The 57,179-nt window shown below is 72.1% G+C and carries 49 protein-coding genes and 1 pseudogene (1 of these 50 running past the window's edge); 20 read left to right on the top strand and 30 right to left on the bottom strand.

From position 1 onward, the window contains the following. From ACZ60W_RS28020 to ACZ60W_RS27960, 13 genes are all read right to left on the bottom strand, one after another. Positions 1–218, bottom strand: partial view of an aldo/keto reductase gene (locus tag ACZ60W_RS28020; protein ID WP_469758151.1) — the 5' portion only. The gene continues 943 nt to the left of window position 1, outside the view; 218 of the gene's 1,161 nt are visible here — the first part of the coding sequence; it begins with the start codon at positions 216–218; its stop codon lies off the left edge, out of view. Further along, a complete protein-coding gene (locus ACZ60W_RS28015) occupies positions 215–976 on the bottom strand; it encodes an SDR family NAD(P)-dependent oxidoreductase (protein WP_469758150.1) in 762 nt (253 codons plus the stop codon). The genes ACZ60W_RS28020 and ACZ60W_RS28015 overlap by 4 nt, the downstream gene beginning before the upstream one ends. Next, positions 973–2,313, bottom strand: a complete 1,341-nt coding sequence (locus ACZ60W_RS28010; protein ID WP_469758160.1) for an enolase C-terminal domain-like protein — start codon at positions 2,311–2,313, stop codon at positions 973–975. The genes ACZ60W_RS28015 and ACZ60W_RS28010 overlap by 4 nt, the downstream gene beginning before the upstream one ends. A gap of 342 nt (positions 2,314–2,655) precedes the next feature. Then, positions 2,656–3,327, bottom strand: coding sequence for a FadR/GntR family transcriptional regulator (locus tag ACZ60W_RS28005; RefSeq protein ID WP_393646324.1), 672 nt, complete (start codon positions 3,325–3,327; stop codon positions 2,656–2,658). 79 nt (positions 3,328–3,406) lie between these two features. After that, positions 3,407–4,165, bottom strand: a complete 759-nt coding sequence (locus ACZ60W_RS28000) for a sugar phosphate isomerase/epimerase family protein (RefSeq protein ID WP_469758149.1) — start codon at positions 4,163–4,165, stop codon at positions 3,407–3,409. Between the two features lie 316 nt (positions 4,166–4,481). Further along, positions 4,482–5,942, bottom strand: coding sequence for a polysaccharide lyase 6 family protein (locus ACZ60W_RS27995; protein ID WP_469758148.1), 1,461 nt, complete (start codon positions 5,940–5,942; stop codon positions 4,482–4,484). 44 nt (positions 5,943–5,986) lie between these two features. After that, positions 5,987–7,318, bottom strand: a complete 1,332-nt coding sequence (locus ACZ60W_RS27990; RefSeq protein ID WP_469758147.1) for an alpha-L-fucosidase — start codon at positions 7,316–7,318, stop codon at positions 5,987–5,989. Positions 7,319–7,369: 51 nt separating this feature from the next. Then, complete coding sequence (locus ACZ60W_RS27985) at positions 7,370–8,638, bottom strand: enolase C-terminal domain-like protein (protein ID WP_469758146.1); 1,269 nt, start codon at positions 8,636–8,638, stop codon at positions 7,370–7,372. Further along, positions 8,635–9,591, bottom strand: a complete 957-nt coding sequence (locus ACZ60W_RS27980; protein ID WP_469758145.1) for a 5-dehydro-4-deoxyglucarate dehydratase — start codon at positions 9,589–9,591, stop codon at positions 8,635–8,637. Before ACZ60W_RS27980 ends, ACZ60W_RS27985 begins: the two co-directional genes overlap by 4 nt. Positions 9,592–9,627: 36 nt before the next feature. Next, positions 9,628–10,494, bottom strand: coding sequence for a carbohydrate ABC transporter permease (locus tag ACZ60W_RS27975; protein ID WP_469758144.1), 867 nt, complete (start codon positions 10,492–10,494; stop codon positions 9,628–9,630). Then, entirely contained in the window at positions 10,491–11,486 is a 996-nt protein-coding gene (locus ACZ60W_RS27970; RefSeq protein ID WP_469758143.1) for a carbohydrate ABC transporter permease, read from the bottom strand. Before ACZ60W_RS27970 ends, ACZ60W_RS27975 begins: the two co-directional genes overlap by 4 nt. Then, positions 11,483–12,808: a sugar ABC transporter substrate-binding protein gene (locus ACZ60W_RS27965; RefSeq protein WP_469758142.1), complete on the bottom strand. Its 1,326-nt coding sequence runs from the start codon at positions 12,806–12,808 to the stop codon at positions 11,483–11,485. The genes ACZ60W_RS27970 and ACZ60W_RS27965 overlap by 4 nt, the downstream gene beginning before the upstream one ends. Positions 12,809–13,110: 302 nt before the next feature. Beyond that, entirely contained in the window at positions 13,111–14,229 is a 1,119-nt protein-coding gene (locus ACZ60W_RS27960; protein ID WP_469758141.1) for a hydroxyacid dehydrogenase, read from the bottom strand. Between the two features lie 44 nt (positions 14,230–14,273). Here ACZ60W_RS27960 and ACZ60W_RS27955 point away from each other — a divergent pair, with 44 nt between their 5' ends. Next, positions 14,274–15,134 carry a fumarylacetoacetate hydrolase family protein gene (locus ACZ60W_RS27955; RefSeq protein WP_469758140.1) on the top strand — a complete coding sequence of 287 codons (861 nt, stop codon included), beginning with the start codon at positions 14,274–14,276 and terminating at the stop codon, positions 15,132–15,134. A 12-nt stretch (positions 15,135–15,146) separates the two neighbouring features. Then, positions 15,147–15,785 carry an SGNH/GDSL hydrolase family protein gene (locus ACZ60W_RS27950; RefSeq protein ID WP_469758139.1) on the top strand — a complete coding sequence of 213 codons (639 nt, stop codon included), beginning with the start codon at positions 15,147–15,149 and terminating at the stop codon, positions 15,783–15,785. Between the two features lie 331 nt (positions 15,786–16,116). Here the strand turns inward: ACZ60W_RS27950 and ACZ60W_RS27945 are convergent, their stop codons facing one another. Then, positions 16,117–16,806, bottom strand: coding sequence for a DUF1345 domain-containing protein (locus ACZ60W_RS27945; protein WP_469758138.1), 690 nt, complete (start codon positions 16,804–16,806; stop codon positions 16,117–16,119). A gap of 217 nt (positions 16,807–17,023) precedes the next feature. Between ACZ60W_RS27945 and ACZ60W_RS27940 the strand changes: the two are divergent. Beyond that, positions 17,024–17,196, top strand: a pseudogene (locus ACZ60W_RS27940) (CsbD family protein). Positions 17,197–17,426: 230 nt separating this feature from the next. On the opposite strand, the gene ACZ60W_RS27935 reads toward ACZ60W_RS27940, so the two are convergent. After that, complete coding sequence (locus ACZ60W_RS27935) at positions 17,427–18,839, bottom strand: Mucin-2 (RefSeq protein ID WP_469758137.1); 1,413 nt, start codon at positions 18,837–18,839, stop codon at positions 17,427–17,429. Positions 18,840–19,187: 348 nt separating this feature from the next. Beyond that, positions 19,188–19,424, bottom strand: a complete 237-nt coding sequence (locus ACZ60W_RS27930; protein ID WP_469758136.1) for a hypothetical protein — start codon at positions 19,422–19,424, stop codon at positions 19,188–19,190. A 253-nt stretch (positions 19,425–19,677) separates the two neighbouring features. On the opposite strand from ACZ60W_RS27930, the gene ACZ60W_RS27925 reads away from it, so the two are divergent. The 3 genes from ACZ60W_RS27925 (at position 19,678) to ACZ60W_RS27915 (ending at position 22,015) form a co-directional block, all read left to right on the top strand. After that, on the top strand, positions 19,678–19,938 hold the full coding sequence (locus tag ACZ60W_RS27925; RefSeq protein ID WP_469758135.1) for a DUF7660 family protein: 261 nt from the start codon (positions 19,678–19,680) through the stop codon (positions 19,936–19,938). Positions 19,939–20,218: 280 nt separating this feature from the next. Then, positions 20,219–20,392 (top strand): hypothetical protein, encoded by a 174-nt coding sequence (locus ACZ60W_RS27920; protein ID WP_469758134.1) that lies wholly within the window; start codon positions 20,219–20,221, stop codon positions 20,390–20,392. A gap of 318 nt (positions 20,393–20,710) precedes the next feature. Then, the gene (locus tag ACZ60W_RS27915; RefSeq protein ID WP_469758133.1) at positions 20,711–22,015 is read left to right on the top strand and encodes a hypothetical protein; all 1,305 of its coding nucleotides are present in this window, start codon (positions 20,711–20,713) and stop codon (positions 22,013–22,015) included. Between the two features lie 966 nt (positions 22,016–22,981). Here ACZ60W_RS27915 and ACZ60W_RS27910 read toward each other — a convergent pair. Both ACZ60W_RS27910 and ACZ60W_RS27905 read right to left on the bottom strand, forming a co-directional pair. Further along, positions 22,982–26,449, bottom strand: coding sequence for a M28 family peptidase (locus ACZ60W_RS27910; RefSeq protein WP_469758159.1), 3,468 nt, complete (start codon positions 26,447–26,449; stop codon positions 22,982–22,984). A 682-nt stretch (positions 26,450–27,131) separates the two neighbouring features. Then, positions 27,132–27,545, bottom strand: a complete 414-nt coding sequence (locus ACZ60W_RS27905; protein WP_469758132.1) for a peptidoglycan-binding domain-containing protein — start codon at positions 27,543–27,545, stop codon at positions 27,132–27,134. Positions 27,546–28,047: 502 nt separating this feature from the next. Here ACZ60W_RS27905 and ACZ60W_RS27900 point away from each other — a divergent pair. The 3 genes from ACZ60W_RS27900 (at position 28,048) to ACZ60W_RS27890 (ending at position 32,798) form a co-directional block, all read left to right on the top strand. Beyond that, positions 28,048–28,737, top strand: a complete 690-nt coding sequence (locus tag ACZ60W_RS27900) for an ArsR/SmtB family transcription factor (RefSeq protein WP_469758131.1) — start codon at positions 28,048–28,050, stop codon at positions 28,735–28,737. A gap of 135 nt (positions 28,738–28,872) precedes the next feature. Beyond that, positions 28,873–30,312 carry a carotenoid oxygenase family protein gene (locus ACZ60W_RS27895; protein WP_469758130.1) on the top strand — a complete coding sequence of 480 codons (1,440 nt, stop codon included), beginning with the start codon at positions 28,873–28,875 and terminating at the stop codon, positions 30,310–30,312. A 233-nt stretch (positions 30,313–30,545) separates the two neighbouring features. Next, positions 30,546–32,798 (top strand): ATP-binding protein, encoded by a 2,253-nt coding sequence (locus ACZ60W_RS27890; RefSeq protein ID WP_469758129.1) that lies wholly within the window; start codon positions 30,546–30,548, stop codon positions 32,796–32,798. 189 nt (positions 32,799–32,987) lie between these two features. Here the strand turns inward: ACZ60W_RS27890 and ACZ60W_RS27885 are convergent, their stop codons facing one another. Together ACZ60W_RS27885 and ACZ60W_RS27880 are read right to left on the bottom strand one after the other, a co-directional pair. Continuing rightward, positions 32,988–34,418, bottom strand: a complete 1,431-nt coding sequence (locus ACZ60W_RS27885; RefSeq protein ID WP_469758128.1) for a lamin tail domain-containing protein — start codon at positions 34,416–34,418, stop codon at positions 32,988–32,990. 203 nt (positions 34,419–34,621) lie between these two features. Continuing rightward, positions 34,622–35,818 (bottom strand): MFS transporter, encoded by a 1,197-nt coding sequence (locus tag ACZ60W_RS27880; RefSeq protein WP_469758127.1) that lies wholly within the window; start codon positions 35,816–35,818, stop codon positions 34,622–34,624. 100 nt (positions 35,819–35,918) lie between these two features. Here ACZ60W_RS27880 and ACZ60W_RS27875 point away from each other — a divergent pair, with 100 nt between their 5' ends. Continuing rightward, on the top strand, positions 35,919–37,004 hold the full coding sequence (locus ACZ60W_RS27875) for a DUF5937 family protein (RefSeq protein ID WP_469758126.1): 1,086 nt from the start codon (positions 35,919–35,921) through the stop codon (positions 37,002–37,004). 50 nt (positions 37,005–37,054) lie between these two features. Here the strand turns inward: ACZ60W_RS27875 and ACZ60W_RS27870 are convergent, their stop codons facing one another. Further along, entirely contained in the window at positions 37,055–38,485 is a 1,431-nt protein-coding gene (locus ACZ60W_RS27870; protein ID WP_469758125.1) for an alpha/beta hydrolase, read from the bottom strand. A gap of 539 nt (positions 38,486–39,024) precedes the next feature. Between ACZ60W_RS27870 and ACZ60W_RS27865 the strand changes: the two genes are divergently transcribed. Beyond that, positions 39,025–39,339 (top strand): WhiB family transcriptional regulator, encoded by a 315-nt coding sequence (locus tag ACZ60W_RS27865; protein WP_469758158.1) that lies wholly within the window; start codon positions 39,025–39,027, stop codon positions 39,337–39,339. A gap of 571 nt (positions 39,340–39,910) precedes the next feature. On the opposite strand, the gene ACZ60W_RS27860 is transcribed toward ACZ60W_RS27865, so the two are convergent. From ACZ60W_RS27860 to ACZ60W_RS27845, 4 genes are read right to left on the bottom strand one after another with little or no spacing between them, the layout of a single operon-like run. Next, positions 39,911–40,435 carry a hypothetical protein gene (locus ACZ60W_RS27860; protein WP_469758124.1) on the bottom strand — a complete coding sequence of 175 codons (525 nt, stop codon included), beginning with the start codon at positions 40,433–40,435 and terminating at the stop codon, positions 39,911–39,913. After that, positions 40,428–41,339: a DUF6286 domain-containing protein gene (locus ACZ60W_RS27855; RefSeq protein WP_469758123.1), complete on the bottom strand. Its 912-nt coding sequence runs from the start codon at positions 41,337–41,339 to the stop codon at positions 40,428–40,430. The genes ACZ60W_RS27860 and ACZ60W_RS27855 overlap by 8 nt, the downstream gene beginning before the upstream one ends. Then, positions 41,336–41,518: a hypothetical protein gene (locus ACZ60W_RS27850; protein ID WP_469758122.1), complete on the bottom strand. Its 183-nt coding sequence runs from the start codon at positions 41,516–41,518 to the stop codon at positions 41,336–41,338. The genes ACZ60W_RS27855 and ACZ60W_RS27850 overlap by 4 nt, the downstream gene beginning before the upstream one ends. Positions 41,519–41,577: 59 nt before the next feature. After that, entirely contained in the window at positions 41,578–42,063 is a 486-nt protein-coding gene (locus tag ACZ60W_RS27845; protein ID WP_469758121.1) for an Asp23/Gls24 family envelope stress response protein, read from the bottom strand. A 207-nt stretch (positions 42,064–42,270) separates the two neighbouring features. Between ACZ60W_RS27845 and ACZ60W_RS27840 the strand changes: the two genes are divergently transcribed. From ACZ60W_RS27840 to ACZ60W_RS27830, 3 genes are read left to right on the top strand one after another with little or no spacing between them, the layout of a single operon-like run. Continuing rightward, positions 42,271–42,816, top strand: a complete 546-nt coding sequence (locus ACZ60W_RS27840; protein ID WP_469758120.1) for an RNA polymerase sigma factor — start codon at positions 42,271–42,273, stop codon at positions 42,814–42,816. Beyond that, positions 42,807–43,427 carry an Asp23/Gls24 family envelope stress response protein gene (locus ACZ60W_RS27835; RefSeq protein WP_469758119.1) on the top strand — a complete coding sequence of 207 codons (621 nt, stop codon included), beginning with the start codon at positions 42,807–42,809 and terminating at the stop codon, positions 43,425–43,427. Before ACZ60W_RS27840 ends, ACZ60W_RS27835 begins: the two co-directional genes overlap by 10 nt. Continuing rightward, positions 43,424–43,753 carry a hypothetical protein gene (locus ACZ60W_RS27830; protein ID WP_469758118.1) on the top strand — a complete coding sequence of 110 codons (330 nt, stop codon included), beginning with the start codon at positions 43,424–43,426 and terminating at the stop codon, positions 43,751–43,753. The genes ACZ60W_RS27835 and ACZ60W_RS27830 overlap by 4 nt, the downstream gene beginning before the upstream one ends. A 37-nt stretch (positions 43,754–43,790) precedes the next feature. On the opposite strand, the gene ACZ60W_RS27825 is transcribed toward ACZ60W_RS27830, so the two are convergent. Beyond that, complete coding sequence (locus ACZ60W_RS27825; protein ID WP_469758157.1) at positions 43,791–44,339, bottom strand: helix-turn-helix domain-containing protein; 549 nt, start codon at positions 44,337–44,339, stop codon at positions 43,791–43,793. Positions 44,340–44,599: 260 nt separating this feature from the next. Next, positions 44,600–45,250, bottom strand: a complete 651-nt coding sequence (locus ACZ60W_RS27820; RefSeq protein ID WP_469758117.1) for a TetR/AcrR family transcriptional regulator — start codon at positions 45,248–45,250, stop codon at positions 44,600–44,602. A 116-nt stretch (positions 45,251–45,366) separates the two neighbouring features. Between ACZ60W_RS27820 and ACZ60W_RS27815 the strand changes: the two genes are divergently transcribed. Then, entirely contained in the window at positions 45,367–46,062 is a 696-nt protein-coding gene (locus ACZ60W_RS27815; protein WP_469758116.1) for a hypothetical protein, read from the top strand. Between the two features lie 164 nt (positions 46,063–46,226). Here ACZ60W_RS27815 and ACZ60W_RS27810 read toward each other — a convergent pair whose 3' ends face one another. After that, entirely contained in the window at positions 46,227–48,815 is a 2,589-nt protein-coding gene (locus tag ACZ60W_RS27810; RefSeq protein ID WP_469758115.1) for a SpoIIE family protein phosphatase, read from the bottom strand. 363 nt (positions 48,816–49,178) lie between these two features. On the opposite strand from ACZ60W_RS27810, the gene ACZ60W_RS27805 reads away from it, so the two are divergent. Continuing rightward, positions 49,179–49,466, top strand: coding sequence for a hypothetical protein (locus ACZ60W_RS27805; RefSeq protein WP_469758114.1), 288 nt, complete (start codon positions 49,179–49,181; stop codon positions 49,464–49,466). 14 nt (positions 49,467–49,480) lie between these two features. Here the strand turns inward: ACZ60W_RS27805 and ACZ60W_RS27800 are convergent, their stop codons facing one another. Together ACZ60W_RS27800 and ACZ60W_RS27795 are read right to left on the bottom strand one after the other, a co-directional pair. Continuing rightward, a complete protein-coding gene (locus tag ACZ60W_RS27800) occupies positions 49,481–49,729 on the bottom strand; it encodes a hypothetical protein (RefSeq protein ID WP_469758113.1) in 249 nt (82 codons plus the stop codon). A 32-nt stretch (positions 49,730–49,761) separates the two neighbouring features. Further along, on the bottom strand, positions 49,762–50,598 hold the full coding sequence (locus tag ACZ60W_RS27795; RefSeq protein ID WP_469758112.1) for a hypothetical protein: 837 nt from the start codon (positions 50,596–50,598) through the stop codon (positions 49,762–49,764). Positions 50,599–50,914: 316 nt separating this feature from the next. Here ACZ60W_RS27795 and arr point away from each other — a divergent pair, with 316 nt between their 5' ends. From arr to ACZ60W_RS27775, 4 genes are all read left to right on the top strand, one after another. Next, a complete protein-coding gene (gene arr / locus ACZ60W_RS27790; protein ID WP_469758111.1) occupies positions 50,915–51,346 on the top strand; it encodes an NAD(+)--rifampin ADP-ribosyltransferase in 432 nt (143 codons plus the stop codon). Between the two features lie 84 nt (positions 51,347–51,430). Then, a complete protein-coding gene (locus tag ACZ60W_RS27785) occupies positions 51,431–52,642 on the top strand; it encodes a low temperature requirement protein A (RefSeq protein WP_469758110.1) in 1,212 nt (403 codons plus the stop codon). Between the two features lie 403 nt (positions 52,643–53,045). Beyond that, on the top strand, positions 53,046–54,224 hold the full coding sequence (locus ACZ60W_RS27780) for an alginate lyase family protein (RefSeq protein WP_469758109.1): 1,179 nt from the start codon (positions 53,046–53,048) through the stop codon (positions 54,222–54,224). Between the two features lie 603 nt (positions 54,225–54,827). Then, positions 54,828–56,936, top strand: a complete 2,109-nt coding sequence (locus ACZ60W_RS27775; protein ID WP_469758108.1) for an RICIN domain-containing protein — start codon at positions 54,828–54,830, stop codon at positions 56,934–56,936. Positions 56,937–57,179: the final 243 nt, after the last annotated feature.

The following is a 57,179-nucleotide window of genomic DNA, read 5'->3' as shown; positions in this document are numbered from 1 at the left end:
AGACGGGTGGTCCAGGCGGTGGTCCGGCCGAGGGCGACGCGGGCGAGGGTCGCGGGGTCCGCGGCGCGCGAGTCGGCGGCCGGTTCGCCCGCGGAGCGCCGGTCCGCGGCCCGCTCGTGCGCGGCCATCGTCTCCACGGGCCCGTCGTCCGTGGCGCGCTCGTGCACGGCCTGCTTGGCGGCGGTCCTCTGGGCAGCGGCCTTCTTGCCCGCGCTCATGTGCCCGCCGATCGGAGTCGGAGTCCCGCCATGCCGCCGTCGACGGCGAGGGCGGTGCCCGTCACCGAGGCCGCCGCCGGGGACGCGAGGTAGGCGACCGCCGCCGCGACCTCGTCGGCGCCGACGAGCCGGCCGGTGGGCTGGCGGGCGCTGAGTGCCGCGCGTTCGGCCTCCGGATCCGCCGCCGCGTCGAGCAGGCGGGCGACCCACGGGGTGTCCACGGTTCCCGGGTTGACGCAGTTGACCCGGATGCCCTCCCGCACGTGGTCGGCCGCCATCGCGAGGGTCAGGGAGAGGACCGCTCCCTTGCTCGCCGAGTACAGGGCCCGCTGCGGCAGGCCGGCTGTGGCGGCGATGGAGCAGATGTTGACGACGGCGGCGTGCTCCGAGCGGCGCAGGTGGGGCAGGGCGGCGCGGGTGGTGCGGACGACGCCGAGGAGGTTGACGTCAAGGACGGCGTGCCACTGGTCGTCCGGGTTGTCCTCGACGGTGCCGGCGGCGCCGATGCCCGCGTTGTTGACGAGGATGTCGATGCCCCCGAGTGCGGCGGCGGCCGCGGCGACGGCTTCGCGTACCGAGGTGTCGTCGGCGACGTCCGCGCGGAGGGCGGTGAGGGGGTCGGGGGTGGCCGACGGGTCGAGGTCCAGGACGGCCACGGAGGCGCCCCGCGCGTCCAGCAGACGGGCGACGGCGAGACCGATGCCGGAGGCACCGCCGGTCACGACGGCACGGAGGCCGGCGAGCGGGTACGCGGTCATGCGGTCACCTCGACCACGGATGCGTCGACCGCCTCGTCGGCGAGCGATCCGGCCAGGTCGGCGGCCCAGAACGTGCCGTGGGGGTAGGCGTACGCGGTGAGGGAGGCCTCGTGCATGTCGGCCGAGAAGCCGGGAGCGAGGGGCGTCGTGTACGCGCCCTCGCGGATGACGGCCGGGTGCACGAAGTGCTCGTGGAGATGGTCGACGAACTCGATGACCCGGTCCTTGGTGGTGCCGCTGAGCGCCACGAAGTCGAACATCGCGAGGTGCTGGACCAGCTCGCACAGTCCGACGCCGCCGGCGTGCGGGCAGACGGGGACGCCGAACTTGGCGGCGAGGAGCAGGATGGCGAGGTTCTCGTTCACGCCGCCGACCCTGGCCGCGTCGAGCTGGACGATGTCGACGGCGTTCGCCTGCAGGAGCTGCTTGAACACGATGCGGTTCTGCACGTGTTCGCCCGTGGCCACCTTCACGGGGGCGACGGCGGCTCGCACGCGCGCGTGCCCGAGGATGTCGTCGGGGCTGGTCGGCTCCTCGATCCAGTACGGGTCGAACTCGGCGAGCGCCCGGGTCCATTCGATGGCCTCGGTGACGTTCCACCGCTGGTTGGCGTCGACCGCCAGGCGGACGTCCGCTCCGACGGCGGCGCGGGCGGCCCGGCAGCGGCGGACGTCGTCCGCGAGGTCGGCGCCGACCTTCAGCTTGATCTGGGTGAAGCCCGCCGCCACCGCCTCCTCGGCGAGTCGGGTGAGCTTCTCGTCGCTGTAGCCGAGCCAGCCGGGCGAGGTGGTGTACGCCGGGTAGCCCTGCGCCCGCAGGCCGCTCTCGCGCTCGGCGCGGCCGTCCTTGCCGCGCCGGAGGAGCTCCCGTGCTTCCTCGGGGGTGAGGGCGTCGGTGATGTAGCGGAAGTCGACCTGCGAGACGAGCCACTCGGGATCGGCGTCGGCGAGCAGCTTCCACAGCGGCTTCCCCTGTCGCTTGGCGACGAGGTCCCACACGGCGTTGACCACGGCCCCGACGGCCATGTGCATGACGCCCTTCTCGGGCCCGAGCCAGCGGAGCTGGCTGTCGCCGACGAGCGCCCGGCTGACGAGGCCGGGGTCGGCGCAGAGGTCCTCCACGGACCGGCCGACGACGTGGGCACGGAGCGCTTCGATCGCCGCGACCTGTACATCGTTGCCACGCCCGATGGTGAAGGTGAAGCCGTGTCCCGTGGGGCCGTCGGGCTCGTTCGTGCGCAGGACGAGGTAGGCGGCGGAGTAGTCGGGGTCCGGGTTCATCGCGTCGGACCCGTCGAGTTGGCGGGAGGTCGGGAATCGTATGTCGTAGGTGTCCATCGCGATGACCCGCGTGATGTCAGTGGACAACGGGGTTCCTTTCACACCTGGGCTGCTTGCTCGGTGTTCGGCTTCATCTGCCCGAGCGACGCGGAGCAGCCCCAACCATCAGCACAGATCGGGTGATTGGCCTGTTGGGCGAGAACGATACGGCGATCGCAAGAGGTGAGGCAAGTAGACATCGGATGTTTCTCGGGCCTTGAGAGCGCCTCATTCGCCGGCGGCGCGAGGGGGAGGTACGACCTCACCCACGGCATGCCGACGGGCGGGCGCTCCCTGGGGAGGCGCCCGCCCTTGTCGTGCGTCACCGGGGGAGGCGGCGGAAGACGGCGGTACGGCAGGTCACAGCACGCTGTCGAGCCAGCGGACGACGTTGGAGATGTGGATCGTCGCCCACGCCTCCGCCGTCCGCGCGTCCCGCGCGGCGAGCGCGTCCAGGATGGCCCGGTGCTCGGACAGGGTCCGGGCCACGGCGGTCTCCTCGGTGATGCCCCGCCACAGCCGCGCCCGCACGGTGGCACCCGAGATGCTGTCGAGGAGCGAGCACAGCAGGGGGATCCCCGAGGCGGTCGCGATGCGCCGGTGGAACTCCAGGTCGCTGGCGACGAGTTCCTCCAGGCTGGGGGCGTCGCCGAGGCGGTCGAGCAGCTCCCCGAGCTCCCTGATCTCCTCCTCGGGGATGCGCTCGGCCGCCAGCGCGGTCGCCGCCGGCTCCAGGATTCCCCGTACCTTCAGGGCCTGGAGCGCCTGGTCGTCCTGGTGGAAGTCGAGGACGAACGACACCGCTTCGAGCAGCAGCGGTGGTTCGAGGCTGGAGACGTAGGTCCCGTCGCCCTGCCGCACGTCGAGGATGTTCAGCAGGGACAGCGCCTTCACCGCCTCGCGCAGGGAGTTGCGCGACAGGCCCAGGTCGGCGGCGAGGTCGGCCTCCTTGGGGAGCCGGTCCCCCGGACGCAGCGCGCCGGAGACGATCATCTCCTTGATCTTGCCGATCGCCTCGTCCGTAACTGCCAAGGCGTCCTCCTGTGCAAGGCCAAATACATCGGATGTGTCTGCTGGGCGTCACCCTACTCCAGGGTGACGTTCGGGTGAGTCAGTCCGTCGGGGACGCCTTCGGGACGACCGGGTGCAGTCCCGCGGAGCGCCGCAGGGACGCGACCTCCCGGGCCAGGACGGCGGGGTCGTCGTCCGGGACGAACTCAAGGAGGGCGTCCCGCGGCCGCGGCGACGCCGTGAGCCGGGCGAACGCCCGGTTCCACAGCCCGGCGCGCGCGGACAGCGGCAGCCGGTGGTTGCCCGGCCACCAGGAGAAGACGTGGACGGCGCCGACCCGGTCGGCGAGTACGTCGAGGCCGGCGAGCGCCTCGCGGTCGGTGGCGTCCTGAGGTGGCTGCCAGTAGGGGGTGACGTTGTCCACGTCCGCCGCCCGCAGGTCCTCCAGGAGGCGGAGGGTGGAGGGGACCGAGTCGGTCAGGGTTCCCCCGTGGAACTCGAGGCCGAGTTCCAGTCCGTGATCCCGCGCGACGAGCGCGGCCTCCCGCAGGATCGCGGTGGTCCGGGCGCGCTCCTCCTCCATGCCCTCCGCCGACCCCGACGCACCGGCCCAGACGCGGATGCGGGGTGCCCCGAGCGTCATGGCACCGCGGGCGATCTGCGCGAACCCGGACAGCTCGTCCGGGAGACAGCGGAAGTAGGAGCCGTAGGAGCAGCAGCCGATGCCGTAGGCGTCTGCGGCGTCGCGGGCGGAGCGGAGCGCCTCGGGGCGGTCGGGCGGGGCGTGCACGTCCGCGCCCCATTCGACGACCTCCAGCCCCACCTCCGCGACGCGACGGGCGACCTCGGCGGCGGGCATCCCCCGGAAGGTGACGGAGCAGATTCCGAGCCTGGGCGGGGTGGTGTCCGGACCTGGCGGGAGGGGGTGCGGCGGGGCGGGATCGGGCACGGGAGCGGTGTCCTTCGGGTCGGGCGGGTCGCGCGGTGTCGGGAGCCCAAGAAAGGGCGAAGGGAGTCCACGGGACCGATGAGGGTCTCCAGGGACGTGCTCGGCAGCCCGAGGAGGTCCGTGGAAGCCTCTGGCCCCGTGGCGGTCCGAGGGGAGTGTCCTCGGCAGCCGGCAGCCGGCCCGGAGCGGACGTGCGCCGGGCCGGCTGTCCCTCGCCCTTTCCCCGTCAGCGGGCGTTGGGGCCCACGTCCGCCGGGGTCAGCGGCCGGCGCAGCGGCGTCGTCGTCGCGTACTCGTCGGCACCCACGTCCCGCACGCTGCCGCGCGCGTCGCCGTCGATGTCGTGGGTGACCGGCGCCGGGGAGAGCGTGGCCGCGCCGATCGCCCGGCTCGTGCTCGACAGGCGGTACACGCCGTCGGAGCCCCGCACCAGACGGGGGTCGGCCCGCAGGAATCCGCCGGCGGGGATGTTCCCGTCGGCCGCGGCACCGAACAGGATGTTGCCCTGCCAGGTGAAGCGGACCGTGGTCGCCATCTCGACCAGGCTGCCGGTCTGGCCGACCAGCAGGTTGTCCGCGACGATGACGTCGCGGGGTTCGTGGGGGCGGTGGCTCTCGCCCGAGAGCGCGCCGCCCGCGTTGTCGAGGAGGGTGTTGTGGGCGATGAGGACGCGGTCGGGTGCGTCGTTGCCCCGGCGGGCCTCGGCCGATTCGCCGGGGAGGTGGTCGCGTTCGGTTCCGCTGCCGATGACCATCGCCCGTCCGGTGAGGCCGGCCAGGTAGTTGTTGACGATGACGTGGTCGTTGCCGTAGATCCGTATGCCCTCCTCGCCGCCGATGAGGTAGTTGCTGTCGACGAGGGTGCCGTTGCCGTGGCGCAGGACGATGCCGCCGAGGCTGTCGCGGATGGTGTTGTAGCGGATGGTGTTGTCGGAGCTCTTGACCGAGATGGCCTCGGGGTCGCCGTTGGCCCGCTCGAACAGGTTGTACTCCACGAGCGCGTGCGCGCTGGACAGGGCACGGGGGCTGACGCCGAGGCGGATCGGTTCGCCGCCGTTCGAGCCCGCGAAGGTGTGGTCGGAGAAGTGGTTGCGGTGGACGTGCACGCCCTGGGCCATGGCCTCGCTGCCCGCACCCTCGATGCCGAGGAAGATGCCGAGCGTGGTCTTGCCGTGGAAGTGGTTGCGGTCGATGACGGCCTCGTCGCCGCGGACCATGACCCAGTGCAGGCCCTCGATGTCCGCGAGCTGGAAGTCGTTGCGGGTGAGCCGGATGTACGTGCAGGTCGGCGGGATCTCCAGGGTGGTGCTCTGGCGGAAGGAGAAGCCGCTGACGGTCACGTTGCTGGAGGCGTCGAAGACGAAGCTCCGCTCGCCGCGCAGCACGACGCCGCCCCGTGACGCGGCGACGATGGTGATCGGCGCGCTGCGGGAGCCGTTCTTGCCGGTGACGGTGAGGGGCTGGGCGGCGGGCACGGTGTAGGTGCCGTTCGCGACGACGATGCGGGTGCCCGGCCCCGCCGCGTCGATCGCGTCCTGGAGGTCTTCCAGGCTGCTGACGTCGACGGTGGCGCCCCAGGGGCGCGCGGGCTTGCACCGGGTGGTGTTCGCGTACGCCGGGGCGGAGAGGGGCAGGACGGCGGCGGCCGCCCCTGCCGCGGTGCCGGTGAGGAACGTGCGTCGTTGCATGGTGCCTCCGTGGTCGGTCGGATGAGTGGGAGGTGTACGGCCCGTCAGCTCGACGCGCCTGGCCCGGACGGGTCCGTCAGGTGCAGCTCGATGACGGGCACGGGGGTGTCGGGCCGCCGCACCGGGAGCCGGAGCGTGAGGGTGCCGGCCGGCTGGCCGCCCATCTGGGTGTTCATCGCCGGGCGGTCGGGGTCGAGCGGTTCCTGGACGATCTCCGAGGCGTCGTTCAGGAGCTGGGCGTACCGCACCCGGCCCGCGAGACCGGGCAGGTGCAGGTGGCGCAGCGGCCAGGAGAAGAGGTGGACGTAGAGGCGGTCGCCGGACTGGGTGTACCGGCAGTCGGCGGGCGGGGTGTACGGGGAGGGGCCGCAGCCGCGGACGGAGCGTTCGTGCAGGTCGGTCCAGCGGCCGATCTCGGCGAGGGCTGCGGTGTCGCGCGGGTCGAGGTCGCCCCGGCCGGTGGGTCCGACGTTCAGCAGCAGGTTGCCGCCCTTGGAGACGCCGTCGACAAGCATCCGGATGAGCAGGTCGGGGCTCTTGTGGTCGAGGTTGTCGCGGTCGTAGCCCCAGCTCCCGTTGAGGGTCTGGCACGCCTCCCACAGGACCGGACGGCCGTCGACGGTCATCGGGGCGGACGGCTGGTACTGCTCGGGCGTGACGAAGTCCCCGGGGAGACCGGACCGGTCGTTGACCAGGATGTGCGGCTGGAGCTCGCGGACCATGGCCATGAGCCGCGGGGAGTCCCAGTCGTCGGGGCCCTTGCCGCCCCACCATTCGCGGCCCGCGTAGGAGAAGTCGAAGAAGAGGTAGTCGACGCGTCCGTAGTCGGTGAGCAGTTCGCGGACCTGGCCGTGCAGGTACTCCTGGTACTCGCGGATGTCCCGGTCGGCGGCCGCGGCCTTGAACTCCTCGTCGTCGCGCTGCGGGTGGGTCCCGTCGACGGGGAACGACGGGTGGTGCCAGTCGATCAGGGAGTGGTAGAAGCCGACCTTGAGGCCCTCGGCGCGGCACGCCTCGACGAACGGCCCGACCAGGTCGCGGCCGTGGGGCGTCTTCGTGACCTTGTAGTCGGTGAGCCGGCTGTCCCACAGGCAGAAGCCGTCGTGGTGCTTGGTGGTCAGGACGACGTACCTCATGCCGGCGGCCTTCGCCGTGCGTGCCCATCGGACCGGGTCGTAGCGGTCGGGGTCGAAGTGGTCGAAGTACACCTGGTACTGCTCGTCCGTCATCCTCTCGCGGGTCTTCACCCACTCGTGGCGGGCGGCGAGGGAGTAGAGGCCCCAGTGGACGAACATGCCGAAGCGGTCGTGGGTGAACCAGGTCGTGTCGGGCGAGGGGGTCGACGGGAGGCCGGCGTCGGCGCTGGTGGAGGTCATCGGGCATCGTTCCTGTGCGGTCGGGAGGTGAGGGCGGTCCGTCCGACACCGTCAGGCCGGTTCGTGGACGTCTTCGCGGAGCCGTACGCCGGGGGCGACGCGGGCCAGGTAGCCGGTGTCGTCGCGGCGGGTCAGGCCGCACGCCAGGTACTGCTCGTGCAGCCGGTCCAGTGCGTCGCGGTCCAGCTCGACGCCGAGTCCGGGGCCGCGCGGGACGGCGATCGCGCCGTCGACGACGTTCCACGGGGTGGTCACGACGTCGTCCTCGGGCCGCTTCCAGGGCCAGTGGGTGTCCAGGTCGTGGGTGAGGGCGGGGGTGGCGGCGGCGAGGTGGACCATCGCGGCGAGGCTGATCCCGAGGTGGGAGTTGGAGTGCATGGACATTCCGATGCCGAAGTGGTCGCAGGCGCCGGCCAGTTGCTGGCTCGCCTTCAGTCCGCCCCAGAAGTGGTGGTCGCCGAGCAGGACGCCGACGGCCCGGACGGGTATCGCCTGGGTCAGGTGCTCCCAGGTGACCACGCACATGTTGGTGGCGAGGGGCATCGGGGCGGTCCGTGCGAGGTCCGCCATGGCGGGGATGCCGGCGACCGGGTCCTCCAGGTACTCCAGTACTCCCGTCAGCTCCTCGGCGACCCGGGCGGCGGTGTCCGGGTCCCAGCTCGCGTTGGGGTCTAGTCGGAGCGGGTGGTCCGGGAACGCCTCGCGGAGGGCGCGGATCGCGGCGACCTCGTCGTCCGGCGGGAGCACGCCGCCCTTGAGCTTGAAGGAGCGGAAGCCGAAGCGGTCCGCCAACAGCCGCGCCTGCGCCACGAGTCCCGCGGGGTCGAGCGCCGGGCCCCACTCGTCGGGCTCGTGACCGGGGTGCGCGGCCCATTTCGCGAACAGGTAGCCGCAGAAGTCGATCCGGTGGCGCGTGGCGCCGCCGAGGAGGTCGGACACGGGCCTGCCGAGGTGTTTGCCCTGGAGATCGTGGCAGGCCACCTCGAACGGCGAGGTGACGCTCGCGACCGTCTTGGCAGCGCCGCCCTCGCCGATGAGGCCGTGGGCGTCGCGCGCCACCCGGCCGCCGACGATCGCCCCGACCCTGCGGGACAGTTCGTTGAGGTCGAAGGGGTCGAGGCCGGGCAGGTCGTCGGCGACGGCGCGGAGCAGTGCGAGGTGGGCGGCGTCGCCGTAGCTCTCGCCCAGTCCGTATGCGCCGGTGTCGGTCCTGACCTCCACCACCGCGCGCAGGGCGTACGGCTCGTGGACGCCGACGGCGTTGAGCAGCGGCGGGTCGGCGAAGGCGACGGGGGTGACGACGACGGAGGTGACCTTCACGACGCGACCGCCACGGCGGGAGCGGCGTGCGCCGGGGTGGGTTCGGCCAGGGCGCGCCGGCCCTGGAGGAGGAGGTCCTCGAGCTGGTCGACGTGGTCGGGGGCCGCGTCCACGAGGGGCGCCCGGACGTGGCCGACGTCGAGCGAGCGCAGCCGGGCTCCGGCCTTGACGAGGGAGACGGCGTAGCCGGGGACCTGGTCGCGGAGGGCGGTCAGCGGCAGGTAGAAGTCGGCGAGGAGCCGGCCGGTGGTGGCGGTGTCGCCGTTGGTGAGGGCCGTGTGGAAGGCGCGGGCGATGTCGGGGGCGAAGCACAGGACGGCGGAGGAGTAGTCGCGGATGCCGATGGCCCGGCAGGCGGTCGCGCTGACCTCGGCGGTGGGCAGTCCGTTGAGGAAGGCGAAGGTCTCGGCACGGGGGTGGCCGCTGGTGCGTACGGCGGTGACCATGCGGGCCATCGAGTCCAGGTCGCCGTCGCCTTCCTTGATCCCGGCCACCTGGGGCACGGAGAGGAGCCGCAGGGCGGTGGACACGCCGATCCTGGCGAGGCCGCGCCGGTAGACGAGGACGGGGAGGCGGCCGGCGCGGGCGACGGACTGGACGTAGGAGACGTAGCCGTCCTCGGTGCCGCCGACGAGGTACGGCGGCAGCAGCAGGATCCCGTCGGCGCCCGCCTCGGAGGCGGCGGCAACGGCCGCCTGTGCGGTGCCGAGTCCTCCTCCGGCGCCTGCGAAGACGGGTACGCGGCCGGCGACGACGCGTACGGCGTGCCGGACGACCTCGGCGTACTCCGGGGCGCTGAGCGAGGAGTACTCCCCCGTGCCGCAGGCGACGAAGAGGGCGGCGGGGCCGTGGGCGAGCTGGTCCTCGATGTGGTCGGTGAACACGCTCGTGTTCACCTCGTCGGCGGGGGTGAACGGCGTGAGCGGGAAGGACATCAGGCCGGACGGGATCACGGGAGGTGGTCCTTTCGGAGGGGTCGGCCGTTCGGGTCAGCCCTTGAGGGCGCCGCTGGACAGGCCGTGGACGAAGGAGCGCTGGAAGAAGAGGAAGACGATGACGGACGGCAGCAGGGCGAGCAGCGACGCGGCCATCACCACGCCGGGGGTGACGAGGGGGTCGACCCGCAGCGTGCGCAGGGCCAGCGGCAGGGTGTACGAGGAGGAGTCGGTGGCCACGAGCAGGGGCAGGAGGTACTGGTCCCAGATCATGGTGAAGCCGAAGACTCCGATGACGCCGAGCGCGGGCTTGCACATGGGGAGGATGATCTGCGCGAAGATCCGCAGGTCTCCGGCGCCGTCGATGCGCGCCGCCTCCTCCAGCTCCTTCGGCACCTCCTTCATGAACTCGGTCATGACGAGGATGGAGAAGGCCCAGGCGCCGACGGGCACGATCATGCCGGCGAGGGAGCCGATCAGATTGACGTGGACGACGGGCAGGTCGGCGAGGATCACGGAGAGCGGGATGGCCAGGATCTCCTCGGGCAGCATGAGCGTCGCCAGGATGGCGACGAACGCGAGGGTCATGCCCCGGAAGCGCTTCCTGGCGAGGGCGTAGCCCGCGAGGACGGAGACGGCGACCTGGAGCAGCAGTCCGAAGCCGACGACGAAGAACGAGTTGAGGAGGTACTTCAGGACGCCCTGGTCGAAGGCGACGGCGAAGTTGTCGACGGTGGGGTCGGAGGGGAGGACGCCGAGCTGGGTGGGGTCCTTGACGTGGTTGAACGCGCTGACGAGCAGGGCGAGCAGGGGGCCCGCGAACACGACGAGGACGAGGAGGTACGTGAGGACCTTGAGGGCGCGGCCGGCGGCGCTGCGGCTCTCGGTGAGTCCGAGGGCGGTCTCGGTCGGCGCGCTCATTCGTTTCCCCTCCGTCGGAACAGGTGGACGCCGACCGTCAGGAGCAGCGTCGCCAGGAACAGCAGGACGGCTCCGGCCGCGCCGACGCCGAGCCGGTTCTGTTCGAGGCCCAGCTTGTAGATCACGGTCATGACGACTTCGGTGGAGCCGTCGGGGCCGCCGTTGGTGAGCAGGAAGACCTCGGTGAAGACGCGCAGGCCCCGGATGGCGGCGAGGACGAAGAGGATGGTGAGGACGGCGCGCAGACCGGGCAGCGTCACATGGCGGATGCGCTGGAACCTGGACGCGCCGTCGACCTTGGCGGCTTCGTAGAGTCCGCGGTCCACCCCGGCGAGCCCGGCGAGGAAGATCATCATGTCGTAGGGGGCACCCCGCCAGATGCCGGTGAGCATGATGGAGGCCATGGAGGTGTCGGGGTCGTTGATGAATCCCGACGGGCCGAACCCCACGAGGCCGAGGAGGGAGTTGAGCATGCCGTCCTCGGTGGGGTGGTACATGATCCGCCAGAGTTCGGCGACGACCGCGATCGGCACGACGACGGGGAGGAAGGCCGCCGAGCGGACGAAGCCGAGTCTGCGGCCCTGTCCCTCCATGAGGAGGGCGAGGGTGAGGCCGAGCAGCATCGATCCCGCGGTCTGTCCGACGGCGAGGACGACGGTGTGCCAGGCGGCCTCGCGGAAGCCGTCCGAGGAGAGCACGGTGGCGTAGTTCTCGCCGCCGACCCACCGGTTGCCGAGGTAGGGCTGGACTTCCTGGAAGGACATGGTCAGCGCACTGGCCATGGGGATGAACTTGAAGTACAGGAAGAGGATCAGGGCGGGGGCGAGGAAGAGCCAGGGCGTCCACCACCGGCCGCCGCGGCGGTTCCTCACGCGGCGGGAGACGGGCGGCCCGCCTCCTCCCGGCGCGGTCGGCGCCGGCCCGCGCGCGGCGGGCGGGGTGGAGCCGGCCGCCGGGCCGGTGGCCGCAGTCACCTGGTCGAGGCTCGTCATCCGGCGATTCCCTGCTCCTGGAGGATCGCGGCGAGCTTCGTGTCGAGTTCACGCAGCTTCTCGCCCAGGTCGAGGGAGCAGTCGGCCATCAGGGCGTTGACCGTCTCGGCGGTGGTCTGCCGTACCGGGGTCCAGTTGGGGAGGGAGGGGGCGTACCGCCCGGAGGAGCGGTAGGCGTCGGCGTAGGTCTTCCAGCGGGGGTCGGGGCGGACCTCGGTGACGTCGACGGTCTTGTTCACGGGGAGCTGGACGGTGGAGCCGTCGACGCCCTCCATGCCGAGTTTCTGGCCCTCGGCGGAGATGGCGTACCCGGCGAAGGCGTCCTGTCCGGCGTTGTTCTCGGAACCGGCCATCAGGTAGACGGAGCCGCCCTCGGCGAGCACGGTGGCGTCCTTCGGGCCCTTGGGCATGGGGACGACCTCGTACTTGTCCTTGCCGAGGGACTTGTCGAAGCGGGACATGAGGTAGGGGCCGACGACGAACATGCCGGTCCTGCCGGCCTCGAACGTCTCGTTCGTCGGCGGGGTGTCCATGGTCACCGCGCCCGGCTGGACGACCTTCTTGTCGCAGCCGAGGGCGCGGAACCAGCGCATGGCCTCCGTCGACTCCTTGCTCGTCATCGACGGCTTGTACTTCCCCTGGCCCGCCTCGGTGACGAAGTCCCCGCCGGCGGCCCAGAGGAAGTTGGAGAAGTACCAGGAGGCGTAGCCGCGCTTGGTGGACAGCGGTGCGGCGAGGCCGTAGGTGTCCTGCTTGCCGTTGCCGTCGGGGTCGCGGGTGGTGAAGGCGGTGGCGAGCGCGGCGAAGTCGTCCCAGGTCCGCGGGGCCTCCAGCTTGAGCTTCTCACGCCAGTCCTTGCGGATGAGGAGGGCGCCGGCCTGGGCGGAGTACGGGATGCCGTACTGCTTGCCGTCGACGCTCCGGCCGGAATTCCGGGCCTGCTCGACGAGATCCTGGCTGCCCTTGATCTTGCTGAGGTCGATCTCCCTGAGGAGGCCCTGGCTGTGCATCGCGCCGAGCTGGGTGACGTCGTTCATGACGATGTCGGGCAACTGCCGCTGGGCGGCGCGCTGCTGGAGCTTCGTCTCGAAGTCGTCGAAGATCGCCGTGACCTTGACCTTGTGCCCGGTGGCCTTCTCGAAGCCTTCGACCAGCCGAAGCGTGGCCTTCTCGCCGGGGCCGCCGGGCGTGGTCCTGGTCCACAGCTCCAGCTCCGCCGTGGAGTCCTGCTTGGCGTCCGTCCCGGCAGGACCGGACGTACAGCTCGTCAGGGCCAACGCCGAGGCGAGAAATCCCGCACCGATCCATCGCGTTCTCTGCATGACAACTCCTGTTCGCCGCCGTCGGCAGCTGGCCTGTAAGCGCTTGCCGGGGACGCTAACGCGCGGCCGAACGAGGGTCAATAGTCCGATGACTGCAAAGAGTTGAAAGGAATGAAGGCGCTTGATCGCACTCATCCTTCGGGGCCCCCAACACCCGCTTGAGCAGTCAGGGAGCCGAAACAGGAAGCGAAGCGCTTCAGCACGGCGCCGGGAGCACCCCAGGGAGCCCCTCGCTCAGACATCGATCAAAGCTCCGATGTCTGAGCGGAGACGAGGGCTCGGGGCACAGGAAACAGGCCAGGCTACGCCCGGGTCGACGCCTGGTCGGGGGCGACGGCGTGCCGCAGGGGTTCGCCGTGCACCAGCCGCCGCAGTTCGTCGCGTACCAGCTCGCCCAGGCGGGCGCGTTCGCGCCCCATGGCTCCGGCCAGGTGCGGGGTGAGCAGGACGTTCGGCAGGGTGAACAAGGGCGAGTCGGGCGCGGGCGGCTCGGGCCAGGTCACATCGAGGACGGCGGTGAGGTCGGGCCGGTCGCGGAGAACTCCGATCACCTCCGGCTCGTCCAGCACCGCCCCCCGCGCCGTGTTGATCAGGGTCGCCCCTTCCGGGAGGAGCGCCACGAGCCGCTCCCCCACGAGGCCTTCGGTCTCGGGCAGGAGCGGGGCGTGGACGCTCACGACGTCGCAGGAGGTGAAGAGCTCGTCGATTCCGGTGAGTCTGACACCCAGCTCGGCGGCGGCCGCCGGGTCGATCACCGGATCGCAGGCGAGCACCTCGACGCCGAAGTGCCGCAGCAGCCGGGCGACGAGCCGGCCGATCTCACCGAGTCCGAGCAGACCGACGCGGGAGCCGTACCCCCCGGCGACCGGCGGATCGTGGGGGAAGCGGCGGCCGGCGGTCACCTCCCGGGCGAGGCGGTGCGCGTGCTTCAGGCCGAGCAGGATCTGGGCGAGGCTGAACTCGGCGACCGGGACGGCGTTGGCGGCGGCCGCGGACACGATGGGGATGTCGCGGGCCCAGAACTCCGGCGGCGTCAGGTGGCGCACCGAACCGGCCGCCACCATCACCGCGTTCAGTCGGGGCGCTCGGGAGAGCAGGGCCTTGTCGAGCACCGGGGCTCCCCAGCCGGTGAGCAGGACGTCGACCTCCTCCAGTACGCCGGGGTCCCGGAGGAGGGCGTCGCGGGTGAGGGCAGGGGCGTGCCAGCGCGCCAGCCGTCCGATGTCCGCGAGGACGTGGGACGGGTAGACATCGGCTCTGCGCTCCTCCTCCATGACCAGCAGGACGTTGGGCGTTGTGGTCGCAGCTGCCATCGGCTCGGCCTCCTGGGGCATGGCGGTATCGGCGGGCCACACGATACATCGGAGGACCAGCCAGATCCTGCCGAAGGACTGGACAAATCTGCGGGCGATTGCTTGCATTCCACGGTCGATACATCCGATGTCTATCGTGAGGGATGGCTGGCATGCGTGTACTGAGGGTCGGCGAAGCGGGAGCGGAGCGCCTCGCGGTCCTGGACGGGGCGGGCGGGCTGCTCGACGCCTCCGGCATCGCGGGCGACATCGACCACCGCTCGCTCGCCGACGGCGTGCTCGACCGGCTCGCCGAGGCCGTCGCGGCCGGATCCCTGCCGGCCGTGGACGTCCCCGTCGACCGCGTGCGGGTCGGGGCCCCGGTCGCGCGTCCCGGGAAGGTCGTCTGCATCGGCCTCAACTACCGTGACCACGCGCAGGAGACGGGAGCGGAACTGCCGGCCGAGCCCGTGGTCTTCATGAAGGACCCGTGGACGGTCTCGGGGCCGTACGACGAGGTGCTGATCCCTCGCGACAGCGTCAAGACGGACTACGAGGTCGAGTTGGCCGTGGTGATCGGCAGGACCGCCCGGTACCTGGAGAGCGACGAGGACGCACTCGCGTGCGTCGCCGGGTACGCGGTCTCGCACGACGTCTCCGAGCGCGCGTTCCAGTTGGAGCGGGGCGGCCAGTGGGACAAGGGGAAGAGCTGCGAGACGTTCAACCCGCTCGGTCCGTGGCTCGTCACCCCGGACGAGGTACCCGACCCGCAGAAGCTCCCGCTGCGGCTGACGGTGAACGGCGTCGAGCGTCAGCACGGCTCGACCGCGGACATGGTGTTCCCGGTCGCCGAGATCATCCGCTACCTCAGCCGGTTCATGGTCCTGTACCCCGGGGACGTCATCAACACCGGAACCCCGGCCGGTGTGGCCCTCGGCAGGCCCGAACCCCGGCCGTACCTGCGGCACGGGGATGTGGTGGAGTGCGGGATCGACGGTCTCGGCACCATGCGCCAGACATTCCGACAGGCCTGAGAGGAGACGCGCATGCGGTTCACCCGGGACGACCTGCTGCTCTTCATCGGTGACTCCGTCACGGACACCGGCCGCGACCGCGAGGACCCCGCGTCCCTCGGCGACGGCTACGTCCGGATGATCGCCGAGGCCCTGCCCTCCCCCGCGACCGTCGTCAACCAGGGCGTCAACGGCCACCGGCTCCAGGACCTGGAGGCGCGCTGGACCACCGACGTCATCGCCCTCGCCCCCTCGGTCGTCACCGTCCTGATCGGCATCAACGACACCTGGCGGCGCTACGACCGCGGACTCCTCAGCCCCGTGCCGGAGTTCGAGGACTCGCTCGGCCGCGTCCTCACCCTCGCCAAGGAGAAGTGCGCCGCCCGGCTGTTCGTCATGACCCCGTTCCTCCTGCCGGCCGGCCCCGAACAGGAGACGTGGTTCGAGGATCTCGCGCCCCGCACCGAGGCCGTCCTTCGCGCGGCGACCGCTCATGGGGCAACGGTGGTCCGCACGGACCTGGCGCTGCGGCGCGCCGCCGAGGAACACGGCGCGGCCGCCCTCGCCCCCGACGGGGTCCATCCGAGCCCGCTCGGCCACCGCGTCATCGCGCGCGCGTGGCTGGGGGCGGCCGGTGCGCACGAGAGGAGAACCCCGTCGGAGAGGCCGTGAGCAGGAGGGACATGGGCCTCTGGGGGCGGTCGACCCGTGACGGCCGGGACATCGCCAGCGGCACGTGTGCGCCGGCGGAGGGGCCGGGGTCGATCCGTCCGGCGGCGGCCAGGACGGACGCCCGGACCTCGTCGGCGGCGTCGGTCACGTCGGCGCCGACGTCGTCGGCGGGCCGAAGCCGCGGACCCCGTCGCCCGGCTGGAGAAGAAGACCGGGGACCCGATCCGCCTCGTCCTCACCCCCTGAGCGGCGGGGGCGGTGGCGGGTTCGCTCCGCACCCGCGGACGAACCGGTCGCCGCCCCACCCTCACCCGAGGTCCGCCCGCACCCGTCAGGCGCCTCGCCCGCCGTCCAGTGCCGCGACCATCCCGGCCACGATCACCGTGTTGAAGACGAACGCGATGGTCGCGTTGGCCGCCACCGTCCGGCGCATCTCCCGCGACATCACCGTGACGTCCGTCGTCCCGAACGTCGTCATGACCGAAAGGGCGAAGTACACGTAGTCGTCCCAGGCCGCCGGCTCCTCCCCCGGAAAGTCCAGCGCCGTCTCGTCCTCCACGAGGTTGTCGGCGTAGAACGCCACCGTGAAGGCGACCAGAACGCAGACCCAGGCCACGGCGACGAGGCCGAGCGCCATGAGGACCCGCACGGTCGCCGGGAAGGCGGAACTCACATGCCCGGGCCGCCATACCGCCGACACCACGAGCGCCGCCGACGCGATGAGGACCGACACCCCGGGCCCCGGTGCGGTCCCGAGGAGATAACGCTGCAGCACGGTGCCCCGCGCCTCGCGCCGGGCCCACGTGCGAATCCGTTCCGGCGGCGCGGCCGAGAAAGCTCTCAGCGTGACCGCCAGGTAGCACAGCAGGTAGGCGAACAGTGCCACCACGCCCAGGTCGGCACCCGAGGTGGACACCGCCCCCGGCGCGAGAACCCCCAGCAGGCCGAGCAGCACGGCGACTCCGGCCCCGACAGCCGTACTCACAGCGGACCTGCGGCGCTCGGACAGCCACGAATGCACCGGCAGTGCCTCCTCTCGGATGTCCCCGCGCAACCGACGACCCTCGCCCGCCCCGCAGAGGAGCAGGGGAACAGACCGTGATCGTACGAAAGGCCGGAAAGGCGCGGGCGCCGTCCACCAACGACGCGCACCCGGGTCGCCTCTTTGGTTGAGGCAGGCGCAGAACGGTCACGCGGGGCGCTGTAGGACTTTTCCACTGAGCAGGGAGGGATCAGCTGTGTCCGGTGAGCAGAAGGCCGAAGCGAAGGGCGAGCAGGCCAAGGGCAAGCTCAAGGAGACCCCTGGCCGCCTGACGGGTAACGAGCGACTGACGGCCGAGGGCCGCGCGGAGCAGGCCAAGGGGATGCCCGCGAGGCCAAGGAGAAGATCAAGGACACCTTCAAGCACTGACAGTCCGCCTCGGACGACGGGGCCGGGACCGCACTGGCGGTTCCGGCCCCGCTTCTTGTGCCCGCGTCCCGTGTCCGGGAGCGGCGGTCAGACGACGGGCTCGGGCCGGGGCGGCCGGCCCCGCCGAACAGGAGGGCAGGAAGTCCCGGCCGCCTCCACCGGGGGTCGGTGAGGCCTCGCGCTTGCGCCGCCTTCGCCGTGGGGTGCAACCAGGACAGAAGTGCCCGCTGTCAGGCGGGGACACCGGCCAAGTCCAGGACGGTGGTCATCTCGTCCTCGGGGAGCGCCGGGTTGGCGCCCGCGCTCGATGCCAGTTCGCGGATGTGGAGCGCCTCACGGAGGCGGTGGAGCGGGAGGCGCGGGTCAGCGGCCGCGGCCTGGCGTGTCCAGACTTCGGGGTCGTGGCTGAGGCGTTCGATCAGGGTGGGTGAGGCGGCCGGGTCCCGGACGGCCAGCCGACGGTGGTGGCCGTCCGGGTGGTCCGCGTAGCGGGCGGCGAGGCCTTCTCTGGGAAAGCGGGGATGTGTCTCCGCCATCCAGGCGGAGAACGTCCCGCCGAGCCGTGCGAACACCCGCATCAGGACCTCCTCGGGGGTGTCGGCGTGGTGCATGCCCAGGAGGTTGTCCACCACCGGGTCCTCCACGTGGGCGAGGAGGCACAGCAGGTCGGGTGGCAGGTGGGGGCTTCGGGCCGCGGCGCGCTGGAGCAGTGGGTGGGCGGAGGTCGCGGCCCGGCGCAGTGTGTGGGGGTCGGTGAGCCCGTCCCGTATCCACGGCACGCCGTCGCCCCTGTCCATGTCCCCTACCGTGAAGTCGATCGCCATGCGCTCTGTCTCGTCCAGCTCCTGCCTGACGGAGACCACGAGCCGTACGGCCTCGTCGGGGTCGACGGCGAGTCGCATCACGAGGTCCGCGGGCAACGACGGGTTCTCCGCGAGAGCCGGCAGGTGCGTGCGCCGGCTGACGTGCCGCTCGGCGTCGGCGCGGACCAGCAGCCCTCGGCGCAGGGCCTCGGCAGCGGACCGCGGGTCGCGGAGGAGTTCAGAGGTGAGGTCTGCGTCCTGTCGGCATTCCCGCAGCGCGGCAGCCCGCCGCACTTCGGGGTCGACGTCGGCCAGCAGGGCCGACCGCTCGGCCGGTGACAGGAGTTCCCATGCCCTGGCCGCCGCCTGGCGCGCCTCCGGACGGTGATGAGCCGCCAGGGAAGCGATGAACGGCCGTGTCAGATGCGGTGAGTCGAGCAGTGCCGTCCGGACGGAAGGGACGTGGTCGTCCAGCAGACGGAGGCATACAGCGTCCGGGAGCGGCACCACCTGTGTACGGGGGACGTACACCTCGGGTCCGTACGCCAGAGCTGTTCGCACCCTGGGACAACAATCGTCCGCGAGCCGGGCCCGCTGAGCGGGCTCCGCCGCGGCGCTCATGGCGAAGTCCTGCCGGACGCCCGGATTCGGGTGGGCCAGGATCGCCATGATGGCCGGCTCGGGGAGTCCGGCCCGCTGGATGGCGCTACGGGGCGGACGGTCGTCGTTCCCCTTGACGGCGAGGAGGCGCAGGAGCAGCGGTGTCGGCAGCGCCGAATTGCGGGCGACTCCGTCCAGCGCGGACGCGTGGAACGCCACCATGATTCCCCTGCCCCTCATGTCTTCTCTTCCTCGATCGGTTCGCGCCCATGATCTCTCGCATGCCTGTCGGGAACCGCCGAACGGTGACAGACCTACGCTGGGTCCGCTCTGTCCGGGCAGCGGGGACCCGGCCCTGACGAGTGACCTCGGCGCGCCTTCCAGTCGGCGCGGCGCACGCCGGGAGGCAGTGAGACGTGGTCGGGGCCGAGGGCGACATGGCGGTGGGGACAGCTCGCGATGTCCCTCGCCGTCAGCAGCGAGTCCGTGCACGAGAAGCAGGCAGGCGGACGCATTGCCTGGAGGAGCTCCCCCCGTGGGACTGACACCATGTCCTGTTCTCGGTGGGGTGCAGGGGGAGGCGCCGAGTCAGCCTGGAAGTTTCGTGGCGCTGCGCTCTGCCGCCCGGCGTGCCTGGAGGCGAGCAGCGCGCTTGGGGTCGGAGTTGTACCAGAAGCCGGCAGTGCCCAGCGCGAACATGGGAACCGCAAAGTAGACGGGCAGCGTCCATTCCCCCGTCCTGGCCTTGTGCAGCACGGCAAGCACGACGGTGCCGATGACCAGAGGTGCGTAGTACCGCAGGGCCAGGGTGAGTTTCGAGGGCATGAGGCGGCACTCTACGGATCTTGTGGAGTCCTGGGAAGCTTCGACAGAAGGGACGTCGGTATACGGAGCTCGGGGGATGACTGAGGCGTTCGATGAGCGCGGTTGCCGTGGCGGGCATCGCTCTGGCGGTGGCAACGGACTCCTGCCTGGCACCGTGGGGACATCTGCCGCTGCCGTGGTGGGCCCTATCGCGAGCGTCATCCCTTGGCGGCATCGGCGAAGGAGCAGACGGCTGCCGCGCTAGGGTCCAGCCATGTCACACGGTGCGCCCGATCCCAGGAACGAAGTCATGACGCGAGAGGGTCTCGCGGCGATGATCCAGGGGCTTCGCGACGACTTCGTACGACGAGGCGAGGAGTGGGAGAACCGCACCGCGGAGGACTACCTCGATGCGCTCGTTGCCTGGATCTCCGATGCGCCCGGCTGGTATCGAAACCGCGGTGAAGAGCTGCCGCCGAACGGTGACTGGACGTTCTTCGCTCGCGCGCTCAGCGCGGCTGTCGTCTACGAGTAGCCGCGAAGTCGCGCCGTCACTCAGCTCGGGAGCGCGGTAGGGGACGGATGACCATGGCGGTTGGCGGACAGCGCGCATGAAACCGTTCCTCGGCCGAGGCACCTGGTCAGGGACCGGCCATGAGCGGCGGATGGGGAGTTTGGAATCACGGTGAGTCGCGCCATGGCGGTACTCAGGAACATGTCGGATCAACCGGGCGTCGTGGACTGCAGATTGATCGCTGGAGGCTCGCCCGACCTCTACGGCCGCTACGGTACGGATCACTCGGACTGGAGGTCACATGACTGACTACACCTCTCATGCGCACAAGGCTCAGGAGTTGCTCGACAACGTCGAGCGGGAGTCGAAGGGCCGTCTCAGCCATGAGACCCGGGTGCGCATGGCACAGGTTGAGGCGCTCCTGGCGCTCGCTGCCGCGGTGGACCGACAGGAGGGAGGCGGCGCCCCTCGGTGAGCCACCGCAGGGGGATGCCGACAGGCGACCGGCCCAAGGCGCCTTGCCGAGAGGAGCCGGTCGCCCACGTGGCCGCTCGGCCGCACGGGCAGGGGAAGACGACCGAGGCCGGCCGATCGGTGCTCCGGCTCGTAGTGGACACCCCGATCCGCAGCGGAGGTGGCGGCCGGACTGCGCGCTGGGGTCGCCGCCGGAAAAGCGGCGCAGGCGGGTGTGGGTTCAGGTCCCAACCAAACCGATGGTGGGCGTAGTTGGCCGCTTCACCGTAGGGTCTTCTGCCGAGGGGGAAGCCCTTCGGCAGACGGGGAAGGGGGAACCATGGAGATCTATGCCCACTGGCTCGACGGTGAGCATCTGCGGGTGTCGGGGTGGGGTCCGCAGGACGGGTCGTTGGCCGTCATGCTGAAGATCCAGGCTCTGTTAGGGCACACGGTGGTGCTGAGCGACGTACAGCTGATCGACAGTCCCGCGGTGCAGGCGCTGTTCGAGACGGAGGAGTTTCGGTCCTTCGTGCGCGGCTGCCCGTCGTTCCTGCGCTGCACCACCGCCGCACCGGCCGGCAGCGACCCCTTCGCGCTGGTCACCACCGGGCTGCACCGCGCACTGGAGCCCGGCTGGCTCTCGTCCTCGTTCGACACGGCGGAGCCCCTCGTCAGGCTGTCCGAGGCCGTTCTGGAGCGCGGGGAGGCGAATCCCGGGCCGCTGTTCGCGCGGGGCACCGCGCTGGGTGCACGGTACGAGGAGGGCGGGGCGGTCCGGCGGAGGCTGGAGGCCGTGGCCTGGACCCTGCACCACTTCTCCCGCGAGGCGGGAGTTCCTCTGGGTACGAGCGCGGTGGCGCGTCCCTGTTCGTATCACGAGGTGTTGGAGGAGGTGGCGGGGCTGCCGGGGCTGCCCGGCCACGACTACGCGCCGGTGGAACGGACCCTCGCCTTCGTCGAGGAGCACGTGGAGCCGTCGGACCGGCACCGCAGGTCCGTGCTCTTCGCCCGGCTCGACGCGACGGATCCGCCCCACAGGACGGCCATGTGGAACACCGCGACACAGGCGTGGAACGCGGCGGTTCAGCGGACGCTGGGCACCGACGGGGCGTCCCCGCGGTCGCTCCCGGAGGCGGCCGACATCGGGCTCTACCTCGGGCGCCCGACGGACGCGCTCTTCGAGCCCGCCGGCCCCGGGTCCACGTCCCCCGCGGACCACGGGATGGCTCCGGGCAACCTCGCGGCGCTCGCGGAACTGGGCTGGCAGGACATCGCGAAGATCCATCAGGACGAGGTCGTGACCCGTCGGCGCGACTCCTTCCAGGCGGCGCTGCGTGCTGGGGACGCGGCGAGGGCCGACGACGCCCTGCCCGCGCTGCTCCGGGCGGTCCGGCGGAAGCTGCCGGCGTCAGGAGAGCGGCCCGGGCGCCTCGCCTGGGCCGCGGCCGAGACCGGCCTGGGGCTCGCCGGCGCGGGGCTGGCGCTCGGCACCGGCGAGACCCTGGGTCTCGTGGGGCCCGCGCTGGCGTTCGGTCTGGCGGCCGAGCGACTGCTGCGGGGCGGCCGTAGCCGGTCACACATCGTCACTACCCTGATGGCGGCGGGCGGAAGAGGGACCTGGATGCGGCGCGGCGAAGCCTGACGGGGCGCACGGCGCCATGCGGGCGGGCCGTCGGTGCCGCCCCCGGGACGCTCCGGCGGGTCGACCGGGGCCCGACCCGCCCCTGCTCCCCCGGCGGCGTCGGCTTCGGCGGCTGGGAACACCTGTCGCCGGACATCCGAGGCGGCGGTGACGGGGGCGCGGCCACCGCATTGCACCGCAAGGCCGGGGAAGTGTCGGTGCTGGCCGGTACGTTGCGGGCATGGGTGTCTATCTGGTGAGTGTCGCCGCGCAGGACTGGTCGCAGCGCGGGGAGGACGGTTGCGGGGACGTCGCCGCCGCGCTGAACGTCGAGCTGGGGCGGCGCGGGCTTCCCTCGTACGCGATGTCGCCGGCCGCGCGGGAGGCGCGGGGCTGGTTCGAGGAGAAGGTCAGTCCGCCCATGGACGGCTTCGTGGCGCTGTGCAGGCAGACACTGACCGATGCGGAACTGTCGGCCCTCCTCGACTGGAGCGTGCTGGTGCCCCTCGCTCTGGAGGAGGAGATCGTGCTCCCCGTCGGGACCGCGTACTCCGGCGAGGAGACCGTGGTCGCCGGAGCCCCGCGGGTGCTCGCGCTGGCCGAGCGGCTCGCCGACGCCGTCGAGCTGCCCGCGGAGGCGCTACCGGCGGGCGAGAACCTCGCCCTGAGCCGGTGGTTCCTGGAGGGCGGGGCGGAGCGGACCGGCCGGGCGCTGGCCGGGGCCGTGGGCGGAGGACCGGGACGCGGCCTTCTACGTAGCTCTCTACCTGCGTGCCGCGCAGTACTCCCTCCGCCACGGCTGCCCCATGACCTACTCCTGATCAGGGTCGGCGAGGAGGGCCGGCGTCGACTTCGCAGGGGCTCGGAACCGTGTCCCTGCCCAGCGCCGCCACGGTGCGTCGCTCCCGAAGTCCCGCTCCGGCGATGGCCCGGCCCCCTACCTGCGGGGGCCGGGCCGGGTTCACGCATGCGCAAGGGCGTCGGGTCTCAGCTCACCTGGATCGAGACGTCGTCCAGGACGAACGAGGTCTGCAGGGACTGGTCCTCGACGGACGTGAATCCGAGGGTGACGGTCTGGCCGGCGAAGGACGAGAGGTCGTACGACTTCTCGGCGTAGCCCGCGGTCGCGTCCAGGTTGGAGTAGGAGGCCAGTTGCCGGCCGCCCACCTTGACCGTGGCGACGTCGTAGGCGACGCTCTCGGTCTCGTCCGTGTCGATGTGGACGAAGAACGAGAGCCGGTACGAGGTGCAGCCCGAGGGGATGGACACGGACTGGGCGGCGTTCTCGGTGTAGCTGGTGCCCCGTCCGCCCAGCCACGCCTTGTAGCTGCCCGTGCGCGCCGCCTGCCGTGCGTCGTTGGTGATGACGCCCGCGCTCGCGGTCCACGGACTGCTGCCGTTCTCGAAGCCGCCGTTGACGACGAGCTGGCGCGGCGTGCAGGAGCCGCCGCCGCCCGTGACGGTCAGCGTGTAGGTGGTGGTGTGGCTGACGGTGCCCGAGCCGGTGACCGTCAGGGTGTAGGTGCCGGGCGTGGTGCTCGCGCCGACCTGGACGGACAGGGCCGAGGAGCTGCCGGACTGGACGGACGTCGGGCTGAGCGAAGCGGTCACGCCGGCCGGCGCGCCGGATACGGAGAGGCCCACGGTCTGGGCGGCGCCGCTCACCGTGGCGGTGTTCACCGTCGCGGAGGCGGACCCGCCGGGGGCCGTGCTGCCCGCGGACGGGCTGACGCCGATCGAGAAGTCCTGCGCCGGGGTGGTGCCGCCGACGGCCTGCTTCCAGAGGGCGTAGGCGATCCCGTCGGAGCTGCGGTTCAGCACCGTCGCGTTGATGTTGCTCGTGGTGTCACAGGCGCTGTGGTAGCAGGAGTCGTAGGCGCTGTTGGCGGAGCCGCCCCATTTCTGCGCCTGCGCCGCGGTCTTGCGGGCGCTCGCGCCGGCCGCGTATCCCGAGGTGGGGATGCCGCCCTGCTGGAAGGAGTAGTCGTCGCTGCGGCCCTGGCCCTCGGTGTTCTCCTCGGGCGCCAGGTTCAGGGAGGTCCAGTACGCCTTGAGGGGCGCGGCGGCGGTGGAGTTGAGGTTGTTGACGAAGTAGCCGCCGTTGGTGGAGCCGACCATGTCGAAGTTGTAGTACGCCTTGATGGTCGCGCGCTGTGCGGCCGTGAGGCGGTTGACGTAGAACGCCGAGCCGTTGAGGCCCTGTTCCTCGTCGGTCCACCAGGCGAAGCGGACGTGCTTGGTCATCGTCGGGTTCTTCTGGGCGAGGACGAGGGCGTTCTCCAGCAGGGCCGCGGATCCCGAACCGTTGTCGTTGATTCCGGGGCCCGCCGAGACGCCGTCCAGGTGCGCGCCGAACATGACGACCTGGTCGGCGGGGCCGCCCGGCCAGTCGGCGATCAGGTTGTTCGAGGGGTAGGTGCAGGAGGTGCAGTTCTGCTCGGTCACCGTGTACCCGGCGGCCTGCAGCTTGCCCTTCACATAGGCCAGCGACTGGGTGTGACCGGCGCTGCCCGCACGACGGTTGCCGCCGTTCTGGCTCGCGATGGTGCCGAGCTGGGCCAGGTGCGCCTGCACGTTGGCGACGTCGACGTCCGGCGGGTCGTTGCCGGGCTGGGTTCCGCCGACGTTGAGCGTGTAGTCGGTGGTGTGCGACAGCGTGGCGCCCTGCCCCTTGACGACGACCGTGGACGTGCCGGGTGCCGCGTTGGAGGTGGCGGTCAGGGTCAGCACGGAGGACTGGCCGGACTGGACCGTGGCGGGGTTGAAGGAGGCGGTCACCCCGGCGGGCAGGCCGGTCGCGGTCAGCGCCACCGACTGTGCGGTGCCGGTCGTGGTGGCCGTGCCGACGGTGGTGGTCACCGAGCCGCCCTGCTGGACGGTGCCGGACGAGGGGGTGAGCGACATCGAGAAGTCGTCGTTCTGGCCGCTCGGGGTGCAGGTCGGGTCGGCCGACTGCGCGGGCACGGTGATCGCGTCCCAGGCCGCCTTCGTCTTGAGGAAGAGACCGCAGGTCGCGTCGAGCGACTTCGCGGAGCTGAGCGTGGCCGTGCGGTACTTCTTGTAGCTCATGCTGCTGGTCTTGAGCAGCATGCCGCCGTAGAAGATCTTTCCGGCGGTCTGGATCCCCACGCCCGTGAGGGTGCTCTGGTTGCAGGTACTGCTGGTGGGCTTGCCGCCGCCGGGGTTGGTGCCCTCGGCCAGCAGGTAGAACCAGTGGTTCAGCGGGCCCGCGGCGGCGTGCACCTCGGTGCCGGGGATCGCCGAGCTGTAGCAGGCCGGGTCGTTGTTGACGGCGGGCGGGTTGTACATGTTGCGGATCGGGCCCCGGCCCTGGAGGTTGATGACCTCGCCCACCGTGTAGTCGGGGACGTCGTAGGGGGCGGGCTGGTTGATGTACGCCTCGGTGAGCGCGCCGAAGATGTCACCGGTGGCCTCGCCGAGCCCGGCTTCCTGGCCGCTGGTGCCGCCGGGGGTGTTGGTGTCGATGGCGTGCCCGTACTCGTGGGCCACCACGTCCACGCCGGCGATCCACTCGTTGGCGCTGTTGCGCCCGATGGTCACCGAGCTGCCGTCCCAGTAGGCGTTGAGCTCGCCCAGCCCGACCTTGGCGGGGAAGCTGCGGCCGTTGCCGTTGACGCCGTTGCGGCCCAGCCACTGACCGAGCATGTCCCACTGCTTCTGCGCGGCGAACATCAGGTCGACGCAGCCGGTCTCCTTGCTCGTGGGGTTTCCGGTGCCCCAGGAGTCGGACGACTTCGAGAAGACGGTGTTGGTGCTGTAGTCGGCGCAGCTCAGGCCGGTCCGGCTCGGGTCGCGGAGTGAGTAGGTGGAGCCCGAGGCGGTGGTGTCGATGGTGACGGGTCCGGGCCCGTTCCACTTGCTGTTGCCGGTGCCCGCGACCACGTCGTCGTAACTGTCGACGACGGCGCCGCTCCGTGCGTCGACGAAGACGTGCAGCTTGCTGGGCGCGGTCGCGGTACGCCCGCGCAGCACGGTCTCCCAGGCCAGCACCGGCTTGTCGCCCTTGAGCCGGACGACCAGCCGGCTGCTGTCGACCTTGTCGACCGACGCCAGTTTCTTCCGCGAGGCGGCCTCGGCCTTCTTCGCGGTGACCGACGGCCGGGTCGCCACGTCGATGCGCACGGAGGAGGCGGACTGGAGGGCGCGGATCGTGCCGGAACCGTCGGCGAGGACCACGGCGTCGCCGCCCACGACCGGTAGTCCCCGATAGCTGCGCTCGTACGAGACCGAGTAGAGGTCCTTCAGCCACGGGGTGACGAGACGTCGCTCGTACTGCTCCTGGGCCGAGTTGACCAGCGTGTCGAGACCGCTGTCGACCGCCAGGTCCGCGGCCGCGACCGCGCGGGACACGGGGCTGTCCTTCTGGGCCGGTGCCGGCCGCGCCGCCGACGCCGTTCCGGCGAGGGCTCCGGCGAGGCTCGCGGAAAGCGCCATCGCCGTCACGGCCGCCGTCCATCTGGTGGGCTGCACAATCCACTCCGATCGTGGGGGGGCTCGGGTGTCATCGCCGCCGAGTATGGGCGTGGACATGACCAATGGGAGCCATCCCTTCGGGCATAAGACCCGCGTTATGACCTGCCGGCAGCCCGCGCGCGCCGGCAGCGGCCGGTCCCGGTCCGGCTGCCGGTCGACAGACTTTCGGGAGCCGCGGCGGCTGACGGCAGGGTTCGTTCGCCGTGAACGGTGACGTGGAGTGCGTGCCGGGAGACTCCGATCTCCTCGGCGGCGAAACGGGACCGGAACGGTCTCCGCGCCGCCGCGAGAACGGCGGCTGCCGCCCCCGTCCCGGGGACCGGATCAGCGAGGCGGCCGAGCGCGCGCGTGCCTGACGAGCAGTTCGCCGTGGCCGCCGATGGCGCGCGAGCCGGGACCCGACGAGTACGTCGGCCACTCTGCACAACGGAGGGAACTCGGGGGACATGGCCCCGGTGTCGATGAGGGCAGCGGGGCTCCCCCCTGTGTCCGGGGCCCGGCGTACGGATCCCGCACGCAGAGCCCCGCCGACGTCAGGCCCGGCAGAGCTCCGCCGACGTCAGGCCGACGGAGCTCTGCCGGGCCGGCGCCCCGGTCGTCGGACCACGCCGCCAGGCCGGCGGGGCGCTACCGGGGACCGAGGTCAGGGAACCCGGACGCAGGTGCTGCCGCTGAGCGGCTTGTGCTTGATCGCCTTCCGGGTGGCCGGACCGTAGTCACCGTCCACGGTGGTCCCCGCCTTCTGCTGGGCGCGGCGCAACGCGGCCTCGGTGGCAGCTCCGAAGTCCCTGTCCACGACCAGTTTTTCGCCGTAACACAGGTTGAGCGTCTCTTGCAGCGTGCCCACCCCGACGCTGTTCATGACGCCCTGGGAGAGGGCGCAGTTGACGTTGACGCTGGTCGTGCCGTAGTTGGGCACCCAGGCCCCGTAGTACGAGGCGCTCCAGTTGCACGTCGGGTTGGCGGCCGAGGCCGGGGCGGCCGTGGCCAGCGCCGTCGCTCCGGCACCACCCAGGGCCAGGACGGTCGCGAGCAGTGCGTTGACGGACTTGCGCACAGGGATCTCCTTCGGGGGGAATCGGGCAGGAAGCGCGTCGTCCCGCCTGAGGACCGGACGACGAAACTGCGTGTGCGATACGGCGAACCTTGTCAGCCGTGAACGGCGCCAGCCATCATGTTTCGCCGTAGGTTAAAGACGCACGGAGAACGGGGAGAACCGTTTGCTCCGCATCCATTTCACCGACGCCGATCTCGGACGCACGCGTGTCGCCGCCGCCGCGGACCCGTTCTGGGAGATCACGTCCAGCCTGCACCGGTTCCAGACCCGCAGAGGGCGCTGGGCCTATGCCGAATGGCATCGCACCGCGCGGATCCGGCTTCGCGAGCAAGGACTGGAAACCGCTGTACGCACCATGCTGTTGCCTCTCTTTCCGCGGGCTGCCTATTTCCCCGATTTCCTGACTCCGGCCGCCGGGAGCAGCGGCTGGGACTCCGGTGTCGACGCCATCCTGTCCACCCCTCCTCGGACCGTGGTGCAGGAGGTGACGATGCTCGCCCAGGTGAGTGGCGCTCCCCCCTGGGCGCCGCGCCTGGCCGAGACGGAGACCCGCACCGAGTTCGTACGGCTCCTGCGGGCGTACTACGACGCCGTCGTCGCGCCCCAGGCCGACCACGTCCAGGCGACCCTGGAGGCCGAGCGGCGGCTGCGCACCCGTGCCCTGCTGACCGACGGGATCGACGGACTCCTCCGAAGCCTGCGGCCGACCATGCGGTGGGAGCCGCCGGTCCTCCACGTGACCGCGCTCGGCGACGACCGGGACCTCCATCTGGACGGCCGGGGACTGCTCCTCGTCCCTTCCTACTTCTGCTGGGCCGCGCCGGTACCCATCGCCGACCCGGAACTGCCACCCGTCGTCGTGTACTCCGTCCTCGACGGCCTGCAGAACACCGAGAGGGTCCCGGGGCCACCGACCGCCATGGCGGCCCTGGCCGGAGTCGTCGGGCGGAGTCGCGCCGTCATCCTCCATGCCTGCGCGGCGGGAGCGACGACGGGCGAACTCGCCCGCGCCGCCGGGATCTCCACCCCCGCGGCGACCCGGCACACCTCCGCACTCCGTGACGCCCGGCTGATCAACAGCCGCCGCACCGCCAACCAGGTCCTGCACACCCTCACACCACTCGGCGCCGCCCTCCTCCGGACCGATCCCCCCACACCTCCACCCGGTCACCGGCCAGGCATCCCCCACTGAACCTGAATCACCCCACCCGCACCGGGCATCACATCAGAGCCGCCTGGCGAGGCGGCATGCTGGGCGTTTCAATGGAGGGGAGCGGCGCCGTGCGCCGAAGTGCGGGCGCCGCCGGCGACCCTGCCTGGAGGTTCCGTGAACACCCACGCGCCGGCCCGCTTCGACCCCACGCGCGTCCCGCATCTGCTCGGTTCCTTCGCGCCCGTCACCGATGAGGTCGACGTGGCCGAGTTGCGGGTGATCGGCGCGCTGCCTCCCGAACTGGACGGGATGTACGTGCGCAACGGACCGAATCCCCGGTTCACCCCGATCGGCTCCTATCTCTATCCCCTCGACGGGGACGGGATGCTGCACGCGGTGCGGGTGTCCGACGGCCAGGCCGAGTACCACAACCGCTTCGTCCGCACACCGGCGCTCCTCGCCGAGGAGAGGGCCGGGCGCGCGCTGTGGGGCGGTCTGGAGTCGCTGATCCTGCCCGGCGCCGACGTCGTGGGCCCGGAGCTCGCCGACACCTTCAAGGACCTGCCCGAGATCAACGTCGTCCGCCATGCGGGCCGCATGCTGGCGCTGGCCGAGTCGGCCTGTCCGTATCGCGTCGACGCGGATCTGACGACGCTCGGACGGGAGGACTTCGACGGCGGGCTATCCGCGGGCATCACCGCCCATCCCAAGATCGATCCGGTCACGGGTGAGATGGTCGTCTTCTGTTACGCCTTGGAGCCGCCGTATCTGACGTGGTCCGTCCTCGGTCCCCACGGTGGTGTGACGCGGGGACCGACCCCGGTGGCGGGCGTGGACGAGCCCGTGATGATCCACGACATGGCCCTGACCGCCCGCTACGTGGTCCTGGTGCTGGCCCCGGCCTTCATCGACCTCGAGGCGGCCATGTCCGGCGGCTCCTTCCTCGCCTGGCGGCCCGAGCGCGGCACCCACGTGGCGCTCGTCCCGCGCGACGGCGGGGCCCCGGTCCGGGCTTCCGACGACGCCTTCTGGATGTGGCACTCGGTCAACGCGTACGACGACGGTCCCGAGCCGGCGGCGCCCGTCGTCCTCGACTACGTCGAATGGAACCGCCTCACGGTCGGGCCCGCCCCGGACGGTGCCGGACCGGCCACCGCTCGCCTCGTCCGCGCGCGGATCGATCCCGCGGCAGGCCGCATGACACGTTCCGTCCTGGACGACTCCCGGGTCGAGTTCCCCCGGATCGACGACCGCCGCCTCAGCAGGCGCCACCGCCGTACCGCCATGGCCACCGGCACCGGCCGCGTCGACCTGCTGCCCGGAGAGTACGACGCCCTGCGGTGGTTCGACGTCGAGACCGGTGCCGGCGAGGTCTGGGCAGCGGGTGATCTCGCCGTCGGCGAGCCCGTCTTCGCCCCCGAGCCGGGACCCCACGCGGGCTCGGAGGACCATGGATACTGGATGACCTTCGCCACTGATCGCACCGACGGCACGAGCTGGTTCCTCGTCTTCGCCGCGGAGGACCCCGCCTCGGGTCCCCTCGCCCGCGTCTCCCTCCCCGTCAGGGTCCCCCTCGGCCTCCACGGCGCCTGGCTCCCCACCGAGGAGCCGTGACACCCGCGTCACGGCGGCGAGGCGGCAGCCCCGTCCCCGACCGGTGGCGCGTCGCCCGGATGACGGCGTACCGGTGACTCCGCGTAGGCGCGATGGCACTCCCCCGACCCTGCGGCACGGCTTTCGACGCCTGCGAGCTGGGAACATCCCGGAGTGATCCGCGGAAACCAGGTCCTTCCCCTCAGGCAGAATGGTCACATCGTGTGCGTGGCAAGGGGTGGAGGAAGGCAAGGATGACCGGCGTCGGCCCGGAGTTCGGGACACTGCTGCGGCGGTTGCGAGGGGAGGCGTCGCTGACGCTGGAAGCCTTGGCGGAGGCGTCGGGGGTGAGTGTCCGCGGGATAGGCGACCTGGAGCGAGGCCGGGTCACCACGCCCCAGCGCAGGACGGTCGCCGCACTCGCGGACGGACTGCAGCTGAGCACGACCGAACGCGAGCGGTTGCTCGCCACCGCCCGGAAGGGCCGTACACCCCGTCCTACGGCGACGGGGCTGCGTTCCTTCCCCCGCGGCGTCGACGACTTCGTGGGACGCGAGGCGGAGTTGGCACGGCTGACGACGCTGGCCGAGCAGGAGGCCGAGGGGATACCCGTGGTGGTCGCGGTCTCCGGGCCGCCCGGCGCCGGCAAGACCACCCTGGCGCTGCGTGCCGCACACCAGTCGGCCTGGCGCTTCCCGGACGGACAGCTGATGTTCGACCTGCGGGGTACGGACGAGGACCCGCCCGACTCGGCCGAGCTTCTGCTCCGGGTGCTGAAGGCCCTCGGGGTGGCGGACCGCGACCTGGCCATGGCCGGCTCGCAGGGACATCCGGAACTGTGCCGGCGGGTGCTGGCGGAGCGACGTTGCCTGCTGGTGCTGGACAACGCCCGGGACGAGGCGCAGGTGCGCCCGCTGCTTCCGGGTGCGGGCGCGGGGATGGTGGTGGTCACCAGCCGGCGGATGCTCACGGGCCTGGAGAGCGTGCACCGGCTGGCTCTCGGCGAGCTCTCGTCGGCGGAGGCCGAAGCTCTTCTGACCTCCTTGGTCGGGCGGGAGCGGGCGGAGTCGGATCCGGGCGCGCTGGCCGAGGTGGCCGTCCACTGCGGGAACCTGCCGCTCGCCCTTCGTGTGGCGGGCAACTGGCTGGCCACGCGTACCGGCTGGAGCGTGCGCCGCCTCGCCGACCGGCTTTCCCTGGAGGAGCACCGACTGGACACGCTCACGGCCGGCGACCTCCATCTGCCCGCGGCCTTCCACTTGTCCTACCGTCAGCTCACCCCGGCCGCGGCCCGTATGTTCCGGCTGCTGTCCCTGGTCGAAGGACCCGACGCCGGGGCCGCCGGCGCCGCCCGGCTGACCGGGCAGTCGCTGTTCGACGCGGAGGACACGCTGGAGGAGCTCGTCGAGACCGGCCTCCTGAACACGGACCAGGATCGCTATCGCTTCCACGACCTGCTGCGCCTGTACGCTCGCGGCCGGCTGCGGGCGGAGGAGCCGGCCGAGGTGACCGCAGCCGCTGGGTCGGCCCTCCACCGGTGGCTCCTGGAGACCACCGTCATGGCGGGTCGGTGGTACGAGCCCGACCACGGCGCCCCACCCGCCACGTGGCAGGGCACGATCGACCTCTCCACCGCGGAACACGCCCGCCGGTGGCTTCAGACCGAGGGCGACAACTGGCTGGCCGCCCTGCGCGCCGCCGCCGCCGAGGGCTCCCATGCCCAGGTCGTCGACGTCGCCGAGGCGCTGCACTGGTTCTCCGACCAGTGGATCTTCTGGGGTCACTGGCCCGAGGTCTTCGCCACCGCCGCGCGGTGTGCCCAGACCTTGGGCGACCCCCTTCTGGAGGCCACGCACCTCAACTACCACTCCTGGGCCCTGCTCGTCTGCGAAGGCCGGCACCGGGACAGTCTCGACCGCTCGGCCCAGGCCCTCGCGGCAGCACGCCGGGCCGACGACCTCCCGCAGCAGGGCTGGGCCCACAAGTACACCGCCTGGGCCTTCAGGCTGCTCGGCGACTACGCGTCGGCGGCCCGGCACAACCAGGAGTCGGCCGCGTTCTTCGAGGCCGCCGGTGATCTGCACGGCGCCCTCCAGTGCCGGGTCGAACACGGGCAGATCCTCGTCGACGGAGGACTGCACCAGGAGTCGATCGCCGAGATCCAGGACACCCTCGCGTTCCTCGACCACGTCGGCGACCGCGTCGAACCCCACATCGCCGACTTCACCCGCACGAACCTGCGGGTGCTCATCGGTGGCGCCCACGCGAGTCTCGAAGACTGGTCAGCGGCCGCGGAGCACCTGCGCGTCGCCGTGGAGCTCTGCCGCGCCAGCGGCAACACGGCCATGGAGAGCCGTGCCCTGGTGCACCTCGGAACGAGCCTGCTGAGCGCCGGTCACCGTGCCGAAGCCCGGGATGCCTTCTCGCGATGCCTCGCCCTGGGCAGCGCGGCCGATCCCACCCGCCTCACCGAGGCCCGGACCCGCATCGCCGCACTGGACGGGTGACCTGTTCGTCCCCGGCAGCCGACGGGCGGGCTCCGGGGGCTTCCGTGCGCCGGCGGCGTACGCGCGGGCACGAGCTCAGGGGCCCGGCCTCCCGACGGTCGGGAACCGCCGAGGGGCCGGGAAGACGTGAGCCGTTCCCTACGCTCCGGCCGGGCGGACCCTGGGCCGGGGACGGTGCGGGGGCCCGGGTCAGCAGGTGACGGTCCCCCGGCGCAGTGCGTGGCCTCCGTCATTGGTGTCGTCGGACCAGTACACGGGCTTGGACCCGGCCACGCACTCGTCGGCGCCGGCGAGGGCGAACCCCTCGTTGTTGTAGTTCGGCATGCCGGCCGGGCGGTTGTAGACGGCGGCGGTGGCGAAGGAACCGCTGGTGTCGATCGTCAGGGTGCGGTGCCTGCCGTCGCAGGTGTCGTCGCACACCGCCCACAGGCGCGCGGCCTGGGGCTCCCACTGCAGTTCCATCACGCCGGACATCCCACTGGCGAAGGAGGCGACACGGGTGAAGGAGCCGGAGTCGGCCAGGACGTAGCCGTGGATCATGCCGGTCCCCTCGACGCCGACGAAGAACACGCCGCCGCCGTGGGCGGCGTAGCGCGCCGGGTCGTACGTCGTTCCCGTCGAGGCGTCCTTGAACCCGGCGGCGGTCAGCGCGGTGTCCGGGACCCAGGTGATCCCTTCGAGGCCGAGGTTGGAGCCGGTCGAGGGCAGGTCGGAGGTGAGGTTCCACTCCTTGGTGGCGGTCAGCGAGGAACCGGAGCCGCTGACGTCGTACTTCAGCACCGACAGCCGGCTGGTGCCGGAGGCGTCTCCGTTGCGCTCGCTGGCGACGAACGCCCCGCCGGCCGAACCGGCACCGGTCAGGGTGACGCCCTCGCTGTCGGCACTGCCGGAGCCACCGGGGAAGCGCAGGGCCTTGCCGGCGGACCAGCCGCCGGCGGTGTCGGGCTTCCAGCCGCCGGCCCCGTCCCGGACCAGGCGCCACAGCCTGCCGCTGTTCTGCGCGGCCCACATGACGGAGCCTTCCTGGTAGAGGCCGCTGAGGTCCTGACCGAACACGTCGGAACCGTCCGCGGTCGCCACGCTGCCGGCGCCGGGCCACGCGACGGGCGTCGAGCCGCCGCCCCCACCGCCGGTGCCGCAGCTGTTCGCGCCGCCCAGGGTCACCGTGGCCGCCTGCTTGAAGGAACCGGTACCGTCGGCGCAGCGCGACCAGGACGGGTCGGAGTGACTGCTCCAGGAGAAGCTGTCGACGAGGGTCCTGCCGTCGGCGAGGTAGAGACGGGCCTCGTCCTGGGAGCCCAGACCGAACTTGGCGCTGACGTCGAACGCGCGGAACCCGCCCGCGGGCAGCGTGGTTCCCGACGCGATCTTGTAGGAGTGGCTCGAGTCGTCGTCCTTCAGGATCCAGCCCGAGATGTCGACCGTTGCGGTGCCCTTGTTGGAGAGCTCGATCGAGTCGTTGACACCACCGGTGGTGACGACCTCGTTGACGCGGACGTCGTCCGCTGCGGCGGCGTGCGCCGCCGGTACGCCGGTCAGCGCTCCCGCCGCGAGGAGCGGCCCGGCGACGAGGAGACGGGAAAGAGCGCGACGCCGACGGCGAGCGGTCGATGCGGTCACTGGTGTCCATCCTGGGGTTCATGGGGAATGCGGCGGGCCCGACGGTCCCGCTCTCCACCGAACGGGACTCCTCCCCCCAGGGGGACGCGGTGCGAACGGTCGGCGAATTCCCCCGCCGAACCGGCCGATTGCCCGATGGGCCGGAGCCCGTACGTCCGGCCCGGGCTTCGCCCCGGGGAGGGCGCGCGGCTGCTCTCCTGGCGTCAGTGGCCGGCTCGGCGGGCGACGGCGGAGGCGGAGAGGAGTGTCGCGGCGGCGAGGGTGCCCCACAGGGCGATCGGGCCGCGGGGTGCGAGGGCGGTGATGACGGCCGGCGAGGTGGCGAGGCCGAACCCCGTGGAGAACTGGAAGCGGGCGAGGGCGCGTCCCAGGGCATGTTCGGGCGTGAGGGCAGCGACGAGTGCGGTGGCGCTGCCCGCATAGATGATCTCGCCGAAGGTGCAGAGCACGGACACCGCGGCGACAGCCGGGGCGCCCCAGCCGTGTCCCAGCGAGGTGGCCGCGAGGAAACCGAGGTACGACACGGTCAGCACCACGCCTCCGACGGCCAGCACGGAGTGGCGGGGCCATCGTGACAGCAGGACGGTGACCGGCAGTTGCAGGGTGACCACCAGGACGGTGTTGGCCACGAAGACGGCCGCCGGCCACGCCGGAGAGGCGTGCAGCTGCGTCACCAGGACCAGAGGGAGAGCGATCTCGGGAACGTTGAGGCAGAAGGCGTAGATCACATGGGCGGCCAGCAGCGCACGCATCCGGGGTACGGGCTTCCCGGACGCCTCCTCGGCCGTGGGCGCGGTGGCGGCAGGGTGGGCCCGCACACGGACCGACCACGTCAGGGCCGCCGCCACGAGGTAGGCGAGGGCGGTCACCGCCGCCAGCGCTTGCAGGGCGGTGGTGCCACCCGCCAGGCAGACGGCGGCAAGGAGTGCACCCGCGCCCAGGCCGGCGTTGCGCAGGGCACGGCTGCCCGCGAGGGCGGCGTCACGTTCTCGGCCGTGGGCGAGCGTGGCCACCAGGGCGGCGTGGGCGGCGGGCCACGCCTGGTTGCCGATGCCGAGGAAGAGCGCGGCCGTCGCGAACAGCCCGACGTTCCCCGTCGGGGTGGCCATCAGCAGCGCCACGCCCACCACCCTCACCAACATCGACGCCGCGACGGCCGTACTGCGTGCGCCGTGGTCGAGCCATCGTCCCACCGCGGGCACGCACACGAGACCCGCGACGATGCCGACGGTCATGGCGGCGCCGGTGGCAGGTGCGGAGAGGCCGAGTACCGTCACGCCGTAAAGCAGCAGAAAGGGTCGCAGCAGTCCGGTGCCGAGCGCGTCCACGGCCAGGGCGACGGCGTAGCGGGGTCCTCCGGAGGCACGCAGGAGGAGGCGAGGGTGAAGGGTGGATGTCATGGCGCTCAAGGTCGTGCCGGGCCGTCGCACCGGGCCCGCCGGTTGACGAACATCGTCAACCGGCGCCGTCTCCGTCCGCCCGGCCGTCGATGATGGGGAGATGACGCTGCGCATCGACATCACCGGGCTTCCGGCCGAGCGGCTGCGGTTCGCCGCCTCCCCGCTGGCCGAGCTCACCGCGATGCTGCACGTCCTGGCCGAACCCGGGCATCACCCGCAGATGGCCGACTGGGCCGGGGACGTATGGTCCGCGATGCCACCGGACCTGGCCGAGCGGCTGCGGGAGGCGCAGTTCCTCTGGCGTTCCTCACGAGCGGACTTCCTGGTCCCCGCCAGGCCGCGGCTGTCCCTCGCCGAGGAGTTGGACGATGTGGACCGGATCGACGACGAGACCTATGTGACCGCCGCGCTCACCACCACGTGCGGCAGCAACCGTGTCCGCTTCGCGGCGCCGTCGCCGCTCGCCGACCGGGCCGCACGCGAACGGGCCCTGGACCTGGCCCAGGCCCGCGGCCCCCTCCAGGAGGCGTTCGCCGCGCGGCTGCTCGCGGACCCGGGCGTCGTACGGGCACGGGTGCGCCACGCCCTCGAGCGGTGCGCCGAGGTGTTCTTCGACGCCGCCTGGACACGGATCGCCGTGCACCTGGCCACCGACCTGCGGCTGAAGAACGACCTGCGGAAGCGACAGGGCATCGGGGTGGCACTCGCCTCGGTCTCCGGCGCGGTCACCCTGGCACCGGACGGCGAGGGCATCGTCGTGGACAAGCTGCAGGACGACGCGACCGCCGCCCACGGCAGCGGGGTCACCTTCATCCCCAGCTACTTCGGGCGCCCGCACCTGGTGGTGATCCATGCACCGGGATGGCAGCCGGTGGTGCAGTACCCCGTGGCCGATGCGAGTCCCTCACTGCCGGTGCCGCTGGAAACCGTCACCCTCCGCCTGGAGGCACTCGCGCATCCGGTGCGGCTGCGACTGCTGCGTACCCTGGCCCGCGGCCCGCACACCACCGGTGAGTTGGCCCACGCCTGGGAGCTCTCCCCTCCGGAGGTCTCCCGCCACCTCGCCGTCCTGCGCCGCGCGGGGCTGCTCACCACCCGCAGGCACGGCCGCTACGTCCACTACACCCTCAGCCTCCCGGACGTCACGACGCTGGGCGCGGACCTGCTGGCCGCCGTCCTGCGCTGAACAGCGGCGGCTGCCGGGGACCCGGGCCCCCGGGCAGCCGTCACGGTCCGTCAGCTGCAGGTGCGGTCCTTCGCGGGGAGCCGGCCCGTCGTCAGGTAGCGGGTGACGTCGTCGTCGGCGCAGGAAGGTCGGCCGGTCACCAGCACTCCGTGACCCTGACCCCCGGCGACCGTGACCATGCGGGCGCCGTGCAGGGCGCGACGCATGCCCTCGGCCATCGCCAAGGGCGTCTGCGGGTCCCATGCGTTCTGCACGATCAGCGCCTCGACCTCGTTGTCCACCACCGTGGCCGCCTCGCGCGGCGCGGACTTCCAGAACGCACAGGGCTGGATGGTGGCGCCGAAGTCACCCGCCAGGGGGCGGGCGGCACGGTCCCGGATCGCGTCGCGGCGGTACTGCTCGGGATCGCGCGGCCAGCTCCGGCCTTCGCCGCACAGGATGGTCCAGGCGGCCGACACCACGTTGTCGACATCAGGTGCTTCGGCGGCCACCGCCGAGGTGGAAGGCGGGAGGGTGCGCGCCGGGGCCGGGGTACCGGCCGCCGCGGCCTTGAGCGCGACGACGAACGGCGTGACGGCCTCGACGTGGACGAAGGCCCGGTACTGCGCGCGGATCGCGTCGCCGTCGAAGGGCTGGCCCTCCAGCACGATCGGCGCGCGGTCGGCGCGCGCGACCAGCTCCCAGAACGCCGCGCGCACCTCCTGCGGGGTCGCGCCCAGCCCGTACGTGGCGTCGCGGGCCGCGGCCCACTCCGTCCAGCGGGTGAAGGCGAGTTCGGCGGCCTCGGTCGCCCCGCGCAGTACGCCCCGCCAGACCCGCGACGGGTCGAGTGCGCTGTCGAGGACGAAGCGGTCGGTCCTGCGCGGGAACATCTGGGTGTAGACGGCGCCCAGGTACGTGCCGTACGAGTGGCCCAGGTAGGAGATCCTCCGCTCGCCCAGCGCGGCCCGGATCGCGTCCATGTCCCGGGCCGTGTTCCGGGTGGTGATGTGGGGCAGCAGGTCACCGGACGTGGCCCGGCACTTGTCCGCCACACTTCGCGCCCTGGCCACGTCCTGGCCGAACGTCGCGGCGCGATAAGGGTGGTTGAGCTCCTGCTCGTCCTCCGCCAGCCCGCAGTGGACCGGCGCGCTGCGTCCGACCCCCCGCGGGTCGAAGCCGATCAGGTCGAAGCGCTCACGCACCTCCGGGGCGAGCAACGGCGCCATCCCGGCCGGCATGGTCAGCCCGGGACCCCCGGGACCGCCGGGGTTCATCAGCAGCACACCGCGCCGCTTCGCGGCATCGCCCGCCCTCAGCCGCGACACCGCTATGCCGATGGTCCGGCCGTGCGGATCGCCGTAGTCCAGCGGCACCTTCACCGTGGTGCATTCCAGTGACGCCGGCTGGTCCTGTGCGCAACGCTCCCAGCGCAGTTGCTGCCGCCCGGGCCCCGCGAGCGGTTCCTGCGCGGCGAACCCCGTCGCCGGGGTGAGCGTCACCAGCACGGCCGTCGCCGCACCGGCCGTCAGGAGGGATTTCGTTCGTCCAGCTCGCAGCACCGTGCCGCCCCCAAGTTCTCGCGGATCACTCTCGTGGATCACCTCAAGTCTCCGATTCCGACGGTCGACGTCCGGTCCTGCCACGGGATGGCTTCGCGATCCCCCTCAAGTACCGCCGGACGCCCCGCACCCCTACGGGTCCGGCACCGACAACCCTGAGCCCGCGGGCGCGGACCGGGTCCGCGGGCCCGGATTCCCCGAGGGCCCGCAGGGCGATGTCGAACGTCGCGTGTATGAGGGCGCACTTCGCGGGCACAAGGGACGGGAGCGGCGGACATGGCCGCTCCTCTCAGGGCCTGCGGCCTCCCCCGTCCGCAAGGCCCGGGCATGGTGGACCGGCCCGCACTCGCGGTGGTGCGGGCCGGTCACCGTTCGTCCGCCCTGGCAGCCTCACCCGAGGTCGCTGTCGGTACGCGGCACGGGTGCCGGTGAGTTCGCTGCGACGCGGCGGGCCGGGAGCGGGGGCAGTGCGGGGACGGGTGGGGTGGGTGCGGATGACGGACTGGATGGTGTCGGCCTTGTGCCGGACGACGCACGCGGATGCGCTGTTCGTCGAGGGGGCCGCGCAAAGCGGGGCGAAGGTGCTGTGTACCGGGTGTCCGGTGCGGGCCGAGTGCCTGGCACATGCGCTGGACGGCCGGATCGAGCACGGCGTCTGGGGTGGCATGACGGAGCGGGAGAGGCGCGCCCTGCTCAAGCGTCGGCCCCTGGTGCGGTCCTGGGCCCGGCTGCTCGATGCCGCCCGGCGTGAGCATGAGAGCGCGACGTCGCCTCGCGGACGCGCTGCCGCCTGACCGACCGCCGGACGGGACCGTCCCCGCGGGCGAGGGCGCCGGCTCCTCCGTCGTCGCACTGATCAAGTCCACGGCGATCTCCCCCTCCGCGGCCTGACCGACGCGATCGTCCGAAGGGCCGTGCTCCGGAACGGGGCACGGCCCTGACCGGCATGCGGAGGGCGTGGCTCACGGCGAGGCCGCAGGGTCTGTGAGCCGATCGGCGCGCCGGGACACGAGGTCGGCCGCAGCCCGGCACACCGCGGCGGAACGGGGGGCGCTGCCGCCTCCGCTCGTCGCCGCAGTGACCGCACCGCACTCCGCCGCGGGCGCTCCGGCACACCACCCGGCGGCCCTTTGGCACGAGGCCGCCCGCGTGCGCGCGTACCTCGCCGCACGCCCCGATCCCCCGCGGCGCGCTGCGCTGAGCGAGGCGACCGGCGCACGCTCGCCGACAAGGCCGCCGACAGGTCGGCTTGCGCGGTCTCCGGGCCGCCGCGGTCCAGGGAGGCGAGGCGAGCGGTGCCGGGCTCGCGGCGGACGGCGTACGGGATGGCAGGGGGCACAGACGGTGTCGGCGGCTGCGGTGTTGTCAGAGCGCTCGTTTCGGTCGGGGGCTCTGGACCCGCAGTCGGATGCGGGTGTGGACCCGTCGGGGTGTGAGCAGGGGTGCGGTCCGGGTGAGGACGCTGTCGGAGACGGCGGTGAGGATGTCGCTGGGGTGTGCGGTGGGGTTCAGGGTGAGGGTGAGGGAGATGCGCGTCGTGTGTCTGGTGCCGGTGAGGCGGCAGCGGGCTCGTGCGACGCCGGGCACGGTGGCGCAGCCGGCTTGGACGGCGTGCCGGAGGGCCCTGCTGTCCAGGTGGCAGCCTGGGGCGGGGAGGGACAGGCGGCGGGGGGCCGGGCGTGGAATCTGTGCGGTCAGCAGGGCCAGTGCGGCGGCCAGGCCGGCACCCCCGGCGGCGAGGAGAACGCGGTGGTCCGTGTGCCGCAGGTGTCGGACGGCGGTGGTGAGGAGCGTGTCGTCGGCGAGCCGGGTGGCGGTCACGCCGACGGCCAGGAGGGCGAGGCCGGTGAGGGTGAGCGTCGTGCGGTTGGTCACGGTGCGGCTAGACATCTGCGTCCTTCGGGGCCGGCGGCTCTGCGACGGTGTGGGGGTCGCGGGTGTCGCGGAGGACGAGCCGTAGGTGCGGTGTGTGGCGCAGCGGGATGGTTCGCAGGGTGCGTTCGACGGTTTCGAGGGTCTGGTCGCGGACGTCCTGCGGCGTGCCGTAGGCGGCTTCGGCGCGGACGGTGACCTTGCGCGGGGTGAAGCGGACCCGGTGGAGGCGCAGTCCGGGCACCTCGGCGACGGCCGCCTGGACGAGACGCGCGGCGTGCCTGCGGCTGATCACTGCCCGGGCGGGTGGCGGGCATCCTAGGCGCAGCAGGCGGCGGTGGCCGGGGCTGAGGGCCAGGAGGATCAGCCATCCGCCGGCGGCGGCCGCCACGGCCGCCGCCAGGTGGAGGTGCGACTGGTGGCCGGACGCGGTCAGCCACTGGCGTACCGGCCCCCAGGGCGGCGCTGGCGTGCCGGGCAGGTGTGGGTGGAGGACGGTCCACAGCAGCAGGGTGGACAGCAGGGCCAGGGCCAGGGCGAGGGCCGCGGTGACCGTTCGCCGTGGGGACCACGGTCTGCCGGCCGTGGCGGGTGGTGGCTGCCCGGGAGCCGGCCGGGGTCCGGCGGTGGGGGCGGTGAGCTGACGGACCCGTAGGTCCGCGGGCGCGATGGGCAGGCCGGTCAGGGAGCGGGTGCGGCTGGTCAGGTGGTCGCGCAGGCGCGTCATCCGGTCCGTGTCGCCTGCGGCTTGCAGGGGCAGGGTCACCTCCACGGTGACCTCGACACGGCGTCCGCGTGTGCCGGCGGACGCTCTCGTCACCTGGCCGCCGGCCGGGCCGGTGGCTTCGGCGGCCGCCTGCCGGGCAATCTTGGCGGCCACCCGGTCGGCGACGGTGGTGACGCCTCGCCCGGTGGTGCTCACCGCTGCCTGCGTTCGATCGTCAGGAGGTCGCGGAGGTCTCCGCCCCGCTCGACGTAGCGGCCCGCGGCGTAGCCGAGGCCGCCGAGGGCGGCGACCAGCAGGAACGCCCCGAAGCCGCCGAACCAGCCGGCAAATCCCAGTGCCATCCCGACCATCAGCCCGAGAACGTCCCTGCTCATGGCTGTTGCCTCTCTTCCCGCATCGACGTCGTCCGTCCCGGCCAGGGGGTGTGGGCCGCTCACGCCACCCGTGCCTCGGTGGCGTCGTCCTCGTCGTCGCCGGGCAGGTGGACGTCGGTGACCGCGATGTTGACCTCCACGACCTCCAGACCGGTGATCCGCTCCACCGCGGCGATCACGTTGTCCCTGACGTCGCGAGCCACGTCCGGGACCGGGACGCCGTACTCCACGACCAGTTCGACGTCGATGGCGGCCTGGCGCTCGCCCACCTCGACCTTCACTCCGCGCCCGACGTTCGGGCGGCCGCCGGGCACCCGGTCGCGGACCGCGCCCAGGGTCCGGGACAGGCCGCCGCCCATGTCGTGGACCCCGGGAATCTCCCGCGCCGCCCTCCCGGCGATCTTCACCACCACGGTGTCCGCGATCGATGTCCTGCCGCGCGTGCCGCCGGGCTCGTCGACCTGTGTGCGGCCCTCCCCGCGCACGGGACCGCCGACGTGGTCCGGGCGGGCCGGGGTCTTCTCCTGCGTTGCCGTTGCCGTCATGACTGCTGCTCCTTCGACGAGCGGTGGGCGTTTCCACTCCTTTGACACCGCGAGTGCGCCATCCGTTACGGACTCCTGGTCGTGAACGGGTGAACGACTGTGCGGATCCCTGTGGCGTAACGAAAGCCGGGCAGGCGGTGTCAAAGCAGTGGAGGCTGGAAGGAGCCCGCGTTGAACGCTCGGTGGGGCCCGAACGGATGCCAGGACATGGCCGAGGCCGACGACCGGCTGTTGGCCGTGCGGGCCGCGGAAGGGGACGAGGAGGCGTTCGAGATGCTGGTCCACCGCCACTCGCCGGCGATGCTGCAGCTCGCCGAGCGCCTGCTGGGCGGTCGAGCCGAGGCCGAGGACGCCGTGCAGGACGCGTTCGTCAGCGCCTGGCGCAGCCTGCCCGAGTACCGGGGAGAGGCCGGCTTCGGCACCTGGCTGTACCGCATCGTCACCAACCGGTGCCTGAACCTGCTGCGGGCCCGCAGGCCCGCGGCCGACCTCGACGCGGTCGCCGAACCGGCCGCACCGGAGTACCAGTCCTCACCCGCCCGAGCCGCCGAGTCGCACGCCGCCGTACGCGACCTCGCGCAGGCCATGAGCCTGCTGTCCGCCGAGCAGAAGGTGTGCTGGGTGCTGCGGGAGATCGAGGGCCGGTCCTACGAGACGATCGCCCAGGCGGTGGGCATCCGGCCCGAGGCGGTCCGCGCACGCGTGTTTCGGGCCCGGCGCATGCTGACGGAGGCGATGGCCGCATGGCGATGAACAACCCCCGGCCCCAGGACGACCCCGACGACGAAGACCTGGAGGTCCTGGCCTGCGGCAGGGACCTGGCCGACGTCTGGGAACGCGCCGACCGGCCCGACACCGACCCGCACACCGCCACCTGCGTCTCCTGCCGGCAGGCCGTGGACGACCTTCGCCGCCTGCGGGCCGCGGCACTTCCCGCCACGCCCGCACCACCCGCCGACATCGACACCACCGCCGTGGTCCGGCGCGTCATGGACGCGGTCCGTCTGGAGCTGCGCCCCGGCCGCAACCTGCCGCTCGGCGAGGTGAGCGAGGACAGCTGGATCTACGAGTCCGTCGCGGCGCGCGTCCTGCGCGCGGCGGCCGAACAGGTGCCCGGCGTACGTGCAGGCAGCTGCCGCATCACCCCGCCCGGCAGCCGCACCCACCCCACACGCGGCCCCTCCACCGTCCACCTCGGCATCACCGTCGTCTACGGACGAGACCTCCCCGACACGACCCGCGCCGTACGTGAGAGCCTGACCCGCGCCGCCCGTCAGCACCTCGGCCTTGCCCTCGGCGACCTGAACGTCACCGTCACCGACCTCCACGAACCCCCCACCCAGCCGCGGGAGTCCAGGCCGTGAACAACGACCGGGCCAAGGCCCTGACCCAGCAGGTCACCGACGCCGTCCTGGCCGTCCCCGGCGTCGCGTGCCTGCGCCCCGGCCTGCGCTCCCTGCTGCACGCCGCCGGCGCGCGACAGCAGCCGGCCGTCGACCGGCAGGATCCGGGCACCGCGGTGCGCATCACCTACGACACGCAAGCCCGGGTCGCAGCCCTCCGCGTCGATGTCGTCGTCCGCGCCCACCACCATGCCGCCCGCACCGCCGACGCCGTACGGGTGGCCGCCGCCGAGGCGGCGGCCACCGCCCCCGGCACCGTGCGCGTGACCGTCACCGGCATCCTGTGACCAGCCGACGGCCCCTCATCGGCGCCGGCCGGCGCGGTCAGACGGGCGGTGGGCAGGTGAGGATCACCCACAGCGCGATCGACCAGACTCCGGCTGCGACGCACAGGAGCCGAAAGCGCCGGATGCGTTCCGGTGCCACGGGATCCGCTCCCGCGCTGCCCGCAGCGACGGGCATCGCCCAGCCCGCTGCGGGCGGTCCCGGGCATGCCGGCCGGGGCGGGACCGCGTGTCGCACGGCGGGCACCACGACATCGGCCGGGGCGGACTCCTGGCGCCGGGTTCCTGTCGTCGGGCGCCGGCCGACGTCCGCGCGGTGTACGCCGGCTCCAGGCCGGGCCCTGTCGCCGTGCTGGGCCAGACCGGCCAGGAACCGCCGGTAGGCCTCCCGGCGACCGCCCCGGGGAGCCGAACGGCCGCGCTCCCAGGAGCGCACCGTCGCCGGGGTCACCCCGAACGCCGCCGCCACCTGCCGAGTCGACAGCCCCCACTGCTCCCGCAGCCTGCGCCGCTCCCCCGGCTCAGGCAGATCGCCTGCCCGACGCCGCGGGACTCGTGCCCCGGGCAGGGCTGCCTGACGCGGGATCATCTGCTGATGCGCTGTAGTCATATACGTGTGACAATCCGTGCGCGTCGCCCGTGACGCGAGGTCAGGGACGATCACCCGTTCGTCGCATCGCCACCGGAACATCCTCGCGGGCGCGTCGCGGTCGACGGTCATCGTGCCCACCGCTCTACCGGCTCCGCACGCATCGACCACGTCATCCCTGCGAGGCCGGGCGGTGTGATGGCCGGGCGATGGTCAGTGCCGGGGGGGCGATGCCCGAGGTGTCACTCCGTGGTGCGTCTTCAGGTCTCGGCGTTCGGGCGCCGGTCAGGGGTGAGGAGGTAGGCGAGGGCCATGTCGCCGAGTTCGTCGGCGTAGGCGCGTCTGGCTGCTTCGCCGGTGGCGGCGTCGGGGCGGAGGGAGTTGTGGAAGCAGGCGCCGAGGAGGGCGCGGGCCGCGGTGTCGAGTGCCTGGTCGGGTTCGGAGCGGCGGATCTGGTCGGTGTAGGGCTGTGCCGCTTCGAGCAGGAGGCGGTGGAGTTCGGTGATGGTGCGGGCACCGCGGTCCAGTGGTCTGGTCCCGCGGGTGCGGAGCAGTTCGGGGAAGAGGCTGTTGTGGTCGGCGAAGGACTGCAGCAGGGCGTGGGCGTAGGCGTCGACGACGCCCGGGAGTGACGGTTCGGCCGTGCGCAGTCGCTCGGCCACGTAGACCTCGCGGCGTTCGAGCATGCGCTCGATCAGGGCGCCGATCAGCTGCTCTTTGTCGTCAAAGCGGCGGTAGATCGTTCCGACGGCGACGCCGGCGCGTCGGGCGACACCCGCGATGGTCAGGTCTTCGAGGCCGGACTCGGAGGCGATCTCCTCGGCCGCCCGCAGGACGCGGGCCAGGGTTGCGGCACTGCGGGCCTGCTGGGGTTCCCGGTAAGCCGCCGGGCGGTCGGGTTCCTCGATCATGTTCCGCATGGTAGCGGCAGCGCCCTGATCTGGGTCTTTGACAGCGGGCGGCCTCGTCGGCGTACCCTCATCATGCGAATGTGAATTCACATTCGCATCTTATCGGAGGTTCGACCATGACCGACAGCCAGACCCGCCGGCCCGTCACCGTGACGCTGGAGGCCGGACCGACCGGCGGAGGGAGCATCGACGACTTCGAGCTCTTCCACGCCCGCCGCGCCGTGGACCGTTTCCGCACGCTGCTGGGCCGCCAGGGACTCCTCGACCTCCTGGCCGGGGACATCGAGGAGGGAAACTCCTTCCTGCGCGAGAGCGCCCTCGCCTCCGACGGCGTCTTCAAGGGAGGCACCACCGTGCTCGCGGCCGAGGGGCTGACCTCGGGCGAGTTCCTGGCCTGGATGGACAGGGCCTTCGCCGGCGACGAGAAGCTCCTCCTCGCGGCGCACCCCGAGCACTACGTGATGGGCACCGATGAGATCGGCGCGCGCGTGGTGGAGAACATCGGCCCGTACGTCGCCTCCTTCTACATGGGCGGCTGGGGCACTGACGCGCTGGACTGGGCCGAGGAAGCGGCCGAGCTCCTCCCCGAGTCGCGGTTCCCGCGCAAGATGTCCTCGAACCTGTTCCTGGCCGACGGCACCGTCGTGGGGCGGGCGCTGATCCAGTTCGGTGACACCGCCGACGGCTTCAGCGCGCACCTGACGGTCTACTTCCCCGTCGCGTGCCCGGACCAGGTCCTGGACCACCACCTGAGGCACTACGCCGTCGAGTTCCGGAACTGGATCGTCGCCGCCGCGGCCGCCCGCGCCTGAAGCGCGGGGTCGGCGGGCACAGTGCCACCGGCGACGGGCCCGCCGGCCCTTGTCCGTACCGCCCCGCCCCTCGCGGCGACGACCGGCCTGACGGCGTGCGCACGCGCGCACGGACGAGGGTCGACCGGCCGCGGCTGTCCTTCCGCCGGCCGTGGCCGCGCGCGTCAGGAGGGATGCTCGCGGTCGGTGGGCAGGATCTGTTCGGCCCAGATGACTTTGCCTTCCGGCGTGTACCGGGTGCCCCAGTGTTCGCTGATCTGTGCCACCAGGAACAGTCCTCGGCCTCCCTCGTCGGTGCTGGCCGCGTACCGCAGGTGCGGGGCGGTGCTACTGCTGTCCCACACCTCGCAGGTCAAGGTGCGGTCGCGCAGCAGACGCAGGTGAACGGGGGCCGCGCCGTACCGTAGGGCGTTGGTGATGAGCTCGCTGAGGATCAGTTCCGTGCTGAAGGCGAGTTCCTCCAGGCCCCACTCCTCGAGCTTCTCGACCGCGCGCCCACGCATGGCGCCGACCTCGCTCGGGTCGAAGGGAACGTCCCACTCGGCGACCTGGCCGGGCTCCAGGGTGCGGGTCCGCGCGACGAGCAGCGCGATGTCGTCGGTCGGCCGGCTGGGGAGCAGGGCGTCGAGCACGGCTCGGCGGCTGTCCTTGGGGTCCCGGTCGGGGTGGCTCAGTGCCGTGCGCAGCATCTCCACGCCCACGGCGATGTCCCGGCTCCGCTCCTCGACCAGCCCGTCGGTGTAGAGGACGAGCTGGCTGCCCTCCGCCAGCCGCACTTCCATGCTCTCGAACGGCATGCCTCCCAGCCCCAGCGGGGGGCCGGCCGGCAGTTCCGAGATCGTCGTCGTGCCGTCCGGGGCGACGACGAGCGGTGGCATGTGTCCGGCCCGCGCCATGACGCAGTCGCGGGAGACCGGGTCGTAGACGGCGTAGAGGCAGGTCGCGCCCAGAACGCCGCCGTCGGGGGCGGTGCTGTCGCCTTCCTCGTCCATGCGCTGGACGAGGTTGTCCAGACGGGCGAGGAGTTCGTCGGGGGGCAGGTCCAGGGAGGAGAAGTTGTGCACGGCGGTACGCAGTCGCCCCATGGTGGCGGCGGCGTGGAGGCCGTGCCCGACGACGTCTCCGACGACGAGCCCGACGCGGCTCCCCGGCAGCGGGATCACGTCGAACCAGTCCCCGCCCACTCCGGACTGGGCGGGCTGGTAGAAGTGCGCGACATCCACGGCACTCTGCTCGGGGAGATCCTGCGGCAGCAGGCTGCGCTGGAGCGTCACGGCGAGATGGTGTTCGCGCGTGTAGCGGCGCGCGTTGTCCATGGTGACCGCGGCGCGGCCGACGAGTTCCTCCGCCAGGGACAGGTCGTCCTCGTCGAACGGTTCGGGTTTCTCCGAGCGCCAGAAGTTGACCACGCCCAGCACCACGCCCCTGGCCTTCAGCGGAGCGGCGATGAGGGAGTGGATCCCGTAGTCGACGATCGCCGAGGTCCGGTGCGGGTCCTGGGCGTGCCAGCCCGGCGCGTCACGGAGGGCGGGTACGAGCTCGACCGAGCCCGAGCCGTAACCGCGGGCCTGTGGCGTGGAGGGCAGGAAGTCGATGAGGCTGCCCAGCGGGTACAGCGGGTGGTCGGAGCGGATGCCGCTGACCGCCGTGCGCCGCATGTCGGCGCCCGGGCCGGGTTCGTCGCCGCTCAGCACCGGGTCGGCGAGGTCGACCGTCACGAAGTCCGCGAACCGGGGGACGGCGACGTCGGCCAGCTCCTGCGCGGTCCGCACCACGTCGAGCGTGGTACCGATGTCGCCTCCGGCGTCGTAGAGCAGCTTGAGCCGTCTGCGGGCCGTCTCCGCACGGCTGCTCAGGAGCTGCATCTCGGTGGAGTCGCGGATGGTGACGGCCGAGCCCTGCGGGCGGCCCCCGGGTCGGGTCGGCCGCTGATTGACGACGAGCAGCCGGTCCCCGGCCTCCAGCACCTCGTCGGTGGCGATCCGGCCGGACAGCAGCAGGTCCGCCATCCGGCGGTCCATGCCGACCTCGTCGACGGGGCGTCCCTCGGCGTCGTCCGGGAGGTCGAGGAGCCTTCCGGCCTCGTCGTTCGCCAGGAGTAGCCGTCCTTCGCCGTCGGTGATCAGGACCCCTTCGCGGACGGCGTGGAGCACCGCGTCGTGATGCTCGTACATGCGGGTCATCTCCTGCGTGCCCAGCCCGTGGGTCTGGCGGCGGAGTCGCCGGCTGATCAGCGCCGTGCCGACGGTGGCCAGCGCCAGGCCGCCGGCGATGGACAGGAGGATGACCGGGAGCTGCCGGTCGGCGATGCCGGCCACGCTCTTCACCGTCAGACCCGCCGAGACGAGGCCGACGACGTCGCCGTCGGGCGCGTCGACCGGCACGACCGCCTGGATCTCCTTGCCGAGCGGCCCCCGCACGCTCTCGGTGTACACCTCGCCGGCCAGCGAGGGTTCGATCGTGCCGACGAACCGCTCGCCGATGCGATCGGGCTGAGGGTGGGTGTAGCGGATGCCGTCGGTGTCCATCACCACGATGAAGTCCACCCCCGCGGCCTTGCGCGTCTCCTCGGTGATCGGCTGCAGAATCGCGGACGGGTCCGGCGCCTTCAGCGCTGCCCGCAGGCCCGGGGACTTCGCGAAGGTCTGCGCCACCGACACCGAGCGGTTGCGCGCCTCCCGGTCGGTGTCGTGCCGCGACTGCAACACCAGGGCGAGCAGGGCCCCGGCGGCCAGCAGGACGACGATCGCCACCTGAAGGACGAAGACCTGCTGGGCGACGCTTCCGTATCTCCTGCCTAGGCTCGACCGCACCGGTACGCCGGACACGAGAGACAAGACGGGCTCACAAAACCAGTTGTAGCACCGCCCCGCGGCCATGTCCTCCGCTGCTCACCGTACGCGTCGGGGCCGCCTCACAGCGTCCCCGCTCCCCGGGCCGCGGGGAGGGCGACCACGCAGGGGCGAGAGCCGCCACGGGCCTCCGCCCACCAGGCGCACCGACCCCGCCTCGCGCGCCCGTCGGCTCTCCCACGCGGCCTGTCGGCACCCTGGCCGCGGGCGTCCGGTGAATCCGCCGGCGGTCGCCGGAGCGCCCGACGGCCCCGTGATGGCCTCATGGACCTCGTCGCACGCGACAAGGCCGGCGTGCCGTGGCACCACCGCGGCACCGGCAGCCTCACCGGCGCACGCTTCACGGCACGGGTGAGGGCCGGCGCCGGATGGGGCGCGTACGACCGGCTCGCCGGTGGCGCCGACGTCACCGGGGACGGACGAGCCGATCTCCTGGCCCGCGACAAGGCGGGGGTCCTGTGGCCGTACCGTGGCACGGGGAACGCGGCCGCACCGCTCGCCACCCGGACCAGGGTCGGCGCCGGCTGGACCAGGTACCACCACATCCTCTGAGGAACGTGGGCGCCTCAGCTGACCCGTCCGGCATCGGCGCCCAGGGTCCTCAGGCGGTTCGGTTCGGCGATGCCGGTGAGCGGCTCCAGAAGGCTCGGCCGGTAGGTTCGGCTCAGCAGGGCGGGGGCGTTTCTGACCGGGTCCGCTTCGCAGAGCAGCGCGAGGACGTGGTCCTGGTACGGCAGGTCCTGTTCTCCCCGGTCACCGACGCGAGCTTCGACACCGTTACACACCGCCGGTGCGCCACCGGCTCCTTGCTGCACCGCGACGGCATGCGGTGGTTACGGGACCAGGGTCAGGTCCCGCTGGGGGTGACGCAGTGGCCGGGGCCGCTCGCGAGGACCCTGGTCTCGTCGTACAGATCGGCCATGGCCACCTGGTGCCCCTGGGCCGCCTGGGCCGCCTTCCATCGCCCCTCGGCGAAGAGCGGGTGCAGACGGCCGTCCTTCGGCGCCGCGCAGTCGTGGTTGGCGACCTCGCTCGCGTAGGCGCCGAGCACGAGCTTCCCGCCCTTCGACGTGACCGTGAACTGACGCCGCACGGCGACCCGCGCCACCTCGGGGGCTCCGGGGACCACTTCGTGCCCCTCCTCCGCCCGCACCAGCGGATAGACGAAGGTGTAGTCGACGCGCACGACCACTTCGCCCGCCGCCGAGACCTTGTAGCTCATCGTGCCCCGCGTCCGCACGCCGCTGTCGGCGGGATACGCCTCCTCGGGGTCGAAGCGGGTGACGAGGTCCTTCCGTACCGCCTCCCCGGCTCCGCGCGGGTCGAGGAGGGCGAGCGCCGCTGTCGGCTCGCCGCCGGTCAGGGTGTCCTCCGAGAGGTTGGTGTCGACCAGGAGGGTCTTGACGTCCTCCAGGACGGCGCTGATGTCCTGCGCGGTGAGGTCACCGGACGGCATGGCCACGGGGACGTAGATCGCGTCGGCGCCCTCCGCCCAGCCGGACGCCGCCGAGTTCCGGAACGGCATGTCGACGGTGTACGGCCACTCCAGCGGCCAGACCTCCTCGTGGAGCACCTCCGCGCCGTACGGCTCGTACGGGGGCCGCTCCCCCGTCGAGTCGGCCAGCCAGAACCCGAACGCCCCGAGGAGCGCCACGCCGGCACCGGCCGTGAGCGCGATCTTCACTCTCCGTGCTCTCCGGTCGAGCCGCAGGGCCTCCTCAAGCGCTGGATCGCTCGCCTGCGCACGCAGCCGAGCGACGTAATCCGCGGGTTCCACCGACATGTCCTGTTCCCTCCCCTGCTCCGCCAGGGTCGACGGCGCGCAGCGGAGCCTCTCATATCGGCGCGCAGGTCGGCATCGTGTATTTCCCCCTGCTGACCAGTGGGTTCTCGGGCACCGGGGAGGGGCGGTGATCGAGCCGTCGGACGGTGGGCATCTCACGCACGGGCGGGGTGTGTGATTTCCTGTCAGCCCCGCACCCCGGCCGAAGGAGTAGCCCGTGCCCAGCGTCGTCCCTGTTCCCTTCGAGGTCTACCAGGCCGGAACGTACCTCCACGGCACGAAGGCGGAGCTCGCCGCAGGAGATCTGCTGGTACCCGGATACGCGTCCAACTACGAGGAAGGACGCGTGTCCCGGAACGTCTACTTCTCCGAGACCCTCGATGCCGCCGTCTGGGGTGCCGAGCTCGCAGCGGGCGACGGGCCGGGGCGGATCTACGTCGTGGAGCCGACCGGCACCGTGGAGGACGACCCCAACGTCACCGACAAGAGGCTCCCGGGGAACCCGACCCGCTCGTACCGCACCGGCGATCCCGTACGCGTCGTGTCGGAACTCGAAGACTGGGTCGGCCACTCCACCGAGCAGATCAAGGCCATGCGAGACAGTCTGGCGGACCTCCGCCGCCGCGGTGCCGCCACGATCTTCGACTAGCGTCCCGCGGGCGGAGCCCCGGCCGTCCGACGCGGGCTGAAGCACGGGCTGAAGTACGGGGTCGGTGCGGCCGATCTGTCAGGTATGGCTTCCGAGAACGCTTCCCCCCGTACGCCTCCCGCCGGGCTTCCCGCCGAGTCAGAGCGACACGCCTCGTGGCTTGAGCTGTTCTTCGATCTGATCGCCGTGGCCGGTGTGGCGCAGCTGTCGCATCTGCTGCACGGCGCCCCGGGCAGGGGTGACCTGGCCTTCTACTGTCTTCTGTTCCTGGCGTTCTGGACGGCGTGGATGTGCTTCACGACGTACGGCAACGTCGCCGCGGAGAAGGTGCACACCCGGACGGTGCTGATCGGCATGTTCGGGCTCGCCGTCATGGCCGCCTCCGTTCCCGGCGTCCGCACGGAGCACGCGCAGGCCTTCGCGCTCGCCTACGTGCTGACGCGGGTCCTGGCGTCCAGGGTCTGGCAGGGCCGGGGGGAGGTCGTCGCGGACTGGCCGATCGCGCAGTTGTCGGTGGGGGTGTTCCCTTGGATCGTGTCCCTGTGGGCCGAGGGGCCGACGCGCTACTGGCTGTGGGCGGCCGGGCTCGCCGTCGACCTGGGGCTCACGTTCGCCCTCTCCCGCAACCGGATCCTGGCCCGGGCCCAGGAGGAGCGGGAGGAGCGCGCGGGTGTGCGCGGGCGTCAGGGCCGGCCGCGGCCGGCGGCCGCGCTCCTCGATCCCCGGCACCTCGACGAGCGGTTGGGGCTGTTCACCCTGATCGTGATCGGCGAGAGCGTCGCGCTGAGCGTGGAGGCGTCCTCGGATGCCGAGTGGACCTCGCGGCTCGCCTCGCTGGCGGTGGGCTCGTTCGTCCTGCTGCTCGCGCTGTGGGCGCTGGCTGTGCGCCGCTCGTGCGGGGTGCCGTTGCTCGGCTTCGGCGTGCTCGCCCCGCGCTTCGCGCTCCCGCTGCACTGTGTGACGACGGCCGCGCTCGGCGCGCTGGCCGCCTCGCTCGGCGGAGCCGTGGAGCATGCCGAGGGACATCTGCCGGCGGGCATGCGGTGGCTCATGTGCGGCAGCGTCGCCGTGTTCCTGTCGGTCGGGCTCGTCGCGGGAGTGGCCTCGGGCCGGGGTGCCCGCTGGGCCGTGGCGGTCGGCGGGCCGGTGGTCGTCGCGCCGATTCTGCTGGGCGCCTTTGCCGGGCGCGGGGCACCGGGCGCCCTGGTGTGGGCCTTGGTGGTGGTGGCTCGTTGGCCCTGGCTGTACGACCGGATGTCGGATCGTCGTCAGGAGCGGCGCTCCGCACCGGAGTGAGCCCGTACCGCACGCGGGGCCGGGAATCGACGACGGCGGCGGACGACACTCCTCGGGGACGCTCGACGAGGTGCGGGGCGGGGCGATAGCGCTGTGCGTGCGGGACCGCCGTACCGCGGGAACGGCCCACCCTCACCGATCCGGTGCGCCCCGCTCGTCAGACTCTGGTTCTGCCGTCGGTTCCCACCGGGTCGCCGGGCGGCGGACCGGGGACTTTCGCGGAACGATCGCCGTGGGGAGCGCGCCTTCCGGTCCCTTCCGGGGCATCACCCCTACGCCGTCAGCCTTCCGGCTCTTCTCTCACCCCTTGACGGAAGGGTGGTCCAGACCTATGGTCTCCGCTCGGCGCACTCGTTCAGCATCGCGCTTCGCGTTCACACACGAGAACGGAAGGCCCCCACCCATGCGCAGAACCGGACTCCTCGCCACCGCCACAGCCCTCCTCGCCGGCGTCGCCCTCTGGCCGTCGGCACCCGGCGCCGAAGCGGCGCCCGCCACCTTCACGCATCCCGGAGTAGTCGTCTCCCGAGGCCAGTTGGACTTCGCCCGGAGCAAGGTGCTCGCCGGCGCCCAGCCCTGGAAGGGCGCCTACGACCAGATGATGTCCGGCAAGTACGCCGACCCGAACCGCACCCCGAAGCCCCGCGCGGTCGTCGAGTGCGGCTCGTATTCCAACCCCAACTACGGCTGCACCGACGAGCGCGAGGACGCGATAGCCGCGTACACCAACGCCCTCGCCTGGTACGTCACCCGGGACGCGCGCTACGCGCAGAAGTCCATCCAGCTCATGGACGCCTGGTCCGCGGTCATCACGGACCACACGAACACCAACGCCCCGCTGCAGACCGCCTGGGCCGGGTCGTCCTGGCCCAAGGCCGCCGAGATCATCAAGTACACGTACACCGGCAGCTGGCCGAACTCGGGCCGGTTCGCGACGATGCTGCGCGACGTCTACCTTCCGAAGGTCATCAACGGCTCTCACTCCAACGGAAACTGGGAACTGTCGATGACGGAGGCCGCCGTGGGCATCTCCGTGTTCCTGGAGGACAGGGCGTCGTACGACAAGGCCATGGCGAAGTTCCGCACGCGCACCGCCGCCTACGTCTACCTCGCCTCGGACGGCGCGCTGCCGAAGACCGTGCCGAGCCAGAACCTCGACACCCGAGACAAGATCGTCGCCTACTGGCAGGGCCAGTCGACGTTCGTCACCGGACTCACCCAGGAGACCTGCCGCGACTTCACCCACACCGGCTACGGCATCTCCGCCATCTCGCACGTAGCGGAGACCAGCCGCATCCAGGGCCAGGACCTGTACGGCACAGATGTCGGCGAACGGCTGCGCCAGGCCCTGGGATTCCAGTCGAAGTACGAACTCGGCACCGCCGCGCCGAGCTGGCTCTGCGGCGGCTCCCTGCACCTGGGGCTCGGGCCGGTCACCGAGACCGGCTACAACGCGCTGCACAACCGCCTCGGCATCGCCATGACCAACACCGAGGCACTCACGCAGCGCAATCGCCCCTCCGGCAGCAACAACCTCTTCGTCGCCTGGGAGACCCTCACCCACGGGGACAACCCCTCCTAGGCCTGTCGTCACCATCCCCTCGTTGCCCGAAGGGCGGCCCTGCGGCGTCTGGTGCGTGCTCTCGGTGTGCCGGGTGGAAGTGCTCGTACGGGACGTACTCGCGCTTTCGCGCGGCGCGGCGAGAGCGCGTGCCAGGCGTCGCGGGGCAGAGGGGATTTTGACGACAGGCCCTAGGGAAGCGCGTCACACGTCGACCCTCCCCGCCGGACGCGAGGGGAGGGCCGACGTCGGCCAGGACGCCGTCACCTCGCCTCCACCCAGGCGGAGTTCCCCTCCCGCGCGGGGCGCACTGGGGGCGCTCACGGGTGGTGATCGAAGGGATTCACGAAGTGAGAAATTAGGTGAATCCTTCACTGAATTTCCGTCAATAGCTTTTGGTGTCTATTTCGATTGCATAACAGGATGAACGGAAAGGACTGGACCAAGGCTCCGCGATGCGCGTAACTGGCTTTATTTTTATGGACATTGAGTGTTCATCAGATACGGCAGCGTAGTTAACGGAATGGATTCTTTGAACGCTCTCCCCTTTGTCCGAATTCTTCACCGGGAGGTTCTGACAGGCTTCCGCGCACCCAGTCTTCTGACCAAAGAGTTGAGGTGTGCATGTCTAGACATAGGAAGCCGAAGGAGACCAAGGCGCGCGGGGCGCGGCCTCGCCGACCCTTCATAGGCGTCACGGCCGCGATGGCACTCGCGGCGGTGGCCGCCGCGGGGATCGCCTACGAGGCGGGACGCGCGGACGTGAGGGGGACTCCGCTCGCACGTCTGGAGACGCCCGTGACCGGCGTGGCCGTTCCCGCGGCGGCGCCGGCCAGGGCCGAGGAGCCCGAGCCGATCAAGAGCAAGCCGGCGAACGAGCCGGCGCGGGGCATGGTGTACGACGGGCTCAAGGTGGCCCCGGAGAAGGACCGCTGCGCGGGCGTCTACTCCACCGCCACCGGTCTGTGCACGCACGGGCCCGACGCACCGCCCAAGGGCGTCGACATCAAGAAGGACACGCCACCGGCGGTCATGTCCGTGGAACCCGCGGCCGATCCCGCCAAGCCGGCCACCCGGCAGCCGGCGCCCCGCACGAGCCAGGCGCCCTCGCAGGACGCTCCCGCCATCGACGCGAAGGCGACGGGCACCTCCCCCGCCGGCCCTTCCACGGCCCCCGCCGCGGGAACAGCCGGGACCGGCACGACCGCCGCCGCGGGACCCGCCGGGCAGACCGTCCAGTGCGACGGGGACGGCGGCACCGGCAACCGGGTCCAGGTCGTGTACGTCCACGGCCCCGGCCGCGACCGGTACTCCGAGTACGTCGCCTCCTTCCGCAAGTGGGCCGCCGACGCCGACCTGATCTACTCCGCCAGCGCCGAGGAGACCGGCGGCGTCCGCCACATCCGGTACGTGACGGCCGCGGACTGCACGCCCACCGTCCTCAACATCGAACTGGCGGACTCCGCGCTGGCCGAGTTCAGCGCCACCAACCGCGCCCTCGCCGCGAAGGGCCTGGACCGCCGCGACCGGAAGTACATGATCTTCGCCGACGCGCAGGTGTACTGCGGCATCGGCACCTTCGCCGGGGACGAGCGGCCGGCCCAGTCCAACCTCAGCAACTTCGGCCCCTCCTACGGGCGTACCGACAGCGGCTGCTGGGGCGGACACACCGCCGCCCACGAACTCGGCCACAACCTCGGCGCGGTCAACAACAGCGCGCCCAACACCAGCCGGGGCGCGCACTGCACGGACGAGTGGGACGTCATGTGCTACTCCGACAGCCCGTACTACCCGCAGATGCGCAACGTCTGCACCAACCGGGCCTCCGACAACATCCTCGACTGCAACCACGACGACTACTTCCACACCAGCCCCAAGCCCGGCAGCTACCTCGCCACGCACTGGAACATCGCCGACAACCAGTTCCTCATGCGGACCAAGGGCGGCGGCAGCGGACCGGGCCCGAACCCCACGCCCACGCCGACTCCCACACCGAGCCCGACTCCCACGCCCACTCCCACCCCGACCGGGCCGCGGCCCGGCACCGGACCCGACGTGACGGTCGGCCAGATCCAGGCCGACTCCGCGGTGGCGAGCTGGCCGCGGGTCGCCACGGCCTCCTGGTACCAGGTGCTCCTCGACGGCAAGCACCTGACCTGGGTGCAGGGCACAGCGCTGCGGATCTACAACCTGCGCCCCGGCACCTCGTACTCCCTCGCCGTCTCCGTCCGCGACGCCCAGGGCCGCGACAGCGGACCGGGCCGCACGACGGCCTTCCGCACCGCAGGCGCCGGCGGCACCACCACGCCCGGTACCCGCTACCTGCTGTCCAATGGCAGCACCGGGCTCAGTGCCCAGCTGTGGGGCGGCCGCAGCGCCGACGGCACGGTACTCGTCGCCGCCCAGAGCAACGGCTACGAACAGCAGCAGTGGTACTTCGACGGCGCGGGCCATGGCCTCGTCCGCCTCCGCTCGGCGGCCTCCGGCAAATGCCTGCAGCCGGGCGGCACCCCCTCACCCGGAATGTGGGTCGCCCAGCAGCCCTGCGCCACCACCTCCTCGGCCCAGCAGTGGCGGATGACGGTCGTCAACGGCGCGGTGACGCTCACCGATCGCAGCGGCGCCTACGCCCTGACCGTCAGCAACCGCCCCTACTACGGCACCTGGCTCCTCGACCTCCAGCGCGTCGACGGACGGCCGGCGCAGACGTGGACGACCCGCAAGGCCGGATAGCCCCTCCGCCCGATCGACCCCGGCCGGTGGGCCGGAGCCGGTGCGCCCGCGCACGCTCCCCCCCCCCACCGCGCCCCCAGGGGGGGGGGGGGGGGGGGGGGGGGGGTGGGGGGGGGGGGGGGGGGGGGGGTGGGGGGGGGGGGGGGTGTGGGGGGGGGGCCCCCCCACCCCCCCCACGCCGAGGAGACGCTGGGCCGGCTGATGGGGGCGATGAAGGGCCCGGGGCGGCAGGTCCACGAGTTC

The organism is Streptomyces sp. NPDC104202 (assembly GCF_055584185.1).
This window is presented reverse-complemented; position numbering and strand designations above follow the sequence as displayed.

Coding starts and splice junctions, on each gene's coding strand:
- ACZ60W_RS27915 (WP_469758133.1), top strand. CDS start 20,711: ATGGAGATCTATGCCCACTGGCTCGACGGTGAGCATCTGCGGGTGTCG.
- ACZ60W_RS28015 (WP_469758150.1), bottom strand. CDS start 976: ATGACCGCGTACCCGCTCGCCGGCCTCCGTGCCGTCGTGACCGGCGGT.
- ACZ60W_RS27775 (WP_469758108.1), top strand. CDS start 54,828: ATGTCTAGACATAGGAAGCCGAAGGAGACCAAGGCGCGCGGGGCGCGG.
- ACZ60W_RS27875 (WP_469758126.1), top strand. CDS start 35,919: ATGACGCTGCGCATCGACATCACCGGGCTTCCGGCCGAGCGGCTGCGG.
- ACZ60W_RS27910 (WP_469758159.1), bottom strand. CDS start 26,449: ATGGCGCTTTCCGCGAGCCTCGCCGGAGCCCTCGCCGGAACGGCGTCG.
- ACZ60W_RS27920 (WP_469758134.1), top strand. CDS start 20,219: ATGACTGACTACACCTCTCATGCGCACAAGGCTCAGGAGTTGCTCGAC.
- ACZ60W_RS27850 (WP_469758122.1), bottom strand. CDS start 41,518: ATGAGCAGGGACGTTCTCGGGCTGATGGTCGGGATGGCACTGGGATTT.
- ACZ60W_RS27960 (WP_469758141.1), bottom strand. CDS start 14,229: ATGCAAGCAATCGCCCGCAGATTTGTCCAGTCCTTCGGCAGGATCTGG.
- ACZ60W_RS27975 (WP_469758144.1), bottom strand. CDS start 10,494: ATGAGCGCGCCGACCGAGACCGCCCTCGGACTCACCGAGAGCCGCAGC.
- ACZ60W_RS27890 (WP_469758129.1), top strand. CDS start 30,546: ATGACCGGCGTCGGCCCGGAGTTCGGGACACTGCTGCGGCGGTTGCGA.
- ACZ60W_RS27805 (WP_469758114.1), top strand. CDS start 49,179: ATGGACCTCGTCGCACGCGACAAGGCCGGCGTGCCGTGGCACCACCGC.
- ACZ60W_RS27845 (WP_469758121.1), bottom strand. CDS start 42,063: ATGACGGCAACGGCAACGCAGGAGAAGACCCCGGCCCGCCCGGACCAC.
- ACZ60W_RS27995 (WP_469758148.1), bottom strand. CDS start 5,942: ATGCAACGACGCACGTTCCTCACCGGCACCGCGGCAGGGGCGGCCGCC.
- ACZ60W_RS27970 (WP_469758143.1), bottom strand. CDS start 11,486: ATGACGAGCCTCGACCAGGTGACTGCGGCCACCGGCCCGGCGGCCGGC.
- ACZ60W_RS27935 (WP_469758137.1), bottom strand. CDS start 18,839: ATGAGGGGCAGGGGAATCATGGTGGCGTTCCACGCGTCCGCGCTGGAC.
- ACZ60W_RS28010 (WP_469758160.1), bottom strand. CDS start 2,313: ATGGACACCTACGACATACGATTCCCGACCTCCCGCCAACTCGACGGG.
- ACZ60W_RS27825 (WP_469758157.1), bottom strand. CDS start 44,339: ATGATCCCGCGTCAGGCAGCCCTGCCCGGGGCACGAGTCCCGCGGCGT.
- ACZ60W_RS27860 (WP_469758124.1), bottom strand. CDS start 40,435: ATGTCTAGCCGCACCGTGACCAACCGCACGACGCTCACCCTCACCGGC.
- ACZ60W_RS27785 (WP_469758110.1), top strand. CDS start 51,431: ATGGCTTCCGAGAACGCTTCCCCCCGTACGCCTCCCGCCGGGCTTCCC.
- ACZ60W_RS27815 (WP_469758116.1), top strand. CDS start 45,367: ATGACCGACAGCCAGACCCGCCGGCCCGTCACCGTGACGCTGGAGGCC.
- ACZ60W_RS27990 (WP_469758147.1), bottom strand. CDS start 7,318: ATGACCTCCACCAGCGCCGACGCCGGCCTCCCGTCGACCCCCTCGCCC.
- ACZ60W_RS27835 (WP_469758119.1), top strand. CDS start 42,807: ATGGCGATGAACAACCCCCGGCCCCAGGACGACCCCGACGACGAAGAC.
- ACZ60W_RS27965 (WP_469758142.1), bottom strand. CDS start 12,808: ATGCAGAGAACGCGATGGATCGGTGCGGGATTTCTCGCCTCGGCGTTG.
- ACZ60W_RS27880 (WP_469758127.1), bottom strand. CDS start 35,818: ATGACATCCACCCTTCACCCTCGCCTCCTCCTGCGTGCCTCCGGAGGA.
- ACZ60W_RS27840 (WP_469758120.1), top strand. CDS start 42,271: ATGGCCGAGGCCGACGACCGGCTGTTGGCCGTGCGGGCCGCGGAAGGG.
- ACZ60W_RS27950 (WP_469758139.1), top strand. CDS start 15,147: ATGCGGTTCACCCGGGACGACCTGCTGCTCTTCATCGGTGACTCCGTC.
- ACZ60W_RS27820 (WP_469758117.1), bottom strand. CDS start 45,250: ATGATCGAGGAACCCGACCGCCCGGCGGCTTACCGGGAACCCCAGCAG.
- ACZ60W_RS27930 (WP_469758136.1), bottom strand. CDS start 19,424: ATGCCCTCGAAACTCACCCTGGCCCTGCGGTACTACGCACCTCTGGTC.
- ACZ60W_RS27955 (WP_469758140.1), top strand. CDS start 14,274: ATGCGTGTACTGAGGGTCGGCGAAGCGGGAGCGGAGCGCCTCGCGGTC.
- ACZ60W_RS27780 (WP_469758109.1), top strand. CDS start 53,046: ATGCGCAGAACCGGACTCCTCGCCACCGCCACAGCCCTCCTCGCCGGC.
- ACZ60W_RS28000 (WP_469758149.1), bottom strand. CDS start 4,165: ATGCCCGCCGCCGAGGTCGCCCGTCGCGTCGCGGAGGTGGGGCTGGAG.
- ACZ60W_RS27925 (WP_469758135.1), top strand. CDS start 19,678: ATGTCACACGGTGCGCCCGATCCCAGGAACGAAGTCATGACGCGAGAG.